Source organism: Methylobacterium sp. E-046, from assembly GCF_022829625.1.
GTDB classification, from domain to species: domain Bacteria; phylum Pseudomonadota; class Alphaproteobacteria; order Rhizobiales; family Beijerinckiaceae; genus Methylobacterium; species Methylobacterium longum.
In genome coordinates, this window is sequence record NZ_JAKSYP010000090.1 from 222683 (window position 1) to 273859 (window position 51177).

Sequence of the window (51177 nt, forward strand, 5' to 3'; positions counted from 1 at the left end):
CCCGCGACACCACGCTGCCCGTCGGGACGCGCCTCGCGAACGTCCCGGCCGACAGCTTCGCCCTGCAGAGCGTTTATGAGTTCCAGAGTGCCGGGCTGCGCGGCCTCGGCCTCGGTGGCGGCGTGACGTATGTCGGCCAGCGGGTCGCCGGGACCGCCCTATCGACGTTCAAATTGCCGGACTACACGGCGCTCAACCTGATCTCGTACTATTGGATCACGCCGGAGGTGCGGATCTACCTCAACGTCGACAACCTTCTCGACGCACACTACTACGACCGTGCCTTCCAGAACCGCTACGCCACGCCGGGCGCACCCCGCACCCTCATGGGCGGCGTCGCGGCACGGTTCTGAACGTCGAGGCCGCCGAGACGCGCGTATCCGCCCTGCCCCGCCGCCCGGACGGGCCCTGGCTGCGATCCACCCGGGCGGCCCGCACCCGGTCAGGCGCCGTCGGGCTCGGATCTCAGAACAGGCGCGGCCAGCCGAGCAGCCGGTCCGGCGCGAAGGGGGCGACCGGCACCTGCGGCTCCCGTCCGGTGGCGAGGTCGGCCACGATCTCGCCGGTGATCGGGCCGGTGGACAGGCCGATATGCCCGTGGCCGAAGGCGAAGAGCAGGCCGTCGTGCCGGGGCGCCCGCCCGATCACGGGCATTCCGTCCGGCGTGGAGGGGCGCGACCCGAGCCAGGGCTCGTTGTCGAGGGGGCCGCCGAGGCGCAGGGTCCCGGCCGCCTCGCGGGAGGCCGCCTCGATCTGGGTGTGGTCGGGGGCGGCGTGGCGGGCGTTGAGCTCCACGCCGGACAGGACCCGGACCCGGTGATCGCCCATCGGCGACAGGATCGATCCGGCGCCGGTGTCGAGCACCGGCCGGGTCAGCGGCGGACTCTCCGGGTGGAGGGCGTAGTGGCGATGGTAGCCGCGCTCCGCCGCCACGGCGAACCGGTATCCCAGGGTCCGGGCGATGGCCCCCGAGGCGGCCCCTGCCGCCAGCACGACCTGCCTCGCGCGGACCGACCCGGTCTCGTGGGCCACGCGCCAGCCGCCGGCCTCCGGCGTCAGGCGCTCGACGCTGCCCCGCCTCTGCCGTCCGCCGATCCCGGCGAACAGGGCCTCGCAGGCCTCGATCAGCCGGCCCGGCTCCCGCACCGATCCGGTCTCGGTCAGCAGCATCGCCCGGGCGAAGGGGCGCACCAGGGCCGGTTCGAGGTCGCGCAGGCCCGCGGCGTCGAGGATCTCGAAGGCCACGCGATGGTGGCTCAGGATCTCGCGCTCCAGCGCGGCGGCCTCGAATGCCGCCTGCGTCCGGTACGTCTTGAGCCAGCCGGTCTGCTGCAACCTCTCGTTGGTGCCGGCCCGAGCGGCCAGCCGCTCATGGGCCGGGTAGGCGGCGCTGGTCAGCGGCAGCAGCGCGGCGGCGGCCCGCCGCCATCGGGATGTACGCGCGGCCGCGAGAAAATGCGTCGCGTACGGCAGGATGCGCGGGAGATGCGCATGGTGCAGCCGCAGCCCCCGATCGGCATTGCGCAGATAGGCTGGCAGCTTGCCCCAGAGCGCCGGGCTCGCCATCGGGAGGATCGAGCCCCGGCTGACCACGCCGGCATTGCCGTAGGAGGTCCGGGCCCGCGCCTCGCCGGGATCGCACAGGACGACGTCGAGGCCGCGGTCCCTTAGCGCGATGGCGCTGGCGAGCCCGACCATGCCGCCGCCGATCACCACGATGTCGGCCGTCTCCTCCGCCGCCATGCCGCCCCATTCCCAATCGCGCTGAGCGGTGCCTTCTGACGGGTTTTCGCGGCCCGGGATAGCGTGCCCGGGCCCGGTCGGCCCGATGTGGGTGCCTGCGAAGACCCGCGCACATTCGCCCGAAGATCGGCTAAGAGCGCTGCATGACCCTCGTCCGCTTCGCCCCGTCGCCGACCGGCTACCTCCACATCGGCAATGCCCGGCCCGCCCTGCTCAACGCCCTGTTCGCCCGCCGGACCGGAGGGCGATTCCTTCTGCGCCTCGACGACACCGACGCCGAGCGCTCCACCGAGGTCTTCGCCGACGCCATCCGGGAGGATCTCGCGTGGCTCGGCATCGAGCCCGACCTGTTCGCCCGGCAGAGCGCCCGCAAGGCCCAGCACGATGCGGCTGCGGACCGCCTGCGCGCGGCGGGCCGGCTCTATCCCTGCTACGAGACGTCGGAGGAGCTGGAGCGCCGCCGCAAGCGCCAGCTCGGGCGCGGTCAGCCGCCGATCTATGACCGCGCGGCGCTCAATCTCACCGCCGAGGAGCGCGCCGCGCTGGAGGCCGAGGGCCGCCGGCCGCATTGGCGCTTCCTGCTGGAGGCGCGGAACGTGAGCTGGGACGACCTCGTCCGCGGCCCGGCCCACGTCGATTGCGCGTCGCTGTCGGACCCGGTGCTGATCCGTGCCGATGGCAGCTATCTCTACACGCTGCCCTCAGTGGTCGATGACGCCGATCTCGGCGTCACCCACGTGATCCGCGGCGAGGACCACGTCACCAACACCGGCGTCCAAGTCCAGATCTTCGAGGCCCTGGAGGCCGCTGTACCGGTCTTCGGCCACCACAACCTGCTGACCACCGCCGACGGCGAGGGGTTGTCGAAGCGTCTCGGGCACCTCTCGCTCCGCGGATTGCGCGAGGCCGGCTACGAGCCCGCCGCCGTGCGCTCGCTGGCGGTGCTCACCGGTTCGGCCGAGGCCGTAAGGGCGGTGCCCGACCTCGATGCGCTGGCCGAGTTGGTCGACCTCGGCGAGATCTCCCGCGCACCGGCCCGCTTCGACCCCGCGGAGCTCGACGGCCTCAACGCCCGCCTCGTCCACGCCATGCCGTACGCCGAGGTCGCCCGCCGCCTCGCCGATCTCGGGATCCCGCCGGATCGCGCGGAGGCGTTCTGGATGGCGGTACGGCCCAATCTCGGTCGAGTCTCGGAAGCCGCTGATTGGTGGCGGGTCACCGTGGGACCGGTGGAACCCGTCATCACGGAACCGGCCGTCATCGAGGCTGCGCGAGAGAGTTTGCCGATCGAGCCGTTCGGCCCGGAGACCTGGAAGGCATGGACCACGGAGGTCCGGGCGCGCACCGGCGCCAAGGGCCGTGGCCTGTTCATGCCGCTGCGCCTCGCGCTCACCGGGCTGGAGCATGGGCCGGACCTCGCCGGTCTGCTGCCGCTCATCGGGCGGGAGCGTGCGGCGCGCCGGCTCGCTGGCGAGAGCGCCTGATCTACTCCGCCTCGGCTTCCTGCAATCGGGCCGCCAGCAACTTGTCGACGCGCCGCCCGTCGAGATCCACCACCTCGAAGCGCCAGCCGGCGATGTCGCAGGTCTCGCCGGTCTCCATCAGGTGCTGCAGCGCCGCGATGACGAGGCCGGCAGCGGTGGCGTAGTCGCGAGAGGGCGGCAGCCGCAGGCCGAGCTCGTCGGCCAGCTCGTCGGCCAGCTCGTCCGCCGGCATCGAACCGGCGATCAGCCACGATCCGTCCGGACGGCGGACTGCGTCCGCCTCCTCGGTCTCCGTGGAGACGGCGCCCGCGATGGCATCGAGGATGTCGGTGGGTGTCACGAGCCCGCCGAAGTGGCCGTATTCGTCGTGCACCAACGCCATCGGCACGGGCGCTCGGCGCAGGGCGCCGAGGGCATCGAGGGCGTCCAAGGCATCGGGCAACACAGGAACCCGGCGGATATGGGCGCGCAGATCGAGTTGCTCGCCGCGGAACAGCGGGCCGATCAGATCGCGGACCTGCAGAACCCCAATCATCGCGTCGGGACCGCCATCGGCAACCGGCAACCGGGCGTGAGGGCTCGCCAGGAGCTGCGCCCGCACGCTCCCCGGGTCGTCGGCGAGATCGATCCAGACCACGTCGGTGCGCGGTGTCATCACCGCGCGGACCAACCGGTCGCCCAACCGCAGCACCCCTGCGCTCATCGCCCGCTCGCCGCCCTCGATGACGCCTGCGGTTTCGGCCTCGGCGACGAGGCCACGGATCTCCTCCTCGGTCACTGCGCTGGCGCTCTTCGTCTCCTGGCCGATCAGCCGGAACACGGCCCGGGTCGAGGCATCGAGGAGCCAGACAGCCGGCAGCGCCACCTGGGAGACCACGCGCATGCCGGGTGCCACCGCGCAGGCGATACCCTCGGGGTTGCGCAGGGCGAAGTGCTTCGGGACGAGTTCGCCGATGATCACCGACAGGACGGTGATCAAACCGATGACGAGTCCGTAGCCGAGGGTATCGGCCCAGCCCCGCGACGGGCCGAGTTCGATCAGCACGACGGCAACCCGATCGCCCAGCGCCGCGCCCGAGAGGACGCTCGACAGGATGCCGATCAGCGAGATGCCGATCTGCGCCGTGGAGAGTAAGCGCCCCGACTGCTCGGCCAAAACCAGGGCCGCCTTCGCGCCGGCGCGGCGGTCCTCCGCGAGGGCGCGCACCCGGCTCTTGCGCGCCGATCAGGACCAGATCCGAGAGAGAAAAAACCTCGTTCAGCGCGATCAGAAGAGCGACGATGAGGAGCTCGAGCAGTCCGTTTGCAGAGCCGCAATCCCGTGGGCCGGGCTTTCTCTGTTGGGGTGGGACGCCGACATCGGAACATCGACCTGGCCGTTCAACGGCCAAGCCTTCGCGCATCGCGGCGTCAGCGCGGCCGGGACTCGATCAGGACGGAGTCGAGCAGGAAGCTACCGTCGGCCTCGATGTGGAAATACTCCATGACCTCCGTGGGCGCGGCCGCCTGCAACGCGCGGATCGCCGCAACCTGCGGGCCAGGCGTGCGCATCCGGGCGATCCAGCTCGCGAACTCCATGCGCGGGCGGCTTGCCATCAGGGCACCCGGGGTAAAGCCGGCCGCATCCAACATCGCCCGCCATTCGGATACGCGGTAATCGCGCACGTGGGACGGATCGCGCAGCAGTTCCACCGCCTGGAGATGCGTGTCGAGGAGCGGATCCTCGGCCGAGACGATGTCGCAGACCACGAGGAGACCGTCCGTCTTCAGGACCCTGCGGGCCTCCGTCAGGGCCCTCGGGACCTCGCGCCAATGATGCGCGCTGTAGCGAGTCAGAACCGCATCGAAGGTCGCTCCCGGAAAGGGGAGCGATTCCGCGGAGCCCTGCCGGGTCTCGATGCGATCAAGCCCGCGGCGGCCAGCCTCGGCGACGACGGCCGACAGCATCGCCTCGGACAGGTCGTACGCCGTCACGGTCGCCCCCGCCGCCGCGGCCGCGAAGGCCACGTGGCCGCCGCCGCAGCCGAGATCGAGCACGCGCGCTCCCGGTATGCCGCGAACGAGCGCGCCGATCCGGTCGAGATCGGTGCCCGCCGCGTGGACTGCGCTCGCCACGTAGGCCGCGGCCTGCGTCCCGAACTGGTCGACGACGTGACGGGCGTGACTACGCTCGTTCATGCGGAAGTCCCCGGTTCCAGAGCCAGCGGCGCGAGGCGGGACAGCCGCAGGGCGATCATCAGGGCGAGACCGTACAGGCTGCCCACGAACAGCACCACACCGGTCCAGCCGGAATGCGCGAAGAACCAGCCGCCGGCCGTGCCGAGAACCGACGAGCCGAGATAATACAGGCAGAGATAGATCGAGGAGGCCTGCGCCCGGTGCCGCAGGGCCCGACGCCCGACCCAGCTGCTTGCCACGGAGTGTGCCCCGAAGAAGCCGACCGTGGTCACAACGACCCCGCCGACGATCAGCACGAGATTGTTCGACAGGGTCATCAGGATTCCGGCCAGCGCCAGGCTCGTGGCAAGCCACAGGACCCGCCGCCGGCCCAGGCGGCTCGCCAGTTCTCCGGTCACCGGGCTGCTTACCATCCCGGCGAGGTAGACCGAGAAGATCAGCCCGATGACGGTCTGGCTCAGCGAGAAGGGCGGGTCGAGCAGGCGGAAGCCGATGTAGTTGTAGAGGCAGACGAAGCCGCCCATCAGCAGGAACGCCACGGCGAACAGCCAGGGCAGGCCGGCGTCGCGAAAATGGTGGCCGAAGCTGCCCGGCACCTCCCGCCAGGCCATGCGCCGCGGCACGAAGTTGCGCGCGGGTGGCAGCCAGCGCCAGAACGCGGTGGCCGCCGTCAGCGCCAGAACGCCGATGGTGGCGAGGCCGATCCGCCAGCCGAGGTGGTCGGCCATCACACCGCTGATCAGGCGCCCCGACATGCCGCCAAGGGCGTTGCCGCCCACGAGCAGCCCCATGGACAACCCGATGGCCCGCGAGTCCATCTCCTCGGCAAGGTAGGCCATGGCCACCGCGGGCAGGCCGCTCGCGGTAAGCCCCGTCAGCGCCCGCAGGGCCAGGAACCCGTGCCAGCCCGGCACCAGCGCGGCCACGATGGTGAGCGCCGCCGATGCGAAGAGCGAGGCGAGCATCACCGGCTTGCGGCCCCAGACCTCGGAGAGCGGGCTCACGACGAGCAGCGCGACGGCCAGAAGTCCGCAGGGCAGCGACAGGGCCAAGCTGCTCTCGGCCGGCGAAACGCCGAAGGCATCCGCGTAGATCGGCAGAAGCGGCTGGACCGCGTAGAGGACCGCGAAGGTCGAGAACCCCGCTGCGGCGAGCGCCAGCGCCGTGCGGCGGAAGATCGGTGTGCCCGACCGGATCAGCCGCCCGTCCGCTTCGTCGTGCATCACCGTCCCGCGCCGCTGCTTTCAACCGGTGGTGAGGCGATGCGCCAGAACCGTCAAGCGCCGTGCAGGCCATGCCTGCACGGCGTCGACATCAGCGCGGCGGCGGTGGCGGCGGAACTGCAGGTCCCTGCCCCGGCCCCTGTCCCTGTCCCGACCCCTGCTGCAGCAGGGGCGTGATGCGCTGGACCACAACCCGGCGGTTCTCCCGCGATGGGCCCTGCGTGTTCACCTTCAGGTACTGCTCGCCGTAACCCTGGGTCGTGAGGTTACCCGGCGGCACGCGAAACTGCTCGGTGAGCACGGTCGCCACCGACTGGGCACGGCGGTCCGACAGGGACAGGTTGTCGATGTCGGAGCCGACCGCATCGGTGAAGCCCTCGATCAGGAACACCTCGCGCGGATTGTCCTGGATGGCCCGGTTCATCGCGGCGGCGATCACCGACAGCTTGGCTGCCTGATCCGGCAGCACGGTGAACGACCCGGTGTCGAAGGTGATCGTGTTGATGTCGACCGAGCGCAGACGCGCCCGGAGATCCGGGCTGTAGCGGATCTGGTCGAGCGTGTAGCGGCGGTCGACTGCGACCACCGGCGGTGCCGTCAGCGCCTCGTAGACCTCCGCTTCGTTGGCCTGGGCATAGTCCACCACGTAGCGGTCCCGCGGAATCCGGATCTCCGGGGCCGGGAGCGCCACCACGTCGTCGTAGATCGGGCGCCGCGGGCCAGCATAGCTGTTGTCGATCAGAACGATCTCGCGGCCGTCGGGGTAGCGGCTGAAGCGCCGCAGCAACCGCCCGTCATCGTCGGTGACGGTGACGATCTGCGCTCCGCCGGCCCACGCGACGGTGCTGTAGAACTCGGCGCCTCGACGCTCGTAGCGGTAGCCGCGCGGATCGAGATCGCGGAAGCGCTCGTTCTCGTCGTGCCGGATCAGGTAGCTGTCGCGATCACGGACGATGATGCGACCCGGCTCCCGGTAATAGGTCCGGCCCGCCTCGACATATTCGCGGCGGTCGCTGCGCACCTGCTCGAAATCGCGCACGTTGTCGTTCTGGCGGAAGCCGCCGGGGACGTAGCCCGGTTGGCCCGGCCGGTTGAAGGTACCCGGCCCGGGTTCGGTCTGCGGGCCCGTCCCCCCCGTCGAGGGACCCGGCGGAACGCTTCCGGGCACCGGCGTCTGCCCCGGCGCGGTCCCCTGTCCCGGCGGGACGAACGGGCGTCCCGGGAGACCGGGGGCCGTGTTGGGCGCCGCCGGCCGTCCCGGCTCCGCGCCGACCGCGCCGTTCGGCTGCGGCTGTGCGCGACCGTCGGGGCGGCCCTCCCGCGGCTGGAACGGCTGTCCGGGGACACCCGGGGCCATATTGGGCGCCGCCGGCCGGGCGGGCTGGGCGCCCGGCGCGGGATTCGGCTGCGATCGGTTGTCGAGTTGACGGTTCTCGGGTTGCGCATCCGGGCGCTGCGCCGGTCGGCCGGGCTGGCCGGGAGCCGTGTTCGGCGCCCGCGAGCGCTCGTCGGGCGTGTTCGGACCTGGATTGCCCGGGCGCTGACCGCCTGAACCCCGGTCGGGCGCGGTGTCGCGCTGCCCGGGACGGTTCGGCGCTGCGTCGGCGGCGGGGCGTTCCCGGTCCGGCGCCTGACGCTGCTGCGGTGCCGTCGGTCGCTCGGGCGCGGGCCGCAACGGCGGGGCCTCGTCACGATCCGGAGCCTGCTGCCGCTGAATCCCCGGACGCCCGGGCGCCGCACGCTCCTGAGAATCCCGATCCATCCGCTCCGGACGATCCGGCTGCTGATCGCGCCGTTGCTGAGCACGGTCCGGCTGCCGATCCTGCGGCCTCTCCTGCTGCGGCTCTCGCCGCCGCTCCTCGCGATCCGGACGATCCTGGCGATCCGGACGATCCTGGCGATCCTGAGCAGACGGACGTGACGCCGGCGGCTCGGGGCGGCGCTCGGGTGCGCGCTCTCGCGGCTGCGGCTCGGCTTGCGGCTGACGTTGGGCCGGCGGTTCTGGTCGCTCGCGCTGAGGCGCGGCACGCTCCTGCGGGGGCTCGGGCCGCTCGCGCGCCGCTGGCGGGCCGGGTCGCTCCTGCGGCGGGCGTTCCGGACGCGGGCCGCCATGCGGGGGCTCGCCGCCCCGCGGTCCGCGCTCCTCCGGTCCGCCCTGCGCGAGGAGGATCCGGTCCGCCAGGGCGCCGGCGGGCTGCATGAGCGTGAGGGCCGGGAGTACCGTGCCGGTAAGGAGGATCAGGCGGAGCAGACGCATCGCGGTCCCATGTCGGTTCAGGACGAGCCGAACCCGGAACGCGGCCTTTGGTTCCCCCTCGCGGCGGGCGCGGACTACCTCAGGGCGTCAGGCGCTGGGGTACAGCGATGACGTTCGGCGCGATAATCCGCACGGCAACGTGATCCGGCTTGGCCTCCTCGACCTTGGCCGCCCCGGCCTCGCCCCTCGCGGCGGCGTCCGCTGTCGGGCCGGCCCTGGTGTCGACTCCCGCACGGCCCGCGGCATCGGCGGCGAGTTCCGCCGCCGTGCGGTCGGCGCGGCCGACCAGGGTCAGGCGCACTTTCGGGCGGGAGAGAGCCTCGGCCTGCATCGGCGTCACGAAGATGTCGCCCTTGTGCCGGACCAGCATGCTCTCCGCCTTCACGAGCGATTGCGCCCAGGTCTTGCCCTCCGGCTTGCAGGAGCAGTTGGGGACGAATTCCTTGCGGAACTTGAAGGCGTTCGCGAGGCTGGGATAGGCGCGGCTGCCCTTCACCGAGGCCGCGTGCTTCAGGGCGTCGTCCCCGTAGGACATGGAGTAGGCCTGCGCCTCGGTTCCCGGGCACAGGGCCTGGCACATCTCGTCGGCGCCCCCGCGACCGTCGGGCAGGTTCTTCATGGGGAAGAAGCCGCCGTCGCAGGTGCGCACGCAGACCATCTGCGGACCACCCTTGGCGTGAGCTTCACCGCCCGCGGCGTAGGTTTCCCGAGCCGGGCAGGTGGAGGCGACGAGACCCTGGAGTTCGCGCTTGCGCGGCCCGCTGTCATCGATCACCGCGCCGCCATAGGTGGCCCGGAGGGCGCGGATACGCTGCTCCACGGCACCGCATTGCGGTGGCCGCGTATCGAAGAACAGGAACTTGCCCCCCTCGCAGTTCAGGCCGCGGAAATACGCTTCCAGGCGCCCGATCTCGTCGTTGAGTGCGCGCGTCGTGCTGACGCCGTTCTGGAGCGCGGCGAGTTCGGCCCGATAGCGCCGGCACTGCGGCGAGGGCGCCTGGGGCACCGGCTTCGCCTCCGCTGCCGGCGGCTCGACCGGCTGCTCCTGCGCCCCCGCGGGCACGACGAGGCTCCCGGACAATCCGAGGGCCAGCATCGCGCTCAGGATGAGGCGGCCGAACGTGCGGGCGATCGGGCGGTGAGGCATAGGCTGCTTCGCATGGAGCGGCTACGCGGTCGTCCCGAAAGGCCGGGCTTGGACGCATCCGCGCTTCGGGACCGAAGCACCGCATTTGTACGCCCCCTCGAAAGGTGGCGACACCCCTCCTACATCCCGCCGGCAAGCTTGAGGGGGAATTGGACGGCGATGTGGTTTCGGAGTCTCACCTGTGTTGGGCTCATGGCCCTCGGCATCGCGGCGGCCGGACCCGCAGCGGCTCAGGAGCCGGACCGGATCTTCGACAAGTCGACGGTCTGGCGCCCGCTCACGCCCAACGACAAGCTCGTGGTCTACGGCATCGACGATCCGGCCGTCTCCGGGGTCGCCTGCTGGTACACCCAGCCCGAGAAGGGCGGCATCAAGGGTACGCTGGGTCTGGCCGAGGACGTGTCGGACATCTCGCTGGCCTGCCGCCAGACCGGACCGGTGGCCTTCAAGGGCAAACTGAGCCAGGGCGAAGTCGTGTTCAGCGAGCGGCGTTCGCTGATCTTCAAGTCGATGCAGATCGTGCGCGGCTGCGACGCGCAGCGTAACACGTTGATCTACATGGTCTATTCCGACAGGGTCATTCAGGGTTCGCCGAAGAACTCGACCTCTGCGGTGCCGATCGCGCCCTGGGGCGCCCAGCCGGCGCCACGATGCGCCGATGCCATGAAGTAGCGGTCGTGCCGCGGCCCCGCGGCCCCGCCGCACTCAGTCCCGGCAGGTGATGCGGATCGGGCGCTCGGACGGGCTCGCGATCGGCTGGCTGATCGCTCCGGTGTACTCGTCGGCTGCGGCCACGCCGTACGAGTTGGCGGCGGCGTAGCCCTGCGCCTCGCACCACGCGTTGGCCACGACCTGGCCACAGGCGCTGTCAGGGGTCGTCAGGCACTCGCCGACGCCGTAGCCGTCGCTCGAGGGGATCAGGAAGGTCTTCTCGACGTGACTCGGTGCCTTCGCGGGCGTCTCGCCGTCGCTTCCGGCCAGGGCGGCGTGGGCCAGTCCGGCAGTGGCGAGGGCAGTGGCGAGGATGAGATAACCGGCGGCCGAGCGTCGCATAAGTTGTCCTTGGGCACAGGATCTGTGGCGTGGGGCGCGTGGTCGTGACGGTCCAACGACGCGGTTAAGGAAGGCTTACCCGCATCGCGCGCTGGCCTTCTCGAAATCCTCACCCTTTTGGGTTAGCCCCATCGGGCGGGCCGCGCCGTCGCGGCGATGCAACAGGCTGCTGCGGCGGCGCGGCTGGATCCGCCACGTTTCGGCCGCTCTTCACCGCGCGAAGCCCGAGGATCGTCGCGGGCAGAGGCGGTTGCCGCCGTGATGGCGGCCTCGCGAAACGGCCGCGATGCCGGCAGGGGGAGAGGATTTTCATGGCGCCGATGTTGCGGCTCTACAACACCCTGACCGGCGCCAAGGAAGCCTTTGCGCCGATCGATCCCGACCATGTCCGGTTCTACGCCTGCGGGCCGACGGTGTACGACGCGGCCCATATCGGCAACGCCAGGCCGATCATCGTCTTCGACCTGCTGTTCCGGCTGCTGCGGCATCTCTACGGGTCGGCGCACGTCACCTACGCGCGCAACGTCACGGACGTCGACGACAAGATCAACGCGCGGGCCGCCGAGCGCGGCATCACCATTCGCGAATTGACCGACGGGACGCTGGCGCAATTCCACGGAGACGTCCGCGATCTCGGCGTGCTGTCGCCCGAGGATGTGAACCGGCCCGGCGAGCGGCCGTGCTTCATCGAGCCCCGCGCCACGGATCACATCGCCGAGATGGTGACGATGATCGACGGGCTGGTCCGCTCGGGCCATGCCTACGTGGCCGCCGATCACGTCCTGTTCGACGTGCCGTCGATGCCGGAATACGGGCAGCTCTCGAAGCGCCCCCTCGACGAGATGGAGGCCGGCGCCCGGGTCGAGGTCGCGCCCTACAAGCGCTCGCCCCTCGACTTCGTTCTGTGGAAGCCCGCCAAACCCGGCGAACCGGCGTGGCCGTCGCCGGCCGGCATCGCGGCACCCGGCCGGCCCGGCTGGCATATCGAGTGCTCGGCGATGTCGGCCAAGCACCTGGGCCAGACCTTCGATATCCACGCGGGCGGCATCGACCTGATCTTCCCGCACCACGAGAACGAGGTGGCCCAGTCGCGCTGCTGCTTCGGCACGGGCGTGATGGCCAATGTCTGGCTGCACAACGGCTTCCTCCAGGTGGAGGGAGAGAAGATGTCGAAGTCGCTGGGCAACTTCATCACCATCCGCGACGTGCTGAAGGACTGGCCGGGAGAGGTGGTACGCCTCACCATGCTCAGGACACAGTACCGGCAGCCGATCGACTGGACTCTGCGCGGACTCGAGGAATCGAGCCGCGTGCTCGAGCGCTGGTACAACGCGGCCGGCGACGAGCCCGCCGCCGGTGACGTTCCCGGCAGTGTCGTCGATGCGCTGTGCGACGACCTCAACACGCCCGCGGCGATCAACGAGTTGCACCGGTTGAGCGGCGGTCCGGAGGCGCAGCCGGGCGCGTTGCGCGCGGGCGCCAACCTCTTCGGCTTCCTGATGCGCACGCGCAGCGACCGCGAGCAGGATCAGGTCGCCGCGTCCGGCATCGACGTCCCGGCGGTCGAGGCGCTGATCGCCGAGCGCCGGGCAGCCCGCGCCGCGAAGGATTGGGCGGCCTCCGACCGGGCGCGCGACGCGCTCGCCGCGCTCGGGGTCGCCGTGAAGGACAACAAGGACGGTACGACCACCTGGACGGTGGCGCGCTGAGCGCTGCGTCCGGTCGATGCGGGCGGAGCCCTGACGACCCCCGCGTCCTCGCGTACGCTTGCACAGCGGCGGCCGACCCGCATCTGTGGTCCCCGGGCGTCCGGCGGGGGAGGAGCAGCACGTGACCATCTTCGGAACCTTCGGCGCACGGCTTCTCTGCGCCGGAGCGGCCGTCGCGCTCGGATCGGGCCTGAGCCTGCCTGCCCTCGCCCTCGACGGCGGCGCGCCCGCGGGTCGCGATGCCCTGGCGCAGGCCACCGTCGCCATCGGCACGATCACGCAGCCCGAGGAGGCGCTGAAGCTGACCCGCTGCACCGGCGTTCTGATCGCTCCGGATCTGGTACTCACGGCCGCGCATTGCGTGAACGGGGATCCGCTCGGGGCGCTGGTGGTGTTCTTCCGCGGTACCGAGCCGACGCGCCCGGTCTACGGGGCGCGGGTCGCGGCCCGGTACAGTCCCGATCCGGGAGAGATGCTGCCGAATGCGGCGCCCGGCATCAGCCTCTCCGATCTCTCCCTCGATCTTGCGGTCCTGCGCCTGACCGAGCCGGTGCGCGACCGGCGCCCGGTGCCCCTGGCTGCCGATCCCGGGCGAGTCCCGAAGAGCCTGCGGATCGCCGGGGCGGGGCTCTCGGGTCGTGCCGTCGGGCGCCTGCGCACCGCGACCCTGACGCCAGTGGCGGCCAGCAGCACAGGGTTGACGATCGCCCGCGCGAACGGTGCCCGGGTCTGCTTCGGCGATTCCGGCGGTCCGGTCGTCGCGCAGGACCGGCGCGGAACCTACGTCTGGGGCGTCGCCAGCGCCGTCATCAGCCAAGCCGCCCCCTGCGGCAACTACGTCGTGATCGCGCCCGCCGCGCAGGTCTTCTCCGGAAGCGGAACGCGCTGAGGGCTCCGGCGTCGCCGCGCGCAGCGTGGAGCAACCGGTGCCATGCGTGGACTTAGTCTCGCCGGTCCGGGTCGCTGCGCCGCGCTCACGAAAACCGGGACCACAGCGTCAGACCCTGCTCGACCGTGCAGGCCCGCCCGGTGACGATGCGGCGGCAGATCGGGGATCCACGCCAAGCGCGACCGCGGAACGGCCAGTGCCCCGGAACTGGGCGGCGGGGGGCGCGACGCTGTTCGAAGGGCCTGGAGGTCCCGGCCACGCGCGCGGTCCAGGATGATGGAATGGGTCTGCAGGGTCGGGTAAGAAGCGGCGCGTCGGTGAGTGGCGTACCCGTGAAGATCAGGCTGCGCCGGCCTCAAGCCCCGCGTCGCGCCGCCTCGATGGTCAGGCCGAGACCCACCGATCCGAACGTGTCGCCCTCCACGACCCGGGCGGCGGGCAGCGCGGCCGTCAGCGCGGAGCGCAGGTGCGGCAACCCCGTTGAGCCGCCGGTGAGGAACAGGGCGTCGATCCGCTCCGGCGCCAGCTCCGCCTGCGCGAGGCAGCGGTCGATCCGGGCGGCCACGGCGCGGGCGAGATCGCCGGTCTGATCGGAGAGAGACCCGCGGTCGACCCGCGCCGCCAGCCCGCGCTCGACGAGACCGAGGTCGAGGTCCGTCGCGCCGTCCTCGGAGGCCGCGATCTTGGCGCTCTCCACAGCGCCGGCCAGGGCGTGCCCGCGCTCGCCCTCGACCGCCGCGCGCAGCCGGCCGACGAGGTCGGGCCGCGCGCAGTCGCGGACGACCTCGTCGATCTCGCGCAGCGTCTTGGAATTGTAGAGCCGGTTGATTGCCGACCATGTGGCGAGGTCGTGAAAATAGGCGTTCGGCACCGCTAGGTCGCCGCGGCGCATCGGGCTGCCGAGGCCCAGTAATGGCATCACCGTGCCCAGGCTGAGCTGGCGGTCGAAATCGGTGCCGCCGATGCGCACGCCGTCATTGGCCAGGATGTCCCCGGCCCGGTCCGCGCGGCCGCGCCGCTCGGGGGACAGGCGCACGATCGAGAAGTCCGACGTACCGCCGCCGATATCGGCCACCAGGGCGATCTGCTCGGACCGGACCTGCCGCTCGTAGTCGAGGGCTGCGGCGATCGGCTCGTATTGGAATGAGACCTCCCGAAACCCGACGTCGCGCGCGATGGCGCGAAGCGTATCCTCGGCGCGGCGGTCGGCCTCCGGGTCTCCGTCGACGAAGTGAACCGGACGGCCATGGACCACGCTGTCGAGGCTCCGGCCACTGGCCGTCTCGGCGCGGTCCTTCACGGCGGCGAGATAGCGGGCGATGATGTCGCGCAGGCGCAGGCGCTGCCGCCCGACCGGAGTCGCCTCCTCCATGAGCGGCGTGCCCAGGACGGATTTCAGGCCGCGCATGAGACGGCCGGACAGGCCCTCGACATAGGCCGCCGTGGCGGCGCGGCCGATCACCGGCTCCCGGCCGAGCTCGAAGAAGATCGCACTGGGGATCGTCCGGTGCGCGCCTTCCAGCGGCAGCAGGATCGGACCCTCCGGGTCGGCGACCCCGAGGGTGGTGTTCGACGTGCCGAAATCGAGGCCGCAGGCCGCCATCGTGTCGTGGGTCCGGGTTTCTTCGGGAAGGGCCGTGGGCCTACAGGTCCGCAGGGATCCGGTCCAGGCCGCTGGAGCGGAGCGCGGGGCTCCGCGACGGGGGTTGACGGCTCACGCCACAGCCTCATCGCCGCGCCCCGGCGTTCCGGGCCGTCATCGCGGCGGCGCAACCGAATCGGGGCCTGGAGCCGCCGACGCGGCAGATCGCGCAGCCGCCCCCCGGTTCGGATCGCTCGCATCCGGCGAGACCCTTGGGTTACAGCCAGGCCGCGGCGCTCGGTGTCGGTTCGCGAGTCCGGACTGCAGGCTCGACCTGCGGGAAGCGTGGACAGCGCCTCCGTGAGCCGCCCGGAGGCGCGCGGCCGTGCTATGAGGCGCCATGCGTTCCGACATCGATCTCGGCCTGACCGGCGAGCGCCCCGCGCTCCTCGACCTCACCGAACTGCTCGCCACGCGGCTCCTGGTCCAAGGCAATTCGGGCTCCGGCAAGTCACACCTGCTGCGGCGGCTGCTGGAGCAGAGCGCCGGGCTCGTGCAGCAGGCGATTATCGACCCGGAGGGCGATTTCGCCAGCCTGGCCGACCGTTACGGCCACGTGGTGGTCGAAGCCGACGGCGACGACGTCGCCCTGCAGCGGATCGCCGCCCGGGTCCGCACTCACCGGGTCTCGGTGGTGCTCTCCCTGGAGAACCTCGACGCGGACAATCAGATGCGCGCCGCCGCCGCCTTCCTGGGCGGGCTGTTCGACGCCGACCGGGATCATTGGTACCCGATGCTTGTGGCGGTGGATGAGGCGCAGCTCTTCGCCCCGGCCGCCGCCGGCGAGGTCTCGGACGAGGCGCGCCGCCTCTCTCTCGGCGCGATGACCAACCTGATGTGCCGCGGCCGCAAGCGCGGGCTGGCGGGGATCATCGCCACGCAGCGGCTCGCCAAGCTCGCCAAGAACGTCGCGGCCGAGGCCTCGAACTTCCTGATGGGCCGAACCTTCCTCGACATCGACATGGCGCGCGCGGCCGACTTGCTCGGCCTGGAACGCCGCCAGGCCGAAACCTTCCGCGATCTGCCGCGGGGGCATTTCGTGGCTCTGGGACCGGCCCTGTCCCGGCGCCCGCTCACCATCGCGGTCGGGCCGACCGCGACCGTGAGTCGAAGCTCCTCGCCGGTGCTGCTCCCGCTTCCCGACGCGATGGAGGATGCCCGGTCGCTGATCCTCACGGCGAGCCCGGAGGAGATCGTCGCACCGCTGATGCCGCGCCCGAAGCCGCGCCCGGTGCCGGCGCCGGATGTGCTGGTCCAGCTGGCGAACTACCGGCCGCCGAGTCCCGTCGAGGAGCCGGAGGAGGAGCCGATGGACCCGGAGGCCCGCGAGGCGGCACTCGCCGAGGTTCTGGCGTCGGTGCTGGCGGATGCCGACGCGGCCGCCTGCACGCCGGCGACGCTCTATCAGGATTTCACGGTCCGCTGCCGCATTCGGCGCCTCCGCGGCGACACGATGGGCCTGCCCGAGTTCAAGCGGCGGCTCGCCGTGGCGCGGGCCGAGGCCGGGGGCGCGGTGGCGGACAATTCCGGGTGGGAGCGGGCGCAGGAGATCGCGGCCGGGCTGCCCGATGACCTCGCGGGGCTCTTCCTGGTGGTCGCCCGGGCGGCCATCGAGGGAGCCCCCTGCCCCACCGACGCGATGCTGGCCGAGGCCTACGGCACCAGTTCGGGCGGCCGCGCCCGGCGGATGCTGGCCTATCTCGAGGAGCGCGGCGCCATCGTCACCCGGAAGGACCTGCGCGGCGCGCCGATCATCGCGGTGCCAGATCTCGGGGTCGAGACGGGCCCGGGCGAGCCGCAGATGCTGCCCGCGGGGCCGAAGCGGCGCGCCGTGTAGAGAAGCCCGGGGGGACGGGCTTCGAGCGGGGGGGGCGCCGCCCGAGGGCTCCGCTCGGCGCGGATGAGAGGGGTTTGCTCAGGCGCTCCGCCGCGCCGTCTCCAGTTTGGCCAGCTCCACCGCCGCCCGCAGCTCGATCTCCGCCATGAGGCCGTCGAGCCTCTGATCCCCGGAGGCGCCCCCGCGCTCCGCCAGCCGACCCGCGATGGTGCGGAGTTCATGGGTTGCGACCCGGCCGCCGAGCAGGGCGGCCTTGAGCCGGTCGAGGCCGTTGAGGAGATCCTGGCCGCGCTTGGCCGAGCGGCGGCGGCGCTCCTGCGGCGTCTCGCTCTCGGCCTGCAGGAGCAGAACCGCGTCGAGGCCCGCCAGCGTCGCGGGGCCCGCGGGCGCGCCGGCGCCCGAGGTGGAAGCCGGAGCCGCGCCGAGGCTGAAGCTCGCACCGCCCTCGGGCCGTCGGGTGGCCGCGACGCCGCCGGCATTCTGGATCGGCTGGCGAGTCTCGACGCGCATGATCCCGCCTGCGTTGCTCCGAGCGCCCCTGCGCGGAACCGGAACTTCGACCCCCAGGGTTAAGCGTGGGTAAACGAGGCGGCAGAAGCTGCCGGGTCGGCAGGTTCGGTGCCGGTCAGACCGGGATCGCGTTCCGGACCCTCCCTCAAAACTTCAATCCGCGCAGCATCTTGTGGCTCGGGGCGGGTTGGCACGGCCCTGGCAGGATGGCGGCAGGTCCGTTCACTCTTGAAAGCCGGCATGCGCCCGCGTCCTGCAATGAGTCCCCTGCGATCGCTGCTCGGCACGTTGGCCGGCGCGCTGCTGCTCGTCGCGTTGTCCGGCCCCGCCGTCGCCCTGTCGCGGGTCAAGGATCTCGCCTCGATCGAGGGCGTGCGCCAGAACCAGCTCGTCGGCTACGGCATCGTGGTCGGCCTGAACGGCACCGGCGATACGCTCAACAACATCCCCTTCACCAAGCAGTCCCTGCAGGCCATGCTGGAGCGGCTCGGCGTCAACACCCGCGGCGCCACCATGCGCACGCAGAACCTCGCCGCCGTGATGGTCACGGCCAGCCTCCCGCCGTTCGCGGCCCAGGGTACCCGCATCGATGTGACGGTCTCGTCGCTGGGCGATGCGAAGTCCCTCCAGGGCGGGACGCTGCTGGTGACGCCGCTGCTGGGTGCCGACGGCGAAGTCTACGCCCTGGCGCAGGGCTCGGTCGCCATCGCGGGCTTCTCGGCCGAGGGCGACGCCGCCAAGATCACCCGGGGCGTGCCCACCAACGGCCGGATCTCCAACGGCGCCAACATCGAGCGGGAGATCGCGTTCAAGCTGAACGACGCGCGTTCGCTGCGCCTGTCCCTGCGCAACCCCGACTTCACCACCTCGAAGCGGGTCGCGGCGGCGATCAACGACTTCATGGGCGCCGACACCGCCGAGCCCACCGACCCGGCCACGGTCACGATCCAGATCCCGGCCCGCTACAACGGCAACATGATCCGCCTCATCACCGAAGTGGAGCAGCTGAAGGTCGAACCCGACCAGACCGCCCGCGTGGTGGTCGACGAGCGCTCCGGCATCATCGTCATGGGCCGGGACGTGCGGGTCTCCACGGTGGCGATCGCGCAGGGCAACCTCACCGTCACCATCACCGAGCAGCCGCAGGTGAGCCAGCCGGCGCCGCTGTCGAACGGCCGCACCGTGGTCGTGCCGCGCACCGGCCTGAAGGTCGACACCGGAGAGGGCAACAAGCTCGCCCTCGTCAAGGAAGGCGTGAGCCTGCGCGAGCTGGTGGACGGCCTCAATGCCCTGGGCGTCGGCCCGCGCGACCTGATCTCGATCCTGCAGGCGATCAAGACGGCCGGCGCGCTCCAGGCCGATATCGAGTTGATGTGACCCCGTAAACGAGGAGGGCCGAACCATGCTGCAGCTCGCCACCATCGCGGCCAGCGTCGCCACCAAGGCTGCCGCCAGCGTCGGAGCCGGCGCCGCCGGCACGGCCGTCGACGGCATCCTCAAGGCGGCCAACGTGGCCAAGGCGCGCAAGACCGCGACCGAGTTCGAATCGATGTTCCTGGAATCGAGCCTCGACCGCCTGACCCAGTCGGAGGGCACGGATGGGCCGCTCGGGGAGAACGGCACGGGCGGCGGCGTCTACCGCTCGATGCTGACCAAGGAATATGCGGGACAGATCGTGAAGAGCGGTGGCGTCGGCATCGCCGATTCGGTGTTCCGTGAGATCATGAAGCTGCAGGGGACCCCGATGGATGGAGCGACCGGTGCAAAGGGCTGAACCGCTGCGCGTCGCCGACCGCGTCACCGCGGAAGCCCTCGTCGCGGGCGTGCTCGGCAACATGGCCGCCCTGGAGGCGGTGCTAGCCGAGGAGGCCGCGCATATCCGCGCCGGACGCCTGCGGGAGGGCGTGGCGTCGGCGGAGCCCAAGGCGGCGCTCGCCGCTGCCTACATGCAGGGCCTCGAGGTCGCCAAGGCGAACGCCGTGGCGCTGAGGCGCTTCCATCCGGAGGGGGTGGAGATGCTGCGCGCCGCACATCGCCGCTTCACGGTGACCGTCGAGGCGAACCAGACGGTGCTGGACAGCGCCCGGTCCGTCTCCGAGGGCCTGATCAAGTCGCTCGCCGAGGAGATCGCGCGGGCGCAGATGCCGGCGGGCTACGGCCGGCAGACGCCCGCACCCTCCCCCTACGGCCGCGGGGTCCGCAGCGGGCCGCTGGTCCTGTCAAGAAACCTCTGAGCTCCGGTCCCCGGACTCAGCGGCGGCCGTTGCCGATCCGCACGTAGGTCCGCACCTCGCCGAGGTCCGTGTCGGCGCGGTTGTCGATGGCGAGGCGTCCGGCCACGGTCGGGGTCGCCGCGCTTTCCGTCGCGGAGCGCAGGTCCATCCCGGCGGCGACGCGGCCGGAGACACGGATGCAGCTGCCGCTCCCGGGGAAGCGGACGAAGCCCGGCCCCTTGGACGGGCACGGCACCGGCCCGGGCGTCACCGGGGCCTTCTGGGGCTCGATGGCGACAGCCGGGGCGGCGAGGAGCAGCGCGGCGCCCGCCATGGCAGCGACCCGCCGGCACATCTCAGGCGGCTTCGCGCGCGAGGTCTCGGTGCAGCAGGTCGATGTAGTTCTCGACCTCCCCGATGAAGCAGTCGAGGGCCAGAGCCTGCACGCGCAGGCGCGCCAGGTCGCGCAACAGGATGTCCAACGCGATGGCGCGGTCGTCGTGTCCCGGATAACCGGCGCAATACGCGTCGACGGACTGCTCGACCATGACGATAATGCCGACCCGGGACGTGGCACCGAGACGACGGACGAGTTCGACCGGTTCGGACAGCGACATGCGGACCTCTCCTCGGATCAACGACGGCGCATCACCGCGCCCGCGCGCCGCGATTCACTGCGGGAAAGCGGCGAGACTATGATCGAGAGGTCTGATCGAGATCCGAGTCACTACACATCGGCGCGGCCGGCCTTCGTCGTCATGCGGAGGTCCGGCAACGGCGATCTCAGCTGATGTAATTGACCAGCGAGAGCTTCGAGAGCGTCGAGGTGATCTGATAGCTGGCCTGAAGCCGGTTCTGCACGTCGAGGAGCTTGGCCACGACTTCCTCGGTGGGGGCCTGCTCGATCCCGTCCAGGGTGTTCTGCACGGTGCTCTGGGTGGCCTTGTTGGTCGTGCTCGCGTTCGAGAGGCGCGCCGACGCGATCGAGAGCTGGGTGACGGTATCCTGAACGCCGCCGCTGCCGTTGGCAGAAGCCAGCCGCCCGCCGGCCGTGTCGATCACGGCCTGATAGGTGGCGCGGGTCGTGGCGTTGCTGGTCGTCGGAAGTCCGAACGCCATCGTGGCGAGGCCGGCGAGCACGTTCTGGACGGCCGGATCGATGGCGCGGGCGCCCGTCCCGATGCTGGAGCTGCCGCTGACCTGAACCGACTGGGTGTTGATCGCGGGGGTTTGGGTCGTCGGCGCGCTGTAGGTGTTCTCGCCCTGGTACCAGAGCACCGTGTCCTGCGGGGTCGCCGATCTGTATCCGATCGGGGTACCGCTGCCGTCGAACTGGACGCGGTCGGGCATCACGCCCGTCCCCGCAGGGCCACCCTTCACGGACCCCGTGAAGAAGTGCGAGGAGGCCGTCGCCGTCGAGCTGACCGCGAGCGGGCCGCTCGCGGCCGCCGCGATGGCACTGGTGAGCGCCGCGTTGAGGTTGCTCGCGGTGGCGGCGGTGTCGCCGTTGGTCCCGAGCGCGAAGCTCGTCGCCGAGGAAGCCGGCGACGACCCGCTGGCAGCGGCCGTGAGCGTGAAGCTCGTGGTGGTGCCGTCGTGCATCTTCAGGGTCAGGGTGATGCTGTCCCCCACCGCCGGCTGCGCGTTCACGTTCACCTGCAGCGAGCCCGCGCTGGTCGCCGTACCGGCCGTGTAGGTCGACTGGATCGCCGACGTGGTCGAAGACGGCTTGCCCGCCAGGATGAAGCCGAAATTCGCCCGGACGGCGTCGTTGCCCGGTTCGGCGATCGAGATCTGCGTCGGCGCAGTCTGGCTCACCGTCAGCCAGCCGTCCTTGCCGGGTCCGCCGTCCGCGCCGACCTGCTCGGCGATCATCTGGGTCAGCCCGGCCTTCATCGAGCCGTCGCTGTTGGTGACGCCGTTCAGGATCGCATTGGTGTCGGCCACGGGCTGGGTGGTGGCGTCGCTGCCACCGAACAGGTAGTTGCCCGCCGCCGACTGGTTGAGGGCGTCGAATGCCGTCTGGAGGTCGCCCAGCGCGGTCGCGCGGCCCGCGACCGAACTCGCCGCCACGCTCTGGAGGCCGTTGTTCAGCGTCGCACCCGCGCTCGTGCCCATCGTCACGACCTGCGTCAGGCTGGTGACGGCGAGGTTCGTCCGGGTCTGCGCGGCGGTGATGCCGGAGGCGTAACCGGCGAGCGCGCTCAAGGTGGCCTGGGCGCCGAGCGCCGCCGACCGTCCGGATCCCAGGCCGCCGTAGGTCTGCGAGGCAAGGCCGCTGGAGATCTGGTTCGACAGGTCGTTGAGCTGGTTCTTCAGCGTCGAGAGATTTGAGGCGGTCCGGTTCGTCAGGTAGGAGCCGGCCGCGAAGGGCGTGATCGTCGTCATGATCAGATCTGCAGCAGCTGGTTGAGCATGTCGCGGGCCGCGCTCAGTACCCGGGCATTGGCGCCGTAGGCGTTCTGCAGGGCGATCAGGTTCGACATTTCCTGATCGACGTTCACCCCCGCCCCCGCGGCGAAGCGGCCCTGGGCGGTGGACAGGGCGGTCTGCTGACTGTCGTTGAGGGACGCGGCGTTCGCCGAGGCCGCGCCCTGCGCGGCGATGATGTCCTGCGCGAAGCCGACCACGCTGGTGCTGTAGGGCGCCGAGACGCCGCCGATGCCGCTCAACGACGAGAACGTCGTGGGCGTGGAGGTCAGCGCCACGAACAGCTTCTGCGCGCGCGCGCCGGAGGCGCTCGTATCGGTCGCACTCGTCGCGGTGAGCGCCGACGGGCTGGCCGAGATGCTGTTGTTGACGGTGATGCGCTGGGCGAAGCCCGTGAGCTGGGAGCCGTTGTCGAAGGAGCCCGTGTAGAGCGCGTTGGCGTTGCCGTCGACGAACAGCGCGATCGAGGGGTTGCCGGTGTTGAGGTCGGTCGCCGAGACCGCCGAGACGCTGGCCGTCGCGGCGGCCGCGACCTTGCCGCCCGCCGTGAGCGTCAGGGTCGCGCTGGTGCTGGCCGCGGGCCCCGGGGTGACGCCGAGGGGCGGGAGCTTGTAGGCGGCGGAGGCCGGATCGGCGCTGAAGGTGGCGAAGGCGGCCTGGATCGCCGTCGCGTAGCCGGTGGGACCGGCGCTGGCATCGAAGGTCAGGGTGAGGCCGTTCGCATCGGTGGTCTGCGCGGCGGGCACGATTTTACCGCTGGACGTCGCCGAAGCCACCAGCGTCACGTTGCGGACGGTGCCGGCGGTGTCGGTGACCGGGAACGTCAGCGTGTTGCCCGGCTTCATCGCCCCGACGCTGATCGTCGTGGCCCCGCTGCTGAGTGTGCCGGTGGTGCTGGTGTTGGTCAGCGCTGTGGCGAGGCCGGCCGCGAGGTCGTCGAGCTGGCGCTGGGCCTGCGGAAGGGTCTGGTCGCGCAGCTCGAACCCGGCGGCCAAGCTTCCGGAGCGCAGCACGCCGGGCTCGCCGAGGTCGATCCTGCCGCCCCCCGCCAGCGTCGCGGTGACGGTGCCGACCGTGCGCTGGGTCGGATCGGTGGAGTAGGTCGAACCGGCATTGAGGGTGCCCCGCCCGTCGAAGGAGAGCGTGGCGGCGTTGCTGCGGTCGACCAGCGTCGCGCCCGACTGGGTCATGACCGAGATCGTTCCGTCGCTCTGCGTGACGGTCTTCACATCCATGTAGCTCGACAGGCTGTTGATCGCCTGATCCCGCTGATCCTGGAAGTCGGCCAGGGCGCTGTCGTTGGACGTGTTCTGGATCCTGCCGTTGAGACTGGCGATGCTCTTCAGGAGCGCGCCCGCCGCGGTCGTGTCGGCGCCGAGCTGCGATTCGACCCCGGTGCGCAGGTTCTGCACCGTGCTGGCGGCACCGTTGATCTGGCTGGCCAGTGCCGAGGCGTTGCCCAGGACGGTCGAGCGGGCGGCGGCCGAGGTCGGGTTGGCGGAGAGTTCCTGGAGGGACTGGGTGAAGGTGTTCAGCGTGCCGTCGAGCGACGAGGAGCTGCCGGGCGTGCCATACAGCGCGTCGAGCTGGCCGGTGATCTCCGCCCTCGTGGCGGTATAGGCGGCCCCGGACGTCTCCAGGCGAAGCTGCTTCAAGGCCGCCGCGTCGAAGCTGCGGGTGATCGTGCCGGTCGCGACGCCCGAGTTGTTGGGCCCGACGGCGACGGGGGTGAGCGTCCGCCGGACGTAGCCCGCCGTGCCGGCGTTGGCGACGTTCTGCGAAACGATGTTGATCGCCGCCTGCGTCGCGGCGAGCCCCGCGGTCGAGGTGGAAAGCGCGTTCAGCGACATCTCACGGCCTCCGCGTCCGGTTGCGCACCCTCACTCAGCGGATCACGTTCAGCAGGTCCGACATCATCGTCTGGGCCGTGGACATGACGCGCGTGTTCGCAGAGTAGGCCTGCTGCGTTACGATCATCTTAGAGAACTCGGTGGCAATGTCGGTATTCGACTGCTCGTTGCTCGCCCCCGTGATGGTGCTGCCGTCGAGGCCGGCCAGCGGAGGGCCCGAATCGGCCGTCTGGAGGTAATTGCCCTTCGAATCGGCCTTGAGCCCGTCCGGATTGGCGAACTGCGCGATCCCCACGGTGGCCAGCGTCTTCACGGCCCCGTTCGAGAACGTGCCGTTGATCTTGCCGTCGGTCCCCACCGCGACGCTCGTCAGGGTGCCGGAGGTCGCGCCGTCCTGACTCAACGTGCTGGTGGTCACGGCGCCGGTGGCGTCGGCGTACTGGGTCAGCCCACCGGAGATGTCCAATTTCAGGTTCGTGAACGTGTAGCCGGAAAACGTATCGCCGCTCAGGTCCACGGTGTTGGTCGGTGGGGTCCCGGTCGCGGCCGGGGCCGTGAGCTTGCCGGTCTGATCGAACGTGAACTGCGTTGCCACGTCGGTCCAGGTCGGATTGCCCGTCGTGCCGCTGTCGTACGACAGCTTCCAGGTCGAACCGGTCGCGCTGGTGGAAACCTGCGACCAGCGGGTGTTGATCGCCACCGGCGCGCCGCTCGCCGTGTAGGCCGTGATCGACGGGCCGGCGATGCTGTTCGGCGGCGTCGTCGAGGCGCTCGTGGTCGGCGTCGCCGGGAGGTTGGCCGAATACGTGATCGTCGTGGTGGGCTGGGCGGGCAGCGTCGGATTGCCGACCATGATCGGCCCCGCGCCTGTGACCTGTCCGGTGAGCGGGTCGAGGTTGTTGCCGGTGAGATAGCCGCCCGCGCCGTTCATCAGGTAGCCCTCCGCGGTCGGAGCGAAGTCGCCCCGGCGCGTGTAGGCGTTCGTGCCGCTGAAGGTCGCGGCCCCGTTCGCGTCGCCGGTCTTCTGCACCACGGTGAAGAAACCCGACCCGCTGATCGACATGTTGGTCGGGACGCTCGACGCGACGACGTTGCCGGCGATCGTGTTCGTCAGCTGCGACTGAGCCAGCACCGAGCCGGCGACCTCGCGCTTGGGCGTGGTCTCGGACATCATGTCGACGAAGCTGGTGTCGACCCGCTTGTAGCCGGTCGTCTGGGAGTTCGCGATGTTCCCGGAGATGTTGCTGATGGCGTAGGACTGCGCCTGCAGTCCGGAGACCGAGGTCTGCAGGGCGGTGAAGAGGTCCATGGCGAGCGATCCCGATGCGCGCCGCGACGGCCCGCAGACTCCGCTGGTGGCAACCGCCGTGCCACCGCTAAGTCCCTGGTGAATCGAACATCGCCCGCTCGCGACCCGGCAGGCTTCGCCGACCTGAAGGCGCGACCCGGCAGATCCTGCCGGGCCCGTCCCGTCCGGTCGCGACGACGCGAGCGACCCGGCGTTTACGGGGTATTATCCGGCACGCGCGCAGACTGGGCGCGGGCTAGGATTGGGCGCGGAGCGTCCGGCCGAGAAGCGCTGAGCGGACTTCGGATCTCGGGATCATGCGGGCGAAACGGACGAGCCTCGTCCACATCATCTACTTCTCGCGCCTGAACCTGTCGTCGGACCCGGCCAAGCGGTCCGAGCAGATCGGCGAGATCGGCCGCACGGCGCAGAAGAAGAATGAATTCGCGGTGATCACGAGCTTCCTGGTCATCGAAGGCAACTTCGCCTGCCAGGTGATTGAGGGTGAGCGTACCTCGGTCCACGAGACCTTCGACCGGGTGAGCGCCGACAGCCGGCACCGGGACGTCCAGATCAGCGAGTGGCGTGAGATCAACAAGCGGGAGTTCGTTCACTCCTTCAAGAGCGCCCAGCGGACCAGCAGCAACGATACGCTGTTCGCCAAGGCCAACCTTCTGCCCATGCTCCAGCGCGGCACCCCGAGGGCCTCGGCGATCCACGGCCTGTGCCTCTCGCTACAATCCGACACGATGGCCCGCCAGGGCATCGATCACCTCTTCATCTGAGCCGAGCGATGTCCGAGAGCGATACGCACCCGATCCTCATCGTCGACGATCAGGAGAAGCTTCTCCGCCTGATCGTGATGCTGATGACCCGCATCGGCTTCCCTGATGTCGAGGGCGTCACCAGCGCACCGGAGGCGCTGGAGCGGCTGCGGCAGCGCCGCTACGCCCTGGTGATCTCAGATCTCGACATGGAGCCGATGGACGGGATCAGCCTGCTGCGCGAGATCCGCGCCGACGACGCGCTGATGAACACGCCCTTCATGCTCACCGAATCGTCCTTCGACTTCGAGGACATCAACCTCGCCCACCAGGCCGGCGCCGACGCCTTCATCCTGAAGCCGTTCGACATGGCGGTGCTGAAGACGAAGCTCAAGCAGGTGCTCAACCGCAAGCCGCGCAAGCGCGAGGCGCCGATGGCGGCGGAGTCGAGCCTGAGCGTGGAATTCCCGATGCTGGGGAAGTTCTGACCGCAACGCCGGAACGGCAGACCGCCGCTCCTTCCCTCATCCGGGGGTGCCGGAGCGAGGCCGGTCGACGCGGGCGCCGCGGGATGCGGACGTCGATGGGATAAGCCGCGTCCGACGGCTTCACCCCGCCCGCTTCTGATAATCCTTCACGTCCGTGAAGCGCACGGCAGGGTAGCGCTCCTCCTCGTAGCGGAGCGAGAAGGCGGTGGTCGCCATGAAGACCGGCGCCCCGTCGAGATCCCGGGCCATCGCCGAGCCGTGCGAGTCGACGAACTTGTCGAGATCGACCTCCGAATCCGACGAGACCCACCGGCAGACCGAGAACCGGGAGGTCTCGTAATCCACAGGCAGGCCGTACTCGGCCTGGAGCCGCTCCTTGAGCACGTCGAGCTGGAGCGCGCCGACCACGCCGACGATCGCCTGGCTGCCGTCCTGCGGCACGAACACCTGCACGACGCCCTCCTCGCCCATCTGCTGGAGCGCCTCGCGCAGCTTCTTGGCCTTCATGGCGTCGGTCAGCTTGATCCGGCGCAGGATCTCCGGGGCGAAGCTCGGGACGCCGCGGAACAGCAGATCCTCGCCCTCGGTCAGCGTGTCGCCGATCCGCAGCGTGCCGTGATTCGGGATGCCGACCACGTCGCCCGCATAGGCCTCGTCCGCGATGGCGCGGTCCTGGGCGAAGAAGAATTGCGGGGCCGAGAGCGAGATCGGCTTGCCGGTGCGCACCAGCCGGGCCTTCATGCCCCGGTTGAGCTTGCCCGAGCAGACCCGCATGAAGGCGATGCGGTCCCGGTGGTTCGGGTCCATGTTCGCCTGGATCTTGAACACGAAGCCGGTCATGCGCGGCTCGGTGGGCTCCACGAGGCGCTTGTCGGCGTCCTGGCCGCGGGGCGGCGGCGCCACCTTGGCGAGCCCGTCGATCAGGTCCCGCACGCCGAAATTGCGCAGGGCCGATCCGAAGAAGACCGGCGTCAGATGGCCTTCGCGGAACGCGTCGAGGTCGAACGGCTTGAGGCCGCCTTCGGCGAGCTCCACCTCCTCGCGCCATGCCGCGGCGGCGCCGTTCTCGGTGAGCAGCTCGTCGAACAGCGGATCGTCCGGGCCGGACACCGTTACCATGCCGGCATCCTCGGCGGCGTCGAGCCGGCGCACGCGGTTGCCGCCGAGTTCATACGTGCCCGAGAAGTTGCGGCCGGTGCCGATCGGCCAAGTGACCGGAGCGACGTCCAGCGCCAGCGTCTTCTCGATCTCGTCCAGCAGCTCGAAGGGGTCGCGGGACTCGCGGTCGAGCTTGTTGACGAAGGTGACGATCGGGATGTCGCGCAGGCGGCAGACCTCGAACAGTTTCCGCGTGCGCGCCTCGATGCCTTTCGCCGCGTCGATCACCATCACGGCCGAATCGACCGCCGTGAGCGTCCGGTAGGTGTCCTCCGAGAAATCCTCGTGGCCGGGCGTGTCGAGGAGATTGAAGACGCAGTCGCCGTACTCGAAGGTCATCACCGAGGTGACCACCGAGATGCCGCGCTCCTTCTCGATCCCCATCCAGTCGGACCGGGTCGAGACCCGGTTGCGCTTGGCCTTGACCTCGCCGGCGAGCTGGATCGCGCCGCCGAACAGAAGCAGCTTCTCGGTCAGCGTGGTCTTGCCCGCGTCCGGGTGGGAGATGATCGCGAAGGTACGCCGCCGCGACACCGGATCGGCCGGCTTCGCCTCGGTCTTGGTCTGCATCAGCATGGAGCGAGCGCTCTGGGTCGTCGGAACGTGGTGGCGCGCGGCGCGCGGCCTCGCGCAGTCCCGAGCGATGGATCTCGGGATCGTGTAGCGGCAAGCCCCGATATTGGCAAAGACGCAGGCATCATCGGGCGGGCCTTCAGGTACGGTACAGGGGATCGGCAACACGCTCCCCGGGCCGATCCACGCACCGCGAGGCTCCGATGTCGCGCGCAGCCACACGCTGTCTCCTCGTCGCCGCCGCGCTGCTCGCGGGGGTCCCGGCGCCGCGGGCGTCGGACATGGCCGCGCACGCCGCGGCCGACGCCGCCTTCCTCGATGCGCTCACCTGGGGCGCCACGCCCTCCGCGTTTGCGCAGCTCGCGTCCGAGGGCCGGGCGCGCTGGCTGCAGGCGCAGCTCCACCCGCCAACCGAGGCGCGCCTTCCGCCGGACGCGCAGGCGCAGATCGACGCGCTGACGCCACCCGGCAGCCTGTTCGACCGCGCCCAGGCCCTCGACGCGCAGGCCAGGGCGGCGAAGGACCTCGCCGATCCCGAGGCCAGGAAGGCCGCCCAGCAGGCGTTCCAGGCCGCGCTGAATACGGCCGCCCGCAACGCCGCGTCCGCCTGGGTGCTGCGGGCGCTCTACAGCCCGGACCAGCTGCGCGAGCGGCTGACGTGGTTCTGGTTCAACCGCTTCAACATCCACCAGGGCAAATCGACCCTGCGGGCCGCAGTGGGCGATTACCTCGATACGGCGATCCGGCCGCACGTGCTCGGGCGGTTCCGTGACCTTCTGATGGCGAGCCTGCGCCACCCGGCGATGCTGCGCTACCTCGACAACGACGCCAACGCCGCCGGTCGCCTCAACGAGAACTACGCCCGCGAGATCATGGAGCTGCACACGATGGGTGTCGGCTCCGGCTACACGCAGGGGGACGTGGAGGCGCTGGCCCGGATCCTCAGCGGTGTCGGCATCGCGCTGAAACCCGAGACCCCGAAGCTCAAGCCGGAGCACGCCGCCGACTTCCGCCGCGACGGCCTGTTCGCCTTCAATCCGAACCGGCACGATTACGGCGACAAGACCTTCCTCGGCACCCACATCGAGGGACGGGGATGGCCCGAGGTCGAGCAGGCGGTGGACCTGATCGCCCACCATCCCGCCACCGCGACCAACGTCTCCAAGGCGCTCGCCACCTACTTCCTGGGTCAGCCGCCGGCGGACGCCTTGGTGGCGCACCTCGCCACTGTCTTCGGCGGTACCGACGGCGACATCGCCGCCGTGATGGAGGCGCTGGTGCGCGAGCCGGCCTTCGCGGCCGATCGCACCGGCGCCTTCAAGGATCCGGCGCGCTACGTGTTCTCGGCCCTTCGCATGGCCTATGACGGGCGGGTGATCCTCAACGCCAGCCCGGTGCTCGGTTGGCTCAACCGCCTCGGCGAGGGCCTGTTCAACCGCTCGACGCCGGACGGCTACCCCCTCGACGCGGCCGCCTGGAGCGGACCGGGCCAGCTCGCCGCCCGGTTCGAGATCGCCCGGCTGATCGGCTCGGGTCCTGCCGGCCTGTTCAAGCCGCCGGGCCCGGACCAGGTCGAGCAGCCGGCCTTCCCGGTTCTGGCCAACGGTCTCTACTTCTCGACGCTGTCGGCCACCCTCTCCGAACCCACCCGGGCGGCCCTCGCCCAGGCGGTCTCGCCCCAGGACTGGAACACGCTCTACCTCGCCTCGCCGGAGTTCATGCGATGAACCGTCGCGACCTGATCGGCGCCTCGGCGGCGCTCGGCCTGTCCACCGTGGCCGGGCGCGTCTGGGCGGCTCCGAAGGCCGACGCGCGCCTCCTCGTGGTCTTCCTGCGCGGCGCCTACGACGCCGCCAACGTGGTGATCCCCACCGGCAGCGACTTCTACTACCGGTCGCGGCCGAACCTCGCGATCACCAAGCCGGATGGCGCCGATCCCCGGGCGGCGCTGGCGCTCGACGCCGACTGGAGCCTGCATCCCGCACTGCGCGAGACGATCCTGCCGCTCTATGCCATGGGGCAGGCGGCCTTCGTGCCCTTCGCCGGCACGGACGACCTGACCCGCAGCCATTTCGAGACGCAGGACACGATCGAGATGGGCCAGACGGTCGGCACGGGCCGCGACTACAATTCCGGTTTCATGGCGAGGCTCGCCGCGGAACTCACCCGGGTCCGGCCCATCGCCTTCGCCGACCAGATGCCGCTGATCTTCCGCGGCGGCGACACGGTGCCGAACATCGCCATCAACGGCGTCGGCAAGCCCGGCATCGACGACCGGCAGGCGCGCCTCATCGCCGCCATGTACAGCGACACCAAGCTGGCCGCCGCCGTGGCCGAGGGGTTTCGCGTCCGCGACGCCGTCTATCAATCGATCTCCGACCACGCGGCGCAGGCCGATCGCGGCGCGGTTTCGCCCAAGGGTTTCGAGCTGTCGGCCCGGCGGATCGGGCGCCTGATGCGCGACACCTTCAACCTCGGCTTCGTCGATGTCGGCGGCTGGGACACCCACGTGAATCAGGGCGCCGGCACCGGCTACCTCGCCGATCGCCTCGGCGAACTCGGGCGCGGCCTCTCCGGCTTCGTAGAGGAAATCGGACCCGGCTGGTCCGACACGGTCGTGGTCGTCCTGTCGGAGTTCGGCCGCACGTTCCGGGAGAACGGCAACCGCGGCACCGATCATGGTCACGGCAGCGTCTACTGGATCCTCGGCGGTGGCGTCCGGGGCGGGCGCATCGCGGGGCCGCAGGTGCACGCCGACGAGGCGCACCTGTTCCAGAACCGGGATTCTCCCGTACTGACCGACTACCGCGCATTGCTCGGCGGGCTGTTCCAGCGCCTCTATGGCCTCGATCAGGTCAGCCTGCGCCGGATCTTCCCGAGCGCGTCTGCGGCGGATCTGGCCCTCCTGTAGTGCCGGCGACCCGGCGAGGCGGCATCCGTGACCGCGCCTCTGAGCCATCTGCGGGAGGATCGCCGTCCCCGCGGCCTTGAGTGCGGCACCCAGAGCGGGTGCCGGCGGGATCTTCCTCCGCCACCGCGGCGTCGCGAACGCGCCTCGGAAGCGCGGGGACGGGGGGGACGCGCTTCGGTCGACGGGACCGCGAGGGCCGTAAGGCGGGCGACCCCTGTCAGGCCGCCGGAGATGTCGCCCGCCGGGACCTCTTCGGGACGCCGGCTGGTTCAGAAAGCGGGCGCACAGCGCTATTCCGAACACCGGATACGACGACGGGGAGAACAGGCGGATGGCAGGATCCCGAAGCGACGCGCCCGTGGTGATCGCGGTGGCGATCACCGGTTCGGTGCCGCGCAAGGCGGACAACCCGGCCGTGCCGGTCACCGTGGCCGAGCAGATCGAATCGACCCATCGGGCCTTCGAGGCGGGGGCCACGCTCTGCCACATCCACGTGCGCAACGACGACGAGACGCCCTCCTCCGACCCGGACAGATTCGCAGCCGTCCAGGAGGGATTGCGCCGACATTGCCCCGGGATGATCGTGCAGTTTTCCACCGGTGGGCGCGGGCGCGATCCCGCCTCCCGGGGATTGTCGCTCCAGCACCGGCCCGACATGGCCTCGCTGTCGACCGGCTCGGTCAACTTCCCGACGATCGTGTACGAGAATTCCGCCAGCCTCGTGAGCGACCTCGCGGGCCAGATGAAGCAGCACGGCGTCCGGCCCGAGATCGAGATCTTCGACCTCTCGCACCTGCACGGGGCCAAGCGGCTGGTGGACGCCGGCCTGATCGACGCGCGCCCGCACGTGCAGTTCGTCATGGGCGTTCAGAACGCGATGCCGGCCGAGGAGCATCTGCTCGACATCCTGCTCGCCGAGACGAAGCGGATCCTGCCCGACGCGACGTGGACGGCGGCCGGAATCGGCCGCTACCAGGCCGTCGTGATGGACTGGGCACTCACCCGCGGGGCCGATGCCGTGCGCACCGGCCTGGAGGACAACATCCGGGTCACGAAGGACAGGCTTGCGGCGAGCAACGCCGAACTCGTCGGTCTCGCCGCCGAGGCCGTCTCCCGCCACGGCCGCCGCGTCGCCACGCCGGCCGAAGCCCGCGCCGCACTCGGCCTCGCCTGAGCACCGTCTTCTCACGGGCCGGACGGCGTGCTAACGATCCGGCCGCGCGGGTGTAGCTCAATGGTAGAGCAGCAGCCTTCCAAGCTGAATACCCGGGTTCGATTCCCGGTACCCGCTCCATCCCCCAGCGCGCTCAACATCCGGCTCCCGATCGCCCCCATGGCGTGACCGTGACGCGCCGGATGCGGTGATCCATCGCCGCGGGTCCCGCCGATCGCCGTCGCCGACGATGGAAGACGCGCACGCTCCCGGCGCTTCGTGGTGAGGTGCGTGGATCGTTGTGAGCGGAGCAGACCTGCTGCGACCGGGACGCGGCAGGACACCCAGAACTTTTTACATAAATCAGGACTTGGGACAGGATGAGCCAGTCGCGCCCGTCCTCAGACCCCTACGCCCTCGTCGTCGACGATGACGGGCTGGTCCGCATGATCGCGATGGACATCCTCGAAGAAGCCGGCTTTCGCACCTTCGAGGCGCGGGACGGCGATGAGGCCCTGGCACTGCTGGGCGCGCAGCACGCGATGATCGTGCTGCTGTTCACGGACGTGCATATGCCGGGCTCGCGCAACGGCTTCGCGGTCGCCCGCGAGACGGCGCGCCAATGGCCGCACATCTCCATCGTGATCGCCTCGGGAGAGGCGCGGCCGGGCCCCGGGGATGTGCCGGAGGGCGCACACTTCGTCGGCAAACCCTTCTCGGCCGAGATGATCCGCGATCACCTCGTGGAGATCTTGCCCGACGGGCAGAAGCCCGAACCGCTGCGCAGCATGACCGAGCAGGGACAGCAGACCCGATGATCGACCTCAATACGGCGACCGCAGAGCAACTGGACGGCGTGGCTGTCCTGAAGGGGCACGGCTTCGAGATCGTGCGCTACCGCGCCGAGCGCGGCCGGTTCACCGACCTGCGCCAACTCGACGAGGTGCCGGGCCTCGCCGGCAAGACCGACGGCGTCGCCGAGCATGTCACCGTGGGGGCGCCGACTTAGCGCCCCGCGCCGGAGGTCAGTACTGGTAGTCGCGGCGCGGATAAGGCTGCGGCGCGCCGTACCCGGTCCCACGCGGCTGCACACGGGAGCCGTAATCGATTTCGCGGCGGGCGCGGCGATTGGCGAGGGCGCGACCGGCCAAGCATCCGGCCACCGCGCCGACGACACCCCGTTCGGCGAGGTAGTGGCCGGCGATTCCCCCGATGATAGCGCCCTTGATGCATCCTTTCGCCTCCGCGGTGCCGACACTCAGCAGTGTCGCAACCGTGAGGGCCGATGCCGTCGCTAAGAGCCGCATGCTTCTTCTCCGCGTTGATGGCGAAGTAACAGCGTCTGCCGAGGTGCGTTCCGCGCCGTTCGCAGCATCAGCGAGATTGCTGCGACGCCGGGCGAGACCCGACAGGCTGCGCCGCCCGGCGGACCCGGCGCGGGCCCAAGTCTGGAACAATCGCGTCCAACCGTCCTCGATCGGGTCGGTCAGGGGCCTGTCCAAGCTCAGGCGGAAGAGCACCATGGGACGCGCACCCGTCACGAAGGTCGGGATCGCCTGACCGACACCGCCGCCCGTCTGCTCGGAACCCATCGGTCCTGCGATGATCGCCGTCGAAGCGCATCGCCGGCCAGGGGCGTTCCTGACACCCGGCCGGCACAGGAGAAGCATCCGTGCTCTACATGGTCCACATGCTGGTCGATATCCCCGCCACCCTCCCGAAGGGGGAGGCGGATCGCCTGAAGGCAGACGAGAAGGCCTACGCCCAGAGGCTTCAGCGGGAGGGCAAGTGGCGGCACCTTTGGCGCATCGCCGGACAATATGCCAATTACAGCGTGTTCGACGTCGCCAGCAACGATGACCTTCACGAGACCCTGACGGCGCTGCCGCTCTACCCGTACATGACGATCAGCGTCACGCCCCTGGCGCAACATCCCTCCGCCATCGCAGCGAACTGACAGGCGCGCCATGCCCTACATGATCGAAACCTTCGACAAGGCCGGCAGCCTGGACCTGCGCAAGGCCCATCGCGCCGAGCACCTCGTCTACCTCGACAGGATCCGCGACCGGCTCCTGGCGTGCGGCGCCAAGCTGAACGACGACGGCAGCGATGCGGGCGGCGGCCTGTACGTGGTCGATGTCGAGACGCGCGCCGAGGCCGAGGCGCTCATCCAGGCGGACCCGTTCCACGTGGTCGGACTGTTCGAACGGGTCGAGATCAGGCGCTGGCGCAAGGCCTATCTCGACGGCCGCAGCTATCTCTGATCACCGACTGCGCGAGCGCGGCTTCGGCCCTGGGCCGGCCGATCCGGGACGACGCCGACGCGGCCCATCGGTCACCGGGCGGATGTCCACGGTGAGAACGATGAACATGGGAGGTACCCGATGACGTGCCGGACACTCGCCGCCGCTGCCCTGAGCGCGGCCTTCCTTGCCGTCGCACCGGCGTCAGCCCAATTCGCCGATGGCGGGATCAAGATCGGCGTCCTGACCGACATGTCCGGCGTCTATTCGGACCTCGCCGGCAAAGGATCCGTCACGGCGGCGCAGCTCGCAGTGGAAGATTTCGGTCGCGAGATCAACGGTCGCAAGGTCGAGCTGATTTTCGCCGATCACCAGAACAAAGCCGATATCGCCTCGTCGATCGCACGCCGCTGGTTCGACACCGAAGGGGTCGACGCGATCTTCGACACGAATTCTTCGGTCGCAGGCCTGGCGGTGCGCGAGGTGGCACGGGCGAAGGGCAAGATCGACATCAACTCCGGCGCCGGCTCCATGGCGCTGACCAACGCTTCCTGCTCGCCGACGGGCGCGCACTGGACCTGGGACACCTACTCGCTGGCGGCCGGCACAGCCTCGGCGCTCGCGGACGACCCGAAGAACACGTGGTTCTTCATCACCGCCGACTACACGTTCGGGCATGACCTGGAGGCGCAGGTCACCCGTGTCGTGAAGGCCAAGGGGGGCAAGGTGCTGGGCTCCGTCAAGCACCCATTTCCGAACCCCGATTTCTCGTCCCACCTGCTGCAGGCGCAGGGTTCAGGCGCCAAGATCATCGGCATGGCCAACGCAGGCGCCGACACGATCAACACGATCAAGCAGGCGGGGGAGTTCGGAATCCTGCAGGGCGGCCAGATGCTGGGTGGCCTGAACATCTTCCTGACCGATATCTATTCCGTCGGTCTGCCGGCGGCTCAGGGCATGGTCCTGACGACGGGCTTCTACTGGGACATGGATGAGCAGACCCGCGCCTTCGCACGACGCTACGGCGAGCGGATGGACGGCCGGATGCCGACCATGGTGCAGGCCGGTGATTATTCAGCCGTGCTCCACTTCCTGAGAGCGGCCGAAGCCGCCGGCACGGACGACGGCGTGCAGGTTATGGCCAAGATGCGCGAATTGCCGATCCAAGACGGTTTCGCCCGCAACGCCAAGCTCCGCGAGGATGGCCGCATGGTCCACGACATGTACCTCGCGCAGGTGAAGACACCGTCGGAGTCGAAAGGACCGTGGGACTTCTACAAGATCCTGAAGACCATCCCCGGCGACCAGGCGTTCCAGCCGCTGTCCGAGAGCACCTGCGCCTTGGTGAAGCGTTGATCCGGAAACGGTAGAGAAGCGCCACCGAAGCTACTGCAACCTGAAATCGGAGGGTCAGTCAGGTTTCGCCAGCGTGCTGAACCCGATCTTTCGGCAACGATCTTGGTCATCCCGACATGTCGTTTTCGACCGACGAACGATCATCATCCAGTCAGGGGTTCCATCATTTCTACAATGATGGAACCCCTGACTGGTAACGCATGACTGGATGCGGTGGCAGCATGGAAGCCGACCAGCGCTGCGGCCCGTGCCCGTCGTCTGGGTGCCCCGCGTAGGAAACCAGAGCGACGCTCGACCCCCCGGTCATCCACTGACCGGAACCGGCACGCGCCGACTTCGGAATATGGCGGTCCGATTGGTGGGGAATGGCGACCGCGTCAGCGCGTCGAACCGAACCGACCTCTGCAGTCGGACGGCCCGCGCCGGTCACGGAGGGTCTGAAAGCCTTGCCCCGCGGGAAACGCGGATTTCGCCGTTCCGAGGCGACAGCCGAATCGACCCAGCTCGATTCAAGGCGCTCCGGCTCCTCGACGGACGCGCACCGATGCGGCGTTCATCGTCACGACCGAAGATCACGCACGACCAAAATCCGTGTCGGATGCCAAGCCTGCCGCGAACCAGAATGCAGCTGCGCTGTTAGGGTGACATGCCGGATCCAAGTGAAAGCACGGACTGCTCCTGCGAGCGCCTTCGCTGCAGGATCGCCCTCAGCATCCTGGTCGATGAGCAGGTCGTGGCGGCGCTTGCCAGCGCGCTCCAGATCCTGCGCGAGAAGGACTGCGCCGGGGTGGTCGAGCTGGAGCATGCCATTCGCACGCACCGGATCGGTATTTTGAAACGGCGCGCCATTCTCGGTGCCGCGGGGGTGGAGGTCTGATGGTCGCGCGCCGGCTCTACGTCGTCCGGGGCTCCACAGCGCACGGCACCGTCACTTACAATTGCCCGACCGCCGACTGGGCTTTGCGGAAGATGCGTGACTTCGTGGCCGCCGAACGCCGGGACATAACGGTGGTCGGCCCGGACGGCGCCGTTCTGACGGAAGCCGACCTGATCGGGATCGCCGAAGGCGCGGGGTCTGCGCCCTTGGAGGAGTCCCTGCCCGCAGCGCCCCAGATCAATCTCCAGCCAGCCCTGGCATAGTCAGGATCCCGGGAGGACGTCGGCGGGCATGAAACGGGGCCTCAGGGCTCCCCGGCCCTGAACGGCGGCTCCTTGCCGGGTGGCACGCCTTCTTCGGCCATGCTCAGCAGCATGGCCACGGTCACGTAGGTTCCGGTCAGCGCAGTCAGGTCGACCACTCCCTGTTCGCCGAGGACCTGTTGCGCGCGGGCGAAGGTCTCGTCCGAGACCTTGTGCTGCGTGGAAAGCTCCATGCAGAAATCGTATACCGCGGCCTCGTCCGGCTTCATGCCATCGGGCCGCCTGTTGGCCTTGAGGTCGGCGGCGACCTGTTCGGAGAGGCCGGCTTTGATCGCAAGCGGGTAATGCGCGTACCACTCAACCTGCGAGCGCCAGAGGCGTCCCTGGATCAGGATCGCGAATTCGTTCAGCCGGGTCGGCACGGAGGTGTGCCAGCGCAGATAATCGAGAAGGTCGTACATCCGCTGCGCCATCTCGGGGCTGCGGATCATCGGATTGTAGGGGCCGGCGAGGCCGACGCTGGAGATCTTCATGATCTTCTCGCCCAGCGGCCGCTGAGCGGGCGAAAGCGTCTCGAGGGTCAGTTGCGGAAATCGCGGCTCGTGACCAGGGGTCCCCCAGGAGGTCTGCGCGATCAGCCAACCTCCCGCGGCCGCGAGAATGGCCACTGCCGCACGACCGCCGGCATCGCGAATGCCCATATTGGAGCCTCCCAGGCGCGGGCCCACCTGCAGCCAGCCACGCGGTCTCCGGACATTGTCGGCCGGCGGTGCCGGGAGTTCCAGCGGACAAACTTGTACTTCGACGCCCTCCGTAACCGCCTCGGGCCACGGCTCCGGATGACGCGTGGGCTGCCGTCACAGCCGTGACGCGGCGGCGCTCGGCTTCAGCCGCACGCTCGAGCAGGGTCAGAGACGTGAGCAGGTCCCTTTTCCGAGACCATGCGACACACCGGATGATCTCCGCGAACGTCCCGGAGCGCCGCGGGCGAACCCGGATTGCAGCCTCCGAAGGCACGGATATCGGAGCACGATCGTCTCCGGGCGCTGCTCCAGGTTCGGGCACGCCGGGGCGATACGGACCCGGAGAACTGTCGGAGACGATGGTCCGTCAGCCGGTGCGCCGTGCCTTCGCGAAGTGTTAGAATGTCGGAACCCGGCGCGATGTCATCAGACCGCGCGGGAACGAACCCCATCCCTATTCCGCGCCGACGCGCGCCCCAAATCAGGCAAACATCATGAAGGTATCGGCCGATCTGTGCATCGTCCCGATGGGCGTCGGTCCGTCGGTCTCGCCCTACGTGCGGGAGATCAAGGCGCTCATCGAAGCGAGCGGCCTGTCGGCCACGATGCATCCCAACGGGACCAACATCGACGGCGAACTCGCGGAGATCTGCGCGCTCGCGGAGCGGTGTGAAGCGCGGCTCGCCGAGTTGGGTGTCCAACGGACCTTCTTCACGCTGATCTTCTCGACGCGCCGCGACAAGGATCAGTCCATGGCCGACAAGCTGGCCGCCGTATCCTGAGCCGGCGCGCCGACCCTGCCCGACGGGCCGCGCGGCGCCGCCGCGCGGATCCGGCGCTCAGGCAGTCTCAGCCGTGGCAGGCGCAGCCGGCATGATCGCAGCCGGGATGATCCTTATGCCCCTCGGCGCAGGAGTCGCAGCAATAAGCCTTGCCGTCCCGGGACACCGCCTTGGCGACCGGAATCACGCAGACGCAGTCCTGGCAGGCACACTTCACCATCTCGACGTCGACGCTCGCCATGATCCGCTCCGGGTTTGGCTCCGTTCACGAGTCGACATGTTAGATCTCGTTCGACGGAGAAGGAAGCCGGCCGAGGTCGCAGTGACGCGCCCGTGATCCCAACCCTGCCTCGCGCGTTCCCTTCATCCGGTGCCTGACGCGCTGGGTGGGAGGGCAGCATGGCCGAGCAAGAAACCGGTGAGGTACGGATCGAGCCCTACGATGGCCCGGCCGGCGGCTGGGGTTCGGCGCGATCCCTCGTCGAGATCCTGACCCGCGAGGGCGTACCGGTTACCGGCTCGGCGATGCTGCTGAAGCAGAACAAGCCGGACGGTTACATGTGCACGTCCTGCGCCTGGGCCAAGCCTGCCAAGCCCCTGGCCTTCGAGTATTGCGAGAACGGCGCGAAGGCGACTGCCTGGGAGCAAACCCGGCGCCGCGCGACAACGGATTTCTTCGCTGAGCACACCGTCACGGAGCTGCTCTCGTGGAGCGATTACGCCCTGGAGGAGCAGGGCCGCCTCACCCATCCGATGCGCTACGATCCCGCCAGCGATCGCTACCGGCCGGTTTCCTGGTCGGAGGCCATCGGAGAGATCGGGCGAGAGCTGAAGGCGTTGCGCGCGGAGGACCCGAAATCGACGGTCTTCTACGCGTCCGGTCGGGCTTCCCTCGAAACCAGCTATATGTGGGCCCTGATGGCGCGGCTCTACGGCAACAACAACCTGCCGGACTCCTCGAACATGTGCCACGAGCCGACCTCCGTGGCGCTGCCGCAATCGATCGGCGCTCCCGTGGGCACGGTTCTTCTGGAGGATTTCGAGACCACCGACCTGATCTTCTTCTTCGGACAGAATGTCGGCTCGAACGCACCCCGGATGCTGCACCCCCTTCAGGAGGCCCGGCGCCGGGGGGCGCAGATCATCACCTTCAACCCGTTGCGCGAGCGCGGCCTAGAGCGCTTCACCGATCCGCAATCACCCGTGGAGATGCTGACGCGCTCCTCCACCCGGATCTCCACGCAGTACCATCAGGTGAAGGCCGGTGGTGACCTCGCGGCGATCACCGGCCTGTGCAAGGCCCTGTTCGCCTTGGACCGGGAGGCTACGGCGGCCGGCCGGCACGGCGTGCTCGACCATGCCTTCATCGCCGAGCACACGCATGGCTTCGACGAGTTCGTCCGGTTCTGCGACGGGCAGGACTGGGCGGTGCTGGAGCGGCGCTCGGGCCTGTCGCGTACGGCGCTCGAGGAGGCGGCAGGAGCCTACGCCCGCGCCAAGGCGGTGATCGGCATCTACGGGATGGGCCTGACGCAGCACCGCAAGGGCACCGAGACGGTGCGGATGCTCGTCAACCTCCTGCTCCTGCGCGGCAATATCGGGAAGCCCGGCGCCGGCATCTGCCCGGTGCGCGGCCACTCGAACGTCCAAGGCCAGCGCACCGTCGGCATCACCGAGAAGCCGGAGCTGGCGCCCCTCGACAAGCTGAAGGAACTCTACGATTTCGAGCCGCCGCGCGAGAAGGGGCTCAACACCGTCGAGACCTGCGAGGGCGTCCTCGACGGCAGCGTCAAGGCCTTCGTAAGCCTGGGCGGCAACTTCCTCCGCGCCGTTCCCGATACCGGCCGGATCGAGCCGGCGTGGCGCCGCCAGCGCCTGACCGTGCAGATCTCGACCAAGCTCAACCGCTCGCATCTCGTGAACGGGGCCGTGGCCTACATCCTGCCCTGCCTCGGTCGCATCGAGATCGACCGGCAGGCGAGCGGGCCGCAGGCGGTCTCGATGGAGGATTCGACGGCGCGCTTCCATGGCTCACGGGGCGTATCCGATCCGGTCGGGCCGCATGTGCGCTCCGAGCCTTGGATCGTGGCGGAGATCGCCAAGGCGACGCTGCCCCCGAACCCGCGGATCGACTGGGATGCCTGGGTCGCCGATTACGGTCGCGTGCGCTCCGCGATCGAGGCGACCTACCCGACGGTCTTCCAAGACCTGAATGGGCGGATGTTCCAGCCGGGCGGGATCACCAAGCCGCTGGGCGCCCGCGACCGAAAGTGGGAAACGGAGACCGGCAAGGCCAATTTCGCGGTGCCGGAAGGTCTCGAGGCCGATCCGGACCTGCCGCCGCCCGGGCCCAACGTGCTCGACCTGATCACCCTCCGGTCAAACGACCAGTTCAACACCACGGTCTACGGCTACGACGATCGATTCCGCGGCGTGAAGGGAACCCGCGACATCTTGTTCATGAATCGCCGCGACATCGCCCGCCTGGGGCTCGCCGACGGCGCCAGCGTCGACGTTGAGACGGAAGCGGACGATGCGGTGCCGCGGCGTGTCGGCGGTCTCCGGGTGATCGCCTACGACATCCCGGAGGGGAATTGCGGCGGCTATTATCCGGAGCTGAACGTGCTGCTTCCTCTCTGGCACTACGACGAGCAATCCAAGACACCGGCCGCGAAGGCGATCACCGTACGGGTGACGGCTTCGACCCACCCGGGCTGAGGGAAGCGGCTGGCTTCGGGGCGCGCGCTCCGGCAAGGATCGGCCATGGATCAGGCGACCCCACCCGATGCGCGGCCGGACGCGCAGGCGGACCCACGACTGCGCGTCCTCCTCGATCGGATCGCCGCCGGAGCGCCCGTCCGGGGCCCGGGATCCGACTTGTCGGGCCTGAGCGCTGCGCGCGACGTGCTCGCCGCGCATCGGGCCACCGTCGATCCCGAATCCGGCGGCCTGCCGCTCGCGGAGGCCGACCTGTCCCGTGCCCGGATGGAGGAGGCCGACCTCGCCGGCGCGAATCTGCGCCGCGCCAACCTTTCCGGCGCGGTCGGGCGCTCGACCCGCTTCGTCGGCGCGATCCTGGAGGAGGCGGACCTCTCCGAGGCCGACCTCTCCGGAGCGGACTTCACGGGCATCGTGGCGGGTCAGGTCAGGTTCGCCGGGGCCATGCTGGAGGATGCACGGTTCGGGCAGGCCGCGATGCGTTTCGCCGACCTGTCGGGCGCCCTCCTCGACGGGACGGATTTCGCCGGCGCCGACCTCTGGGGCGCCGATTTCTCCGGGGCGGATGCGGACGACACCGTGTTCCGCGACGCACGGCTCGACGAAGCCAAGCTTGCCGACGCCAACCTGACCCACGCGGATTTTGCCGGCGCGAGCCTCGCCAAGGCGACGCTGGCGGGCTCGCGGCTGCGGGGGGCGAACTTCACCGGAGCAAAGCTCGACGGCGCGGACCTCTCCGGCGCCGACCTCTCGGACACCGACCTCGTCCGACTCAATCTCGGCACCTGCCGTCTGCGGCATGCCCGTTTCGCCGGCGCTTGGCTGAACGGCACGCGGATGAGCGTCGATCAGCTCGGCGGCGCCGTCGGCGAGGAAGTGGCCGGCACCTACGAGGCGGCACAGGCGAGCTACCTCGCCCTGGAACAGAACTGGAAGAGCATCGGCAGCCACGATGCAGCGAGCTGGGCCTACAAGCGCGGCCGCCGAATGGGCCGCTTCCATGCGGGGCGCCAGTTTCGCACGGCCGTGAGCGACCGGAACGGGCCCGGGGTGCTACGGCACGGCTACCGCTGGACGGCCGACCGATTCGTGGAGTGGCTGTGCGACTACGGCGAGAGCCTGTCGCGCATCGCCCGGGCGTTCGCGTTGCTGATCGTGCTCTTCGCCGGCCTCTACGGTCTGACCGGCGGTCTGTTCATCTCAGAGGGGCCGGAGGCCGGCCCGACCTACAACCCCCTCGACCTCCTGAGCTACAGCGCGCTCAACATGATGACCGCGAACCCGCCTGAGATCGGGCTGAAGCCGACCGGCCGCGTCACCAACCTGCTGGTCGGCATCGAGGGCGGGGTCGGCATCATCCTCATGGGGCTCTACGGGTTCGTCCTCGGCAACCGGTTGCGGCGGTGATGAGAGCGGTCGAGGAGCAATCCTCGCGCGGTACCGACGGACATCGACTCGGCCTGTATACCGGTGAACAATGGGGATGACCGGCCCCGAGGCTTGACACGTTCCAGTTTTGTTCCAGCATGGCCCCCCGTCCGTGGAGAGAGTCGAAGGGCGCTCGTTTGTCCGGCATCGAGCTGGATAGGGGAGCGGTCGGCTATGCTTCGGTAACCATACCGGGGCCAAGGTCTTGCGGTGTGATCCTGGTGCGCCCGCCGCGGCGCCAGATACGGAGTCGTCCGCCGATGGCCCTGCCCAATGCGCTCACGGCCAAGCTCGAAGCGGTCCAGGCCGAGTACCGCGTCGCCCCGCACAACGTCGACGCGGAGCAAGCGCTGCTGGGCGCGATCCTGGTGAACAACGACGCCTATTATCGGGTGTCGGACTTCCTCCTGCCCGAGCACTTCATGGAGGATGCCCACCAGCAGATCTTCACGGTGGCGGCGTCGCTCATCCGGGCCGGCAAGCTCGCCACGCCCATCACCCTGAAGACTTATCTGGGCGACGCCGATTTCGGCGGCCAGACGGTGATGCAGTACCTCGCACGGCTCGCCGCGGACGCGACCACCGTCATCAACGCGGGCGATTACGGCCGCACGATTTACGACCTCGCCATCCGCCGGCGGCTGATCACCATCGGCGAGGATCTGGTGAACGGCGCGTACGAGGCGCCCGTGGAGCAGGCCCCCCGGGATCAGATCGAGGAGACCGAGCGCCGCTTGTACGAGCTGGCCGAGGCCGGGCGTTACGACGGCGGCTTCCAGAAGTTCTCGGACGCGCTCACGGCCGCGGTCGACATGGCCGCCAAGGCCTACCAGCGCGACGGCAAGCTCTCGGGCATCGCCACCGGCCTCAGCGATCTCGACGCCAAGATGGGCGGCCTGCAGCCGTCCGACCTGATCATCCTCGCGGGCCGCCCGGCCATGGGCAAGACCTCGCTGGTGACCAACATCGCCTTCAACATCGCCAAGGCCTATCGCGGCGAGAAGCAGCCCGACGGTACGACCAAGACGGTGAACGGCGGCATCGTCGGGTTCTTCTCCCTCGAAATGTCGGCCGAGCAGCTCGCCACCCGTATCATCGCCGAGCAGTCCGGCGTGCCCTCCTACAAGATCCGTCGCGGCGACATTCGGCCGGAGGATTTCTACAAGATCACCGATGCCGCTCGGGACATGCAGACGATCCCGTTCTACATCGATCAGAGCGGCGGCATCTCGATCGCTCAGCTCTCCGCCCGCGCCCGGCGCCTCAAGCGCCAGAAGGGTCTCGACCTGCTGATCGTCGACTACCTGCAGCTGCTCTCGGGCTCGGGCAAGCGCAGCGACAACCGCGTGCAGGAGATGACCGAGATCACCACCGGCATGAAAGCGCTGGCCAAGGAGCTGGCGGTGCCGGTTGTCGCTCTGTCCCAGCTCTCCCGTCAGGTGGAGAACCGCGACGACAAGCGACCGCAGCTCGCCGACCTCCGCGAATCGGGCTCGATCGAGCAGGACGCCGACGTTGTGATGTTCGTGTTCCGGGAGGAGTATTACGTCGGCAACAAGAAGCCGCGCGAGGGGACGGAGGAGTTCTTCGCCTGGGAGGCCGAGATGCAGCGCGTCCACGGCAAGGCCGAGGTGATTCTCGGCAAGCAGCGTCACGGACCGACCGGCACCGTGGAGCTGCAATTCGACGCCAACATCACCCGGTTCTCGAACCTCGCGCAGACCGACCGCATCCCGGAACAGATGTGATCGGCTGCCACCGCCTCTGGGGACAGGCGGGCGGGACGACGCGGCGAATTCTCCCGCGTGGCCGCCGGGGTCGCGGTCGTTTGCAGACGGCACCGGGCCGCGCGCGGAGCGATCCTTCGTCTCCGGGGCGTGTGGGCGCGCCTGGATCGAGGTCGCCGCGGAGGCCGGCCTCGGCGAGGACGGCTCCGCGTTTTCCAGTCCCCTTAAACTGGTCGCGATCCCGGATCGTTCGGTGTCCCGGCTGCCGCGCGGGCGCATACGCCCGGTAACCGGGCGGCGCGAGGGGTCGTCGTCGGTCGGAGCTTGAGCGCGACTGTACCCGCGGATGGCCCTGGCTTCGGCAGGGCAAGGCCGGGATGGGCGCGAACCATCGCGGGCATCGGCCGTTGAGCGAGGACGATTATCCCGCCGCCGCAGGAGCGACGATGAGCGAGCCCACCCCTCCGAAGATGCCGTACTGGCACGTCTACACCGACGCGGAGGGGATGAGCCGGCAGGAGCAGTTCCATCTCGAGCGCTTCGCGTTCGAGGGGATCAATCCCGAGACCGCACCGCAGTGGAACGACAAGATGGATCCGGCGCCGTCGGTCGTCACCTTCACGGTGCTGCCGGTGGGCTGGGTCGGCGAGTGGCACGAGAACCCGCGGCCGCAATGGATCGCGATCCTCGCGGGCCGCTGGTTCGTCGAGACGATGGACGGCCACCGGGTCGAGATGGGTCCGGGGGAGCTGATGATGGGCGAGGACCAGAATACCCGCGCGCGGGACGGCAAGAAGGGCCACCTCTCCGGCACGGTCGGCGACGAGCCCTGCACCATGATCGTCACCGGTCTTCAGGTCGAGCCGACCGTCAACCAGCCCGGCCGCTTCAAGTAGGAGCTGGCCCATGGACGGTTTCGAGCTGACGCAGCCGCGCTTCAAGGGCTACGTCCTGCCGAACGCACCGCTGGAGACGCTCGCCGAGGGATTCCGCTGGACCGAGGGGCCGGTCTGGTTCGGCGACCGCGACGAACTGCTGTTCTCGGATCTGCCCAATAACCGCGTCATGCGATGGGCGGAGTATGCCGGCCTCAGCGTCTACCGGGAGGCGAGCGACTTCGAGAACGGCCATGCCCGAGACCGACAGGGCCGATTGCTCTCGTGCTCGCATCGCGGCCGACGCATCCATCGGACCGAACTCGACGGCCGCATCGTCGGCTTGGTCGAGGGCTACCAAGGGCGGAGACTGAACTCGCCCAACGACGTCGTCTGCAAGTCCGACGGGACGATCTGGTTCTCAGACCCGCCCTACGGTATCCAGACCGACTACGAGGGCGGCAAGCAGCACTCCGAGTTGCCCGCCGCGGTCTATAGGTTTGATCCCCGGGACGGCTCGCTGCGGGTCGTCGCAGACGATTTCCAGGGCCCGAACGGCCTCTGCTTTTCACCCGACGAGCGCCGGCTCTACATCGTGGAAACCGGCCTGCAGTTCGACGCGGAGCCGCTCCAGCACGTCCGGGTCTTCGACGTGGCCGAGGATGGCCGCCTGTCCGGGGGCGACGTGTTCTGCACGATCGCGCCGGGCAATGCCGACGGGATCCGGTGCGATGAGCACGGCAATCTCTGGTCGAGTGCGGGGGACGGCGTCCACTGCATCGATCCCGGCGGCGAGCTGATCGGCAAGATCCTGGTGCCCTCCACCGTGGCCAACCTCGCCTTCGGCGGCCGGAACGACAGCCGCCTGTTCCTGTGCGCCTCGCACACGCTCTACGCGATCTACGTCAACGTGCGGGGAGCGCCCCTCCTGTGAGTGGGATACGGGCGATCGCGGGTTTCAGCCGCACCGTCGCGGACCTCGCGGTCACCGAGGCCTTCTACCGCGACGGGCTCGGCTTCGTGCGGGTCGCGCCGCCGGAGCCGCTGCCACCCGCACTCGCCGCCGCGATGGGGCTGACGCGGCGGCGCGCCTGGCAGTTGCACATGCGGCTCGGCGATCAGGCCGTGTCGTTCCTCGCGGTGGATCCGCTTGGGGCGCCCTACCCGGCCGATCCCGCGGCCACGGATCCGTTCTTCCAGCATCTCGCCATCCCGGTGCGCGACATGGACGCCGCGCTGGCGCAGCTCTCGGCGGTCGGCGCGACGGCGATCAGCCGCGGCGGGCCCCAGGTCCTGCCGGCCTCCTCGGGCGGCGTCACCGCCTACAAGTTCCGTGATCCGGACGGGCATCCTCTGGAGCTGATCGTTTTCTCCGGCGGCCCTCCGGCCCAGCGCTGGCGCACCGCACCGGGCCTGTTCCTGGGCATCGACCATTCGGCGATCACCGTGACCGACCTCGACGCCGCCCTGGCGTTCCTCACCGGACCGCTCGGCCTCAGACAGGCTGAGCGGGGTCTGAACCGCGGATCCGAGCAGGCGCGTCTCGACGGCCTGGACGATCCGCAGGTCGATGTGGTCGCGCTGGAACCGCCGACCCCGGCGCCGCACGTGGAGTTGCTGCACTATCGAAGGCCGATCATCCGGTGCCCCGTCCAGGCCGCCCCGGGACCCGCCGACCGAGCCTCGACCCGCTTCGTCTTCGAATCGCGCGATCTTGATCAGGTCGTGGGAGCGGTCAGCACCGCGGGCTTCGTCGCGCGCGTGTCCGACGACGGCGCGGCTGCCTACGGCGAGGGGCCGGACGGACACGGATTTCTGATCCTGCGCGCCTGACGCGGAACGTCGAAGGCGGAACTTCGGACGCAGCGTCCCGGACTTGACGCGCCGCCCCTCCGGCGTCCAATCCGGCCGCCCCGGAGGTCAGACCGATGCCGTTCCTCGCCCTGCCCTTTCCGGCCATCGACCCGGTGGCGCTCGCGATCGGGCCGATCACGATCAAATGGTACGCCCTCGCCTACATCGCGGGCCTGATCGGCGGCTGGTATTACGCGCGCCGCCTCGTCATGGCCGACAGCCTCTGGGGCGTGGTGAAGCGCCCACAGGTCATCGACATCGACGACCTCGTCGTCTGGGTCGCCCTCGGCGTCGTTCTGGGCGGCCGGATCGGCTACGTGCTTTTCTACAATCTCCCGATGTACATCGCCGATCCCATGGAGATCCTGGCGATCCGCAACGGCGGCATGTCGTTCCACGGCGGCTTCCTCGGGGCGATCCTGGCGTTCCTGCTGTTCGCCCGCGCCAAGGCCCTCAACGGCTACACGCTTCTCGACATCGGCGCCGTGGTCGTGCCGATCGGCCTGTTCTTCGGCCGCATCGCCAACTTCGTGAACGGCGAACTCTGGGGCCGGGCGGCGCCGGACTTCCCCTACGCCATCATATTCCCCGGCGGCGGCCCGCTGCCGCGGCACCCGAGCCAGCTCTATGAAGCCGCTACGGAAGGCCTGCTGCTGTTCATCGTGATGGCGATCGCCGTACGCCGCTTCGGCTTCCGCAAGCCGGGGCTTCTCGGCGGCATCTTCGTCCTCGGCTACGCGCTGTCGCGGACTGTCTGCGAGTTCTTCCGCGAGCCCGACCGCCAGCTCGGCTTCCTCTTCGGCGACCATCTCGGTCCCATGGGCGGCGGCGTGACCATGGGCATGCTGCTATGCGTGCCGATGATGATCGTCGGGCTCACCTACATCGTGCTGGCCGCGACCGGCCGGACCCGTCCGCGCCATCCCGTCGAGGCGCCGGCCGCCGGGGAGGCGCGCGAGGCGCCCGCCGAGGCGTGACGCCCCTCGGAGCCGAGATCGCAGCCCTGATCCGCCAGAACGGGCCGATCGGCGTCGATCGCTACATGGCTCTCTGCCTCGGCCATCCAGTTCACGGCTACTACCGGACGCGCGATCCCCTCGGCGCCCAGGGCGATTTCACCACGGCGCCCGAGATCAGCCAGATGTTCGGCGAGCTGATCGGGGCCTGGACCGCCTACGTCCACGGCGCGATGGGGCGGCCGGATCCGCTGACCCTCGTGGAACTCGGGCCCGGCCGCGGAACGCTGATGGCGGACATCCTGCGGACGCTGCGGACGGCGGCGCCGGGCGTGCGCGTGGCGCCGCACCTCGTTGAGACCAGCCCGGTGCTGCGGGCCGTCCAGGAACACACCCTGGCGGGGACCGGGGCGGTCTGGCACCCGGGAATCGAGACCCTGCCCCCCGGTCCATCGATCATTCTGGCCAACGAGTTCTTCGACTGTCTGCCGGTGCGCCAGTTCGAGCGTCGCCCGACCGGCTGGCACGAACGCCAGGTCGGCCTCGGCCCGGAGGGCGGGTTGGCCTTCGGTCTGTCGCCGGAGGCGACCCCCGGCCTCGACGCGGAGGGTCCGGAGGGCGCCCTGTTGAGCGTGCCTGCTGCCGGTCTCGCTCTTGTCCGCGCCTTGGCCCGGACCCTGCGATCCGCGAGCGGCATCCTGCTGGCCATCGATTACGGGCACGTCCGACCCGGCTTCGGCGACACGCTCCAGGCGCTCTCCGGACACCGCTTCACCGATCCGCTCGCGGCCCCCGGCGCGGCGGACCTGACCCACCATGTCGATTTCAACGCCCTCGCCCGGGCGGCGCTTGCCGAGGGGGCAGACGTCTACGGCCCGGTGGACCAGCGTGATTTCTTGCTCGCCCTCGGTCTACAGGCCCGCGCCGAGCGCCTGAAGATGCGCGCGACCGACGAACAGGCCGCCGGGATCGATGCGGCGGCCGACCGGCTCACGGAGGCCGGCCGGCTCGGCATGGGCAACCTGTTCAAGGTCCTTGCCGTGGGCGGCCCGCGACTCGGGCCGCTCCCGGGATTTCAGACGGGCTGAGGCATACCGGCGTGTAGACCAGGGTCAGCCGAAGGAGCCGAAGCCGGAGTCGGTCTGGCTCGCCGGCCGCGGAGTCGGCGGCGCGGGCGGATTCGGATCGTTCGGGTCGAAGGCCGCGGGTTCGCCCGTGACGGGGTGCGCGGTCGCGCTCGTGGTGCGAGGCTCCTCGGCCTCGTTCGTCTCGGGCAGGACGTCGGATTCGATCCCTCGTGTCATCGTGATCCTTCTCGAAGTGAAGCCGGCTCGGCGTCATTTTGCATTGCAACAAGAGTCTGACGCTGAGACGACATCGTCAAGGGGGCGCCCATGCGGTATCGGACCGCGACAGGGGAACCGCAAGGGAGCCGACCGTGACCGCAGGCCTATCGATCGAGGCGTCGGAACTCTCCTCGCACGCGGGGGTGCGTCACGCCTTCTTCACACGCCAAGGCGGCGTCTCGGACGGGATCTTCGCAACGTTGAACGGTGGACTCGGCTCCCGCGACGCACCGGAGCACGTCGCGGAGAATCGGGCGCGGATGTGCGCCCGGCTCGGTCTGCCGCGCGACCGGCTCGTCAGCCTGTATCAGGTTCATTCGGCCGACGTCATCACCGTCGAGGCGCCCTTCGCGGACGCGCACCGGCCCAAGGCCGACGCCATGGTGACGCGCGTGCCGGGCCTGGCGTTGGGCATCGCCACGGCGGATTGCGGGCCGGTGCTGTTCGCCGATCCGGAGAACGGTGTCGTGGGCGCGGCCCATGCCGGCTGGAAGGGAGCATTGACCGGCGTCGTCGGCGCGACGGTGGCGGCCATGGTGGCTCTGGGCGCGCACCGGAGCCGGATCGTGGCGGTGCTCGGCCCCACGATCGGGCCGGCCTCCTACGAAGTCGGCCCGGATTTTGTCGCGCGGTTCCGCTCGGAAGCCCCCGGGATGGAGCGGTTTCTCGGACCGGGCACGCGACCCGGCCACGCCCAGTTCGACCTCCCGAGCTTCATCCTGGCCCGCCTTGCGGAAGCGGATGTCGGAGAAGCGACATCGCTGAACCTCTGCACCTACGCCGACCCCGAGCGGTTCTACAGCTACCGACGCACTACCCATCGCGGCGAGCCGGATTACGGTCGGCTGATCTCAGCCATCGCGCTCACGCCCTGAGACGCGTCGGTCCGACACCGGTCAGGGGTGCGACACTCTGTCCATGCAACCACGCTGAAAAAGCGTGGCCGTAACCGAACCTTGGCCATTGGAGCGCGTTGTGGGGTTAAGGTGCCGGGGAAAACGGCGGGTTGCCATAAGGGGCCGCGATGCGCGGTCGGCGACACCGCGGAGCGCAAAGCAACCCTGGAACCGCTGGAACGCAACCAGATCCGGATCCGTGGACGACCCGCGAGACGGGCGGCACGGCCCCACCAGTGAGGACCAGACCATGACTTCCCTGCTCCGTGCCACCACGTCCCTCGCGGGCATCGCCTTCGCCGGCTCCGCCTTCGCCGCCGACCTGCCGCGCCGGGCCGCCCCGCCGCCGGTGTTCACCCCCGTCCCGGTGTTCACCTGGACCGGCGCCCACTTCGGTATCAACGCCCGCTACGCCTTCGACGCCAGCAGCCGCTCCAACAACGCCACCTTCACGGTGCCCGGCGCCTTCACGCCCAGCGGCGCCCCGGTGCTCGCCTCCTTCGCCAACCGCAGCCAGGCCGGCTTCTCCGGCGCTGGCCAGACTGGCTACACCTTCCAGCTGCCCGCTGGCTCTGTCGTGCTCCTCTGCATCGCGCTCTGCGACGTGTGCCTC

The 51177-nt window shown here is 69.8% G+C and carries 51 protein-coding genes, 1 tRNA gene and 2 pseudogenes (1 of these 54 running past the window's edge); 35 read left to right on the top strand and 19 right to left on the bottom strand.

All coding sequences use genetic code 11. The features are described from left to right. Positions 1-353: the end of a TonB-dependent siderophore receptor gene (locus MKK82_RS08335; protein WP_238284954.1), read on the top strand. 1816 nt of this gene lie to the left of the window's left edge; 353 of the gene's 2169 nt are visible here — the last part of the coding sequence; its start codon lies beyond the left edge, outside the window; its stop codon occupies positions 351-353. Positions 354-465: 112 nt separating this feature from the next. On the opposite strand, the gene MKK82_RS08340 is transcribed toward MKK82_RS08335, so the two are convergent. Continuing rightward, positions 466-1743 carry an NAD(P)/FAD-dependent oxidoreductase gene (locus MKK82_RS08340; RefSeq protein WP_238284953.1) on the bottom strand — a complete coding sequence of 426 codons (1278 nt, stop codon included), beginning with the start codon at positions 1741-1743 and terminating at the stop codon, positions 466-468. A gap of 143 nt (positions 1744-1886) precedes the next feature. Here MKK82_RS08340 and gltX point away from each other — a divergent pair, with 143 nt between their 5' ends. Further along, positions 1887-3227, top strand: a complete 1341-nt coding sequence (gltX, locus tag MKK82_RS08345) for a glutamate--tRNA ligase (RefSeq protein WP_238284952.1) — start codon at positions 1887-1889, stop codon at positions 3225-3227. 1 nt (position 3228) lies between these two features. Here gltX and MKK82_RS08350 read toward each other — a convergent pair. From MKK82_RS08350 to MKK82_RS34340, 4 genes and pseudogenes are all read right to left on the bottom strand, one after another. Then, a pseudogene (locus MKK82_RS08350) lies at positions 3229-4525 on the bottom strand (hemolysin family protein). A gap of 112 nt (positions 4526-4637) precedes the next feature. Beyond that, complete coding sequence (locus MKK82_RS08355; protein WP_238284951.1) at positions 4638-5405, bottom strand: class I SAM-dependent methyltransferase; 768 nt, start codon at positions 5403-5405, stop codon at positions 4638-4640. Next, the gene (locus tag MKK82_RS08360; protein WP_238284950.1) at positions 5402-6628 is read right to left on the bottom strand and encodes an MFS transporter; all 1227 of its coding nucleotides are present in this window, start codon (positions 6626-6628) and stop codon (positions 5402-5404) included. The genes MKK82_RS08355 and MKK82_RS08360 overlap by 4 nt, the downstream gene beginning before the upstream one ends. Positions 6629-6719: 91 nt before the next feature. Further along, positions 6720-7796 carry an OmpA family protein gene (locus MKK82_RS34340; RefSeq protein WP_308445408.1) on the bottom strand — a complete coding sequence of 359 codons (1077 nt, stop codon included), beginning with the start codon at positions 7794-7796 and terminating at the stop codon, positions 6720-6722. Positions 7797-8423: 627 nt separating this feature from the next. Between MKK82_RS34340 and MKK82_RS34345 the strand changes: the two genes are divergently transcribed. Both MKK82_RS34345 and MKK82_RS34350 read left to right on the top strand, forming a co-directional pair. Beyond that, positions 8424-8549, top strand: coding sequence for a hypothetical protein (locus MKK82_RS34345; RefSeq protein WP_409566781.1), 126 nt, complete (start codon positions 8424-8426; stop codon positions 8547-8549). A 54-nt stretch (positions 8550-8603) separates the two neighbouring features. After that, positions 8604-8996 carry a hypothetical protein gene (locus tag MKK82_RS34350; protein ID WP_308445406.1) on the top strand — a complete coding sequence of 131 codons (393 nt, stop codon included), beginning with the start codon at positions 8604-8606 and terminating at the stop codon, positions 8994-8996. On the opposite strand, the gene MKK82_RS08370 is transcribed toward MKK82_RS34350, so the two are convergent. Continuing rightward, complete coding sequence (locus MKK82_RS08370; RefSeq protein ID WP_243985245.1) at positions 8965-10032, bottom strand: DUF2865 domain-containing protein; 1068 nt, start codon at positions 10030-10032, stop codon at positions 8965-8967. The two genes, MKK82_RS34350 and MKK82_RS08370, sit on opposite strands and share 32 nt — an antisense overlap. 159 nt (positions 10033-10191) lie before the next feature. Here MKK82_RS08370 and MKK82_RS08375 point away from each other — a divergent pair, with 159 nt between their 5' ends. Then, complete coding sequence (locus MKK82_RS08375; protein WP_238284945.1) at positions 10192-10704, top strand: CreA family protein; 513 nt, start codon at positions 10192-10194, stop codon at positions 10702-10704. 33 nt (positions 10705-10737) lie between these two features. Here MKK82_RS08375 and MKK82_RS08380 read toward each other — a convergent pair whose 3' ends face one another. Beyond that, on the bottom strand, positions 10738-11085 hold the full coding sequence (locus tag MKK82_RS08380; protein ID WP_238284943.1) for a hypothetical protein: 348 nt from the start codon (positions 11083-11085) through the stop codon (positions 10738-10740). 311 nt (positions 11086-11396) lie between these two features. Between MKK82_RS08380 and cysS the strand changes: the two genes are divergently transcribed. Together cysS and MKK82_RS08390 are read left to right on the top strand one after the other, a co-directional pair. Then, positions 11397-12794 carry a cysteine--tRNA ligase gene (cysS, locus tag MKK82_RS08385; RefSeq protein WP_238284942.1) on the top strand — a complete coding sequence of 466 codons (1398 nt, stop codon included), beginning with the start codon at positions 11397-11399 and terminating at the stop codon, positions 12792-12794. Between the two features lie 121 nt (positions 12795-12915). Next, positions 12916-13683 (top strand): trypsin-like serine protease, encoded by a 768-nt coding sequence (locus MKK82_RS08390; RefSeq protein WP_238284941.1) that lies wholly within the window; start codon positions 12916-12918, stop codon positions 13681-13683. 355 nt (positions 13684-14038) lie between these two features. Here the strand turns inward: MKK82_RS08390 and MKK82_RS08395 are convergent, their stop codons facing one another. Then, entirely contained in the window at positions 14039-15286 is a 1248-nt protein-coding gene (locus MKK82_RS08395; RefSeq protein ID WP_238284939.1) for an Hsp70 family protein, read from the bottom strand. 379 nt (positions 15287-15665) lie between these two features. On the opposite strand from MKK82_RS08395, the gene MKK82_RS08400 reads away from it, so the two are divergent. Continuing rightward, positions 15666-17162: an ATP-binding protein gene (locus MKK82_RS08400; RefSeq protein WP_238284937.1), complete on the top strand. Its 1497-nt coding sequence runs from the start codon at positions 15666-15668 to the stop codon at positions 17160-17162. A gap of 78 nt (positions 17163-17240) precedes the next feature. Here MKK82_RS08400 and MKK82_RS08405 read toward each other — a convergent pair whose 3' ends face one another. Next, positions 17241-17672 (bottom strand): flagellar assembly protein FliX, encoded by a 432-nt coding sequence (locus MKK82_RS08405; RefSeq protein WP_243985247.1) that lies wholly within the window; start codon positions 17670-17672, stop codon positions 17241-17243. 240 nt (positions 17673-17912) lie between these two features. Here MKK82_RS08405 and MKK82_RS08410 point away from each other — a divergent pair, with 240 nt between their 5' ends. From MKK82_RS08410 to MKK82_RS08420, 3 genes are read left to right on the top strand one after another with little or no spacing between them, the layout of a single operon-like run. Then, positions 17913-19049, top strand: coding sequence for a flagellar basal body P-ring protein FlgI (locus tag MKK82_RS08410; RefSeq protein ID WP_238284934.1), 1137 nt, complete (start codon positions 17913-17915; stop codon positions 19047-19049). Positions 19050-19074: 25 nt separating this feature from the next. Next, positions 19075-19446, top strand: a complete 372-nt coding sequence (locus MKK82_RS08415) for a rod-binding protein (protein ID WP_238284933.1) — start codon at positions 19075-19077, stop codon at positions 19444-19446. Then, positions 19433-19906, top strand: a complete 474-nt coding sequence (locus MKK82_RS08420) for a hypothetical protein (RefSeq protein ID WP_238284929.1) — start codon at positions 19433-19435, stop codon at positions 19904-19906. The genes MKK82_RS08415 and MKK82_RS08420 overlap by 14 nt, the downstream gene beginning before the upstream one ends. A gap of 16 nt (positions 19907-19922) precedes the next feature. Here the strand turns inward: MKK82_RS08420 and MKK82_RS08425 are convergent, their stop codons facing one another. The 5 genes from MKK82_RS08425 to MKK82_RS08445 all read right to left on the bottom strand — a co-directional run bounded on the left by MKK82_RS08425 (position 19923) and on the right by MKK82_RS08445 (position 25474). After that, on the bottom strand, positions 19923-20219 hold the full coding sequence (locus tag MKK82_RS08425) for a porin (RefSeq protein ID WP_238284928.1): 297 nt from the start codon (positions 20217-20219) through the stop codon (positions 19923-19925). Between the two features lie 22 nt (positions 20220-20241). Then, on the bottom strand, positions 20242-20502 hold the full coding sequence (locus MKK82_RS08430) for a hypothetical protein (protein ID WP_243985249.1): 261 nt from the start codon (positions 20500-20502) through the stop codon (positions 20242-20244). A 166-nt stretch (positions 20503-20668) separates the two neighbouring features. Then, positions 20669-22273: a flagellin gene (locus MKK82_RS08435; RefSeq protein ID WP_238284924.1), complete on the bottom strand. Its 1605-nt coding sequence runs from the start codon at positions 22271-22273 to the stop codon at positions 20669-20671. Positions 22274-22275: 2 nt separating this feature from the next. Beyond that, complete coding sequence (gene flgK, locus MKK82_RS08440) at positions 22276-24165, bottom strand: flagellar hook-associated protein FlgK (RefSeq protein ID WP_243985251.1); 1890 nt, start codon at positions 24163-24165, stop codon at positions 22276-22278. Between the two features lie 34 nt (positions 24166-24199). Continuing rightward, complete coding sequence (locus tag MKK82_RS08445; protein WP_238284921.1) at positions 24200-25474, bottom strand: flagellar hook protein FlgE; 1275 nt, start codon at positions 25472-25474, stop codon at positions 24200-24202. A 296-nt stretch (positions 25475-25770) separates the two neighbouring features. On the opposite strand from MKK82_RS08445, the gene MKK82_RS08450 reads away from it, so the two are divergent. Both MKK82_RS08450 and MKK82_RS08455 read left to right on the top strand, forming a co-directional pair. Continuing rightward, entirely contained in the window at positions 25771-26238 is a 468-nt protein-coding gene (locus tag MKK82_RS08450; RefSeq protein WP_238284919.1) for a BLUF domain-containing protein, read from the top strand. A gap of 8 nt (positions 26239-26246) precedes the next feature. Further along, positions 26247-26705, top strand: coding sequence for a response regulator (locus MKK82_RS08455; protein WP_238284918.1), 459 nt, complete (start codon positions 26247-26249; stop codon positions 26703-26705). A 120-nt stretch (positions 26706-26825) separates the two neighbouring features. Here MKK82_RS08455 and MKK82_RS08460 read toward each other — a convergent pair whose 3' ends face one another. Then, positions 26826-28439: a peptide chain release factor 3 gene (locus MKK82_RS08460; RefSeq protein WP_238284917.1), complete on the bottom strand. Its 1614-nt coding sequence runs from the start codon at positions 28437-28439 to the stop codon at positions 26826-26828. A 200-nt stretch (positions 28440-28639) separates the two neighbouring features. Here MKK82_RS08460 and MKK82_RS08465 point away from each other — a divergent pair, with 200 nt between their 5' ends. The 6 genes from MKK82_RS08465 to MKK82_RS08490 all read left to right on the top strand — a co-directional run bounded on the left by MKK82_RS08465 (position 28640) and on the right by MKK82_RS08490 (position 33509). Further along, positions 28640-30163: a DUF1800 domain-containing protein gene (locus MKK82_RS08465; RefSeq protein ID WP_238284915.1), complete on the top strand. Its 1524-nt coding sequence runs from the start codon at positions 28640-28642 to the stop codon at positions 30161-30163. Next, on the top strand, positions 30160-31347 hold the full coding sequence (locus MKK82_RS08470) for a DUF1501 domain-containing protein (protein WP_243985253.1): 1188 nt from the start codon (positions 30160-30162) through the stop codon (positions 31345-31347). Before MKK82_RS08465 ends, MKK82_RS08470 begins: the two co-directional genes overlap by 4 nt. Before the next feature lie 331 nt (positions 31348-31678). Continuing rightward, complete coding sequence (locus tag MKK82_RS08475; RefSeq protein WP_238284910.1) at positions 31679-32521, top strand: 3-keto-5-aminohexanoate cleavage protein; 843 nt, start codon at positions 31679-31681, stop codon at positions 32519-32521. Positions 32522-32567: 46 nt separating this feature from the next. Continuing rightward, positions 32568-32641 (top strand) — tRNA-Gly (locus MKK82_RS08480). Positions 32642-32880: 239 nt separating this feature from the next. Next, positions 32881-33318 (top strand): response regulator, encoded by a 438-nt coding sequence (locus tag MKK82_RS08485; RefSeq protein ID WP_238284909.1) that lies wholly within the window; start codon positions 32881-32883, stop codon positions 33316-33318. Next, complete coding sequence (locus MKK82_RS08490; RefSeq protein WP_238284908.1) at positions 33315-33509, top strand: ComEA family DNA-binding protein; 195 nt, start codon at positions 33315-33317, stop codon at positions 33507-33509. The genes MKK82_RS08485 and MKK82_RS08490 overlap by 4 nt, the downstream gene beginning before the upstream one ends. Positions 33510-33525: 16 nt before the next feature. Here MKK82_RS08490 and MKK82_RS08495 read toward each other — a convergent pair whose 3' ends face one another. Next, the gene (locus MKK82_RS08495; RefSeq protein ID WP_238285313.1) at positions 33526-33807 is read right to left on the bottom strand and encodes a hypothetical protein; all 282 of its coding nucleotides are present in this window, start codon (positions 33805-33807) and stop codon (positions 33526-33528) included. Between the two features lie 365 nt (positions 33808-34172). Between MKK82_RS08495 and catC the strand changes: the two genes are divergently transcribed. From catC to MKK82_RS08520, 5 genes are all read left to right on the top strand, one after another. Next, the gene (gene catC / locus MKK82_RS08500; RefSeq protein ID WP_238284906.1) at positions 34173-34457 is read left to right on the top strand and encodes a muconolactone Delta-isomerase; all 285 of its coding nucleotides are present in this window, start codon (positions 34173-34175) and stop codon (positions 34455-34457) included. A 10-nt stretch (positions 34458-34467) separates the two neighbouring features. Beyond that, positions 34468-34764, top strand: coding sequence for a YciI family protein (locus MKK82_RS08505; RefSeq protein WP_238284905.1), 297 nt, complete (start codon positions 34468-34470; stop codon positions 34762-34764). Between the two features lie 120 nt (positions 34765-34884). After that, positions 34885-36099, top strand: coding sequence for an ABC transporter substrate-binding protein (locus MKK82_RS08510; RefSeq protein ID WP_238284904.1), 1215 nt, complete (start codon positions 34885-34887; stop codon positions 36097-36099). 733 nt (positions 36100-36832) lie between these two features. After that, a complete protein-coding gene (locus MKK82_RS08515) occupies positions 36833-36976 on the top strand; it encodes a hypothetical protein (protein WP_238284903.1) in 144 nt (47 codons plus the stop codon). Then, positions 36976-37239: a hypothetical protein gene (locus tag MKK82_RS08520; RefSeq protein WP_238284902.1), complete on the top strand. Its 264-nt coding sequence runs from the start codon at positions 36976-36978 to the stop codon at positions 37237-37239. Before MKK82_RS08515 ends, MKK82_RS08520 begins: the two co-directional genes overlap by 1 nt. A gap of 41 nt (positions 37240-37280) precedes the next feature. Here MKK82_RS08520 and MKK82_RS08525 read toward each other — a convergent pair whose 3' ends face one another. Next, complete coding sequence (locus MKK82_RS08525; protein ID WP_238284901.1) at positions 37281-37940, bottom strand: carboxymuconolactone decarboxylase family protein; 660 nt, start codon at positions 37938-37940, stop codon at positions 37281-37283. Positions 37941-38476: 536 nt separating this feature from the next. Here MKK82_RS08525 and MKK82_RS08530 point away from each other — a divergent pair. Beyond that, positions 38477-38764, top strand: a complete 288-nt coding sequence (locus MKK82_RS08530; RefSeq protein WP_238284900.1) for an MTH1187 family thiamine-binding protein — start codon at positions 38477-38479, stop codon at positions 38762-38764. A gap of 67 nt (positions 38765-38831) precedes the next feature. On the opposite strand, the gene MKK82_RS08535 is transcribed toward MKK82_RS08530, so the two are convergent. Continuing rightward, the gene (locus MKK82_RS08535) at positions 38832-39005 is read right to left on the bottom strand and encodes a metallothionein (protein WP_238284899.1); all 174 of its coding nucleotides are present in this window, start codon (positions 39003-39005) and stop codon (positions 38832-38834) included. A gap of 158 nt (positions 39006-39163) precedes the next feature. On the opposite strand from MKK82_RS08535, the gene MKK82_RS08540 reads away from it, so the two are divergent. The 8 genes from MKK82_RS08540 (at position 39164) to MKK82_RS08575 (ending at position 49410) form a co-directional block, all read left to right on the top strand. Next, positions 39164-41482 carry an FdhF/YdeP family oxidoreductase gene (locus MKK82_RS08540; RefSeq protein ID WP_238284898.1) on the top strand — a complete coding sequence of 773 codons (2319 nt, stop codon included), beginning with the start codon at positions 39164-39166 and terminating at the stop codon, positions 41480-41482. Positions 41483-41527: 45 nt separating this feature from the next. Continuing rightward, a complete protein-coding gene (locus MKK82_RS08545) occupies positions 41528-42889 on the top strand; it encodes a pentapeptide repeat-containing protein (protein WP_243985255.1) in 1362 nt (453 codons plus the stop codon). Positions 42890-43170: 281 nt separating this feature from the next. Further along, entirely contained in the window at positions 43171-44658 is a 1488-nt protein-coding gene (locus MKK82_RS08550) for a replicative DNA helicase (RefSeq protein WP_238284893.1), read from the top strand. 425 nt (positions 44659-45083) lie between these two features. Then, on the top strand, positions 45084-45533 hold the full coding sequence (locus MKK82_RS08555; RefSeq protein WP_238284891.1) for a cupin domain-containing protein: 450 nt from the start codon (positions 45084-45086) through the stop codon (positions 45531-45533). 10 nt (positions 45534-45543) lie between these two features. Continuing rightward, entirely contained in the window at positions 45544-46446 is a 903-nt protein-coding gene (locus MKK82_RS08560) for an SMP-30/gluconolactonase/LRE family protein (RefSeq protein ID WP_238284889.1), read from the top strand. Then, positions 46443-47345 carry a VOC family protein gene (locus MKK82_RS08565; protein ID WP_238284888.1) on the top strand — a complete coding sequence of 301 codons (903 nt, stop codon included), beginning with the start codon at positions 46443-46445 and terminating at the stop codon, positions 47343-47345. Before MKK82_RS08560 ends, MKK82_RS08565 begins: the two co-directional genes overlap by 4 nt. Positions 47346-47440: 95 nt before the next feature. Continuing rightward, positions 47441-48343, top strand: a complete 903-nt coding sequence (gene lgt, locus MKK82_RS08570; RefSeq protein ID WP_238284886.1) for a prolipoprotein diacylglyceryl transferase — start codon at positions 47441-47443, stop codon at positions 48341-48343. Further along, positions 48340-49410 (top strand): class I SAM-dependent methyltransferase, encoded by a 1071-nt coding sequence (locus tag MKK82_RS08575; RefSeq protein WP_238284885.1) that lies wholly within the window; start codon positions 48340-48342, stop codon positions 49408-49410. Before lgt ends, MKK82_RS08575 begins: the two co-directional genes overlap by 4 nt. A gap of 24 nt (positions 49411-49434) precedes the next feature. Here MKK82_RS08575 and MKK82_RS08580 read toward each other — a convergent pair whose 3' ends face one another. After that, positions 49435-49626, bottom strand: a complete 192-nt coding sequence (locus MKK82_RS08580; RefSeq protein ID WP_238284884.1) for a fibronectin-attachment protein (FAP) — start codon at positions 49624-49626, stop codon at positions 49435-49437. 134 nt (positions 49627-49760) lie between these two features. Between MKK82_RS08580 and pgeF the strand changes: the two genes are divergently transcribed. Both pgeF and MKK82_RS08590 read left to right on the top strand, forming a co-directional pair. Beyond that, positions 49761-50543, top strand: coding sequence for a peptidoglycan editing factor PgeF (gene pgeF, locus MKK82_RS08585; RefSeq protein ID WP_243985256.1), 783 nt, complete (start codon positions 49761-49763; stop codon positions 50541-50543). Positions 50544-50814: 271 nt separating this feature from the next. After that, positions 50815-51177 (top strand): annotated as a pseudogene (locus MKK82_RS08590) (porin family protein); the annotation flags it as partial.

Coding starts and splice junctions, on each gene's coding strand:
- MKK82_RS08545 (WP_243985255.1), top strand. CDS start 41,528: ATGGATCAGGCGACCCCACCCGATGCGCGGCCGGACGCGCAGGCGGAC.
- MKK82_RS08550 (WP_238284893.1), top strand. CDS start 43,171: ATGGCCCTGCCCAATGCGCTCACGGCCAAGCTCGAAGCGGTCCAGGCC.
- MKK82_RS08410 (WP_238284934.1), top strand. CDS start 17,913: ATGCGCCCGCGTCCTGCAATGAGTCCCCTGCGATCGCTGCTCGGCACG.
- MKK82_RS08425 (WP_238284928.1), bottom strand. CDS start 20,219: ATGGCGGGCGCCGCGCTGCTCCTCGCCGCCCCGGCTGTCGCCATCGAG.
- flgK (WP_243985251.1), bottom strand. CDS start 24,165: ATGTCGCTGAACGCGCTTTCCACCTCGACCGCGGGGCTCGCCGCGACG.
- MKK82_RS08370 (WP_243985245.1), bottom strand. CDS start 10,032: ATGCCTCACCGCCCGATCGCCCGCACGTTCGGCCGCCTCATCCTGAGC.
- MKK82_RS08490 (WP_238284908.1), top strand. CDS start 33,315: ATGATCGACCTCAATACGGCGACCGCAGAGCAACTGGACGGCGTGGCT.
- MKK82_RS08495 (WP_238285313.1), bottom strand. CDS start 33,807: ATGCGGCTCTTAGCGACGGCATCGGCCCTCACGGTTGCGACACTGCTG.
- MKK82_RS08415 (WP_238284933.1), top strand. CDS start 19,075: ATGCTGCAGCTCGCCACCATCGCGGCCAGCGTCGCCACCAAGGCTGCC.
- MKK82_RS08450 (WP_238284919.1), top strand. CDS start 25,771: ATGCGGGCGAAACGGACGAGCCTCGTCCACATCATCTACTTCTCGCGC.
- MKK82_RS08360 (WP_238284950.1), bottom strand. CDS start 6,628: ATGCACGACGAAGCGGACGGGCGGCTGATCCGGTCGGGCACACCGATC.
- MKK82_RS08400 (WP_238284937.1), top strand. CDS start 15,666: ATGCGTTCCGACATCGATCTCGGCCTGACCGGCGAGCGCCCCGCGCTC.
- MKK82_RS08375 (WP_238284945.1), top strand. CDS start 10,192: ATGTGGTTTCGGAGTCTCACCTGTGTTGGGCTCATGGCCCTCGGCATC.
- MKK82_RS08460 (WP_238284917.1), bottom strand. CDS start 28,439: ATGCTGATGCAGACCAAGACCGAGGCGAAGCCGGCCGATCCGGTGTCG.
- MKK82_RS08510 (WP_238284904.1), top strand. CDS start 34,885: ATGACGTGCCGGACACTCGCCGCCGCTGCCCTGAGCGCGGCCTTCCTT.
- MKK82_RS08405 (WP_243985247.1), bottom strand. CDS start 17,672: ATGCGCGTCGAGACTCGCCAGCCGATCCAGAATGCCGGCGGCGTCGCG.
- MKK82_RS08475 (WP_238284910.1), top strand. CDS start 31,679: ATGGCAGGATCCCGAAGCGACGCGCCCGTGGTGATCGCGGTGGCGATC.
- MKK82_RS08525 (WP_238284901.1), bottom strand. CDS start 37,940: ATGGGCATTCGCGATGCCGGCGGTCGTGCGGCAGTGGCCATTCTCGCG.
- MKK82_RS08530 (WP_238284900.1), top strand. CDS start 38,477: ATGAAGGTATCGGCCGATCTGTGCATCGTCCCGATGGGCGTCGGTCCG.
- MKK82_RS08535 (WP_238284899.1), bottom strand. CDS start 39,005: ATGGCGAGCGTCGACGTCGAGATGGTGAAGTGTGCCTGCCAGGACTGC.
- MKK82_RS08430 (WP_243985249.1), bottom strand. CDS start 20,502: ATGTCGCTGTCCGAACCGGTCGAACTCGTCCGTCGTCTCGGTGCCACG.
- MKK82_RS08555 (WP_238284891.1), top strand. CDS start 45,084: ATGAGCGAGCCCACCCCTCCGAAGATGCCGTACTGGCACGTCTACACC.
- MKK82_RS08355 (WP_238284951.1), bottom strand. CDS start 5,405: ATGAACGAGCGTAGTCACGCCCGTCACGTCGTCGACCAGTTCGGGACG.
- MKK82_RS08380 (WP_238284943.1), bottom strand. CDS start 11,085: ATGCGACGCTCGGCCGCCGGTTATCTCATCCTCGCCACTGCCCTCGCC.
- MKK82_RS08455 (WP_238284918.1), top strand. CDS start 26,247: ATGTCCGAGAGCGATACGCACCCGATCCTCATCGTCGACGATCAGGAG.
- MKK82_RS08520 (WP_238284902.1), top strand. CDS start 36,976: ATGGTCGCGCGCCGGCTCTACGTCGTCCGGGGCTCCACAGCGCACGGC.
- MKK82_RS08465 (WP_238284915.1), top strand. CDS start 28,640: ATGTCGCGCGCAGCCACACGCTGTCTCCTCGTCGCCGCCGCGCTGCTC.
- gltX (WP_238284952.1), top strand. CDS start 1,887: ATGACCCTCGTCCGCTTCGCCCCGTCGCCGACCGGCTACCTCCACATC.
- MKK82_RS08340 (WP_238284953.1), bottom strand. CDS start 1,743: ATGGCGGCGGAGGAGACGGCCGACATCGTGGTGATCGGCGGCGGCATG.
- cysS (WP_238284942.1), top strand. CDS start 11,397: ATGGCGCCGATGTTGCGGCTCTACAACACCCTGACCGGCGCCAAGGAA.
- MKK82_RS08395 (WP_238284939.1), bottom strand. CDS start 15,286: ATGGCGGCCTGCGGCCTCGATTTCGGCACGTCGAACACCACCCTCGGG.
- MKK82_RS08540 (WP_238284898.1), top strand. CDS start 39,164: ATGGCCGAGCAAGAAACCGGTGAGGTACGGATCGAGCCCTACGATGGC.
- MKK82_RS08470 (WP_243985253.1), top strand. CDS start 30,160: ATGAACCGTCGCGACCTGATCGGCGCCTCGGCGGCGCTCGGCCTGTCC.
- MKK82_RS08560 (WP_238284889.1), top strand. CDS start 45,544: ATGGACGGTTTCGAGCTGACGCAGCCGCGCTTCAAGGGCTACGTCCTG.
- MKK82_RS08445 (WP_238284921.1), bottom strand. CDS start 25,474: ATGGACCTCTTCACCGCCCTGCAGACCTCGGTCTCCGGACTGCAGGCG.
- MKK82_RS08505 (WP_238284905.1), top strand. CDS start 34,468: ATGCCCTACATGATCGAAACCTTCGACAAGGCCGGCAGCCTGGACCTG.
- MKK82_RS08435 (WP_238284924.1), bottom strand. CDS start 22,273: ATGACGACGATCACGCCCTTCGCGGCCGGCTCCTACCTGACGAACCGG.
- MKK82_RS08580 (WP_238284884.1), bottom strand. CDS start 49,626: ATGACACGAGGGATCGAATCCGACGTCCTGCCCGAGACGAACGAGGCC.
- lgt (WP_238284886.1), top strand. CDS start 47,441: ATGCCGTTCCTCGCCCTGCCCTTTCCGGCCATCGACCCGGTGGCGCTC.
- MKK82_RS08485 (WP_238284909.1), top strand. CDS start 32,881: ATGAGCCAGTCGCGCCCGTCCTCAGACCCCTACGCCCTCGTCGTCGAC.